The sequence below is a fragment of the Eubacteriaceae bacterium ES3 genome, from assembly GCA_030586155.1.
Taxonomy (GTDB): Bacteria; Bacillota; Clostridia; order Eubacteriales; family Eubacteriaceae; genus Acetobacterium.
Genome location: CP130741.1, coordinates 1,901,253 through 1,958,923, shown reverse-complemented (window position 1 = coordinate 1,958,923; position 57,671 = coordinate 1,901,253). Strand labels below are relative to the sequence as shown.

Sequence of the window (57,671 nt, the reverse complement as noted above, 5' to 3'; positions counted from 1 at the left end):
CCGTTTTTTTGTTTTTTTTGAGTCCTTTAATATTCTCCAGCATAATGGCAAAAGTCTCATGCCTGGTTTGGGTGGGATCAAAATGCATAATCCTGAAGGTGATTTGCACACAAAATCCGATGGCAAAAGCAGAAATGACGGTGCCTAGCCCGACCATCCCGCCAAGGAAAAAGCCAATGATGACAACGCTGACTTCAAGAAGACCGCGACAGAGACCAACTGGCCAGCCGGTTTTTCTGGTAACGGCAACCATCAGGCTATCTCTGGGTCCGGCGCCAAAAGCAGAAGAGATATAAAAATAAGTTCCAAATGCAATGATAAACAGACCTAAGATTAGCACCGGTACACCGATCAGGAAGTGATTAGTCGTCGGGATAATATTAAGATACAGGATCAGGTCCATAAAAAGACCAATCATAAACATATTGAAAATTGTCCCCAGTCCAATCTTTTCGCCCAGCAAAAAGACAAGCAAAACAATTAAAGCCCCGACACTGGTATTGATCAGACCAATGCTGATTCCCAGCGTTTGGCTTAAACCGCTATGGAGAACCTCCCATGGCGCATAGCCAATATTGGCTTTCATCGTTACTATGATGCCCAGGCCGTATAAAAAAAGACCGAAATTGAGTTTTAAAAAGCGAAAAAGATAAGATTTCATTAATTCACACTTAATATTTTTTCATTATTATACCAAAATTCAATAACTTTTTCAATTAGGGGTATGTATATATAATAAATGACATAATTCCTATTTAACAAAAGATTTGATACGAAAGGAGTAAAAGACTATGGCATTATCTGAAGTGCAACGTTTTATGAATGAATTAAATAAAAATCGGGAGGCATTAGAAGCATATAACGAAAGGCTTTTAAAGAGTGGAAGTTTTGCTTTTGCAGAACCCATGACGGTGACAAATGTATATTATGGTTTACCAATGATTCCCGAAACAATTGAAGATGAATTACTTCAAAAAATTGTTGAGCTGGACGAAAAATCCGCAAAAAAACTTGAAAGAATAAGTGAATTAGATGGTGAAAAAATCAGCCTTAAAGATCGGCTGGTTCAGAAATTTGATGAATTGATTTATCATGAAAGCGTGGAGGAACACCTTCTTAGCCAGGAAGAAAGTAAAAGACATCACTTATTTGAACGTCTTTCTGAAATAGCCAGAGAAGAAGGCTTTGATATTTCAACTGATGATCTGCTCTATTTTATTGGCAAGGCAGTACTGGTGATTATTAAAGAAAATCCGGAATACGATGAAGTTCAGATTTTTGATGAATTGGTTAGTTCATTTAAAGAATATGATTGATATTTCACAAACTACTTGACATATTAGGATATTGTAATATAATAATAATAGAATATAGAACGGGGAGGGAGAGATGGATAAGAATCTTTTTGAATTTGAGGAAAATGCTGAGCTGTTAAAGGCATTGGCACATCCTGTCCGTTTATGTATTGTTAAAGGTTTATTGACCAAAGAATGTTGCAATGTTTCATATATGGAAGAGTGTCTGGGGGTTTCTCAGCCAACCATATCGCAGCATCTTGGAAAACTTAAAAATGCTGGAATTGTCAAGGGCACCCGTAATGGGAATGAAATCAATTATGAATTGGTTAATGAGAAAGTAAAAGATCTGATAAAAATTTTATACAGTGAGGTAAACGAATGAAAAAGATTTTAATTGTTGGTGGTGTAGCTGGTGGAGCGACTGCAGCAGCCAGACTGAGAAGACTGAGTGAAGAAGACGAGATTATTCTTTTTGAACGAGATGAATATATCTCTTTTGCAAATTGTGGACTTCCTTACTATATTGGTGATGTCATTACGGATCGTCAAAAACTATTAGTTCAGACTGTTGAAGGGATGTCGAAGCGGTTTAATCTTGATATCAGAAATTTCAGTGAAGTTACTGCAATCGATACAGACGCTAAAACTGTTGAAGTTAAAAATCATCAGACTGGCGAAGTCTATCAGGAATCATTTGACAAACTGATTTTATCACCAGGAGCCAAACCAATCGCACCACCAATTAAGGGGCTGTCGGAAGCCGATAATGTCTATACGCTTCGAAATGTGCCAGATACTGACCGGATTAAAGAGATGGTTATGAGTAAGGCGCCAGGTCGAGCGGTTGTCGTCGGTGGCGGCTTTATCGGTGTAGAAATGGCAGAAAATCTTGCTGACCTGGGTATCAAGGTAACCCTTGTTGAAAAATTGGATCAGGTTTTAAAACCCCTTGATTTTGAAATGGCGCAGATTATTCATCAGGAACTTAATGCCAATTGCGTTAATTTGATTTTAGGCGATGGTGTCGATCATTTTGAAAATAATGGTCATAAAGTCGCGCTTGAATCAGGACAGGTACTGGATGCCGATCTGGTTATTCTGGCCATTGGCGTCGCGCCTGAAAATGGGCTTGCTAAAGCGGCTAACTTAAAAATGGGTCCAAGAGGCCATATTGTAACCAGTAAAAATTATGAAGTTTTGGATGGTGAAACAGAAAAAGTTAATCCTGATGTATTTGCCATCGGTGATGCCGTCGAAGTCATTGATTTCATTTCAAAAACCCAAACAGCTGTTCCGTTAGCCTGGCCGGCAAATCGTCAGGGACGAATTGTTGCCGACTATATCAACGGAATGGAGATTGTGAACGAAGGAATTCAGGGTACATCTGTCCTTAAAGTCTTCAAAAAAGTGGTAGCAACGACAGGGAACAATGCTGCTCAGCTGGATATGAAGAATATGGATTACCAGGTAATCCATGCTCATCGGGCCAACCATGCAGGATACTATCCAGGTTCTTCTTCAATTGCCATGAAAGTTCTCTATGACCCTAAAACAATGAAAATTTTAGGCGGTCAGGCAGTTGGTCAGGATGGCACAGAAAAACGAATTGATGTCCTGGCAACGGCCATAAAGCTTGGCGCAACCATTGAAGCCCTGCAGGACTTGGAACTTTGCTACGCCCCTCCTTTTTCATCAGCAAAAGATCCGATCAATATTGTGGGTTATATTGCCCAAAATATTAATACCGGGGTATATAAAACCGTTCAATGGAATGAAATTGATGAAATTATTGAAAAAGGCGGATTGTTGCTGGATGTCAGAACACCAGTTGAAAATCAGGCTGGAGCCGTTAAAGGAGCCGTTAATATTCCCTTAGATGACTTAAGAGAGCGAATTGACGAGATAACAATCGGCAAGGACCAACCGATCTATGTAACCTGTCAGGTGGGACAGCGGGCATATCTGGCAATTCGAATTCTTGAAGGCAATGGATTTACAAATATTTATAACCTGTCTGGAGGATACAGCACCTATAAGGCCGCACATTATAAGTTGGCTGAACTTAATTTTACACCAGGTGTTTGTAATATCAGCGTAGAAGAAGAAAGCGGAGATATTGATTCAGGTGGAAGTGGGAGTGAGATAAAAACAATGACACTAAAAACAGTAAATGTTGAAGGACTTCAGTGTCCAGGCCCTTTAATGGCAACCTATGATGCTATTCAGAGCGTGGAAAATGGCGATCAGGTTAAAATAATTGCTACTGACTATGGCTTTGTTTCCGATATCAAAAGCTGGTGTGAAACTAACGGTCATCAGCTGGTATCTCAGGAAACGGAAGGAAACAAGTATATCAGTATTATCCAAAAGGGCGATACCGGTGAATCCTGTCAGCTGATGGGAACACCTATGACACAGAAGAATGCGACTCTGGTTGTTTTCAGTGGCGAAATGGACAAAGTTTTGGCTTCGCTGATTATTGCTCAGGGAGCAGCTGCTCAGGGTAAAAGTGTAACTATGTTCTTTACCTTCTGGGGCCTGAATGCCCTTAGAAAACAGGATTCTCATGTTACAGACAAGACTTTCATCGAGAAAATGTTTGGGGCTATGATGCCAAAAGGTTCGAAGAAACTACCCTTATCTAATATGAACATGTTGGGAATGGGACCAGCAATGATTAAAGGCATCATGAAAAAGAAAAAGGTAGATGATATTGATACCATGATCAAAAAAGCTCAGAAGGCAGGTGTTAAAATGATTGCCTGTACCATGAGTATGGATTTGATGGGAATCCATAAGGAAGAGCTGATTGAGGGCATTGAATATGCCGGTGTTGGAACATACATTGCCAGCAATGAAAATGTTGGTACCTCACTGTTTGTTTAAATAGAAATTGGCGCCTGTATATTGATACAGGCGCTATTTATATCGAATATATTATGGAATTGCTTAGATTTCTTGACATTGAGGCACTTACATATTATAATATATAATAAATTTATTAGGAGTGATTCTTTGTTATGAGAAATAAAAAGATACAAATGTATACCGATATGATTAGGGGGGCTGGTCTCAAAGCTACACCACAGCGCATCAGCGTCCTAAAAGTACTGTCTGAAATGGATAGTCATCCCAGTGCAGAAATGCTGATGGAGGCTTTGGAGGAACAAGGATATGTAATGTCGGTTGGGACAATTTATAATATTCTGGAAACATTTTCTGAAAAAGGACTGATTCTTAAATTGAAAGATAATCAGGAAGTCATGCGGTTTGATGCAACAACAAACTTTCATGTTCATATCTACAATCATGATGATAATCGGATTGAAGACCTGTTTGATCCGGAACTTGAAGTGATCTTAGCTGATTATTTCAAGAATAAGCTTTCTTCAGACTTTTCTTTGAATCGTATGGAAGTATCCCTTTTTACTTAAGAAGGCAGTAACTGAAAAAATTCTTAGAAGTGATTAAAAAACAGAGTGGATAACTTAAGACACTCTGTTTTTTCTTTCAAATTTTAGTGATTTGGTGTATAGTGATAAGGTATAAATGAATATTGGAGGAAATTTATGAAAGTCAAATTAGAAATGGATAATGGTCAATCCATGGTGATTGAGCTATATCCAGAAGTTGCCCCAAAAACAGTTGAAAATTTTTTAACCCTCGTAGAAGATGGATTTTATGATGGCCTGATATTTCATCGGGTAATACCCGGATTTATGATTCAGGGCGGATGTCCTTTAGGAACAGGAACCGGTGGACCAGGACATACTATTCTTGGTGAATTTTCAGCAAATGGCGTTGAAAATAATTTGAAACACAGCCGTGGTGTCATTTCTATGGCTCGTTCGGGACAACCTGATTCAGCAGGTTCACAGTTCTTTATCATGGTCGAAGATGCGCCACATCTGGATGGTCAGTATGCAGCCTTTGGTAAAGTTATTGAAGGAATAGAAGCAGCCGATGCGATTGTCTCTGTTAAACGCGATTACTCTGACAAACCAATGGAAGAACAGAAAATTAAAAAAATTGAAAAGTTATCCGAATAATTAGTTGTTTAATACCCGGTTTTATGGGGTATATACAATTAAAAATTAAAGGAAGTGATAATAATGGGAAAATATTGTCCAAATTGTTATGCGGGTGTTGGCGATGATGATCAGGTCTGCAGTAATTGCGGAGCTTCGTTAATAGACAATAACAAGAGTACTGAAATTGCCCTGGAAGCAGAAGCTCCTCTGGCAGAACCAATTATGGAAGACGCTAGTTGGGAAAATGACAAGCAGACTGATGAGAAGACTGATTCATATAATACAACAAGTGCTGTATCCCCAAAACCTTCAAAAAAAGAAGAGATGTCTCCGGTCCTGTCACTTGGGGAATGGATGTTGACCCTCTTGCTGCTGATTATACCAATTGTAAATCTGGTCATGTTGATTATCTGGAGTGCTGATTCTGGAACCAACCCTAGTAAGCGGCATTTTGCACAGGCACAACTTATTTTTATGGGAATAGGTATTGTTTTATCAATTATTTTTTCTTTATTATTTGCAGCGATATTTGTAAGTACTATGGGTTCGATGATGTATTATTAGAAAAAAAAGAACTGCTCCAGAGGGGCAGTTCTTTTTTAGATGGTAAAAATTTATTCAAAGCATTGGATGCTATGAACCATATTAAGTTCAGGTCTGTTGACCAAACTGTCGAAAACGCTGATAGCGCTTATCCACCAGTTCATCGACAGGTACTTTTTTATTTTTAAGAAATGTCTGATAGAGATTAACCTGAATTTCACTAAAAATATATTTAAAATCCCGATGAGCTTCAGTAATAATCTGATCGATCACTTTGAGTTCTTTTAAATCGGGAGCAGTTAGCTTAAGTTGAGTTGCTGCTTCTTTAGTACGACTGGCATCTTTCCAGAGGATACTGGCACAGCCCTCGGGTGAAATGACTGAATAAATGGCATTTTCCAGCATCCAGACCTCATCGGCAACTCCAAGTGCTAAAGCACCGCCGCTGCCGCCTTCACCGATAACAATGGAAATAATTGGAACCTTTAAGGTCATCATCTCCATCAAATTAGTGGCAATAGCGTGTCCCTGACCTCGTTCTTCAGCTCCAATCCCGCAATAAGCACCGGAAGTATCAATCAGGCAGACAATTGGACGGTTAAATTTTTCCGCCTGTTTCATCTGTCTTAGCGCCTTGCGATAGCCTTCAGGATGGCTGGAACCAAAGTTTCTGCGGACTCTTGATTTAGTGTTTTTGCCCCGTTCCTGAGCAATAACCGTGACTGGCATATCCATCAAAAAACCAAGACCGGTAATCATTGAAGGATCATCGGCAAATTGCCGATCACCATGGAGTTCGATGAAGTCAGTAAAAATATGTTCAATATAGTCTACACTGGTTGGACGGTTTTTCTTTCTCGCCAGTTGAACGCGTTTATAAGCTTCCATTAAGACACCTCCTGAATAGAGTGGAGGGACAGCAAAAGATTAAGCCGCGATTTCTGGTCAAAACGGGGAACAATCCCATCTAAAAAACCTTTTTCCTGTAAAAACTCTGCTCTTTGGAATCCTTTTGGTAATCGTTGACGAATTGTCTGTTCGATGACCCGAGGTCCGGCAAAGGCAATCAGGGCACCAGGTTCAGCCAGAATAATATCGCCTTCCATAGCGAAACTGGCTGTAACACCGCCTGTTGTGGGGTGGGTAAGAACGGCAATATAAAGAAGACCGGCGTCGTTATGACGTTTGACTCCGCCACTGGTCTTGGCCATCTGCATTAAAGCAAGCATCCCTTCCTGCATTCTGGCACCGCCTGAAATAGTGTAACCAATGACCGGCAGTTTTTCTTCAGTCGCGTATTCAAATAGTTTAGTTATCTTTTCGCCGACAACCTGGCCCATGCTGCCCATCATAAAATTACCTTCCATAATGAAAAGCGCTACTTTTTTATTTTCAATTAGAGCAGTCCCGGTAATGACACCTTCGTTCTCATGGCTGGTTACTTGTGCTTTTACTAGTTTATCAGAATATCCGGGAAAATCAAGGGTGTTTTCTGAATTAATTTGTGCAAATAGTTCTGAAAAAGAATCGGCATCGCAGATTAACTCAATTCTCTGACGGGCATTAAAGGGAAAATGGTAGCCGCATTTAGAGCAGATATAATTATTGACATCTAAATCTGTGGTAAAATTCAGGGTACCGCAGTCAGGACATTTTTGACACAATTGATGGGGGATGGTGGGATCATTTTTGGCGCCTGAACGGCTTGATGATTCCAATTCATTTTTAGGTTTTTTGAATAAGCTTCGATTAATCATTTAAGCTTTCCTCCCGACTCTTCATGGGGAAAAAATCATTTTCCATAAAGTGTGTTGTATATTTGCCCGATACGAAAGACGGATGACTTAGAATTTCCTGCTGCACTTCACTGGTATGGTCGATTCCCTCAATAACCAGCTCACATAGGGCTGCTTTCATTTTTCTGATGGTCAGTTCTCTGGTTTTAGAATGAACAATGAGTTTTCCGACCATAGAATCGTAATAAGGGGGAATCTGATAGCCATGATACAGGTTTGTATCAAATCGCACCCAGGGACCGCCAGGAATGTGAAGAAATTTGATTGTACCACAGTTGGGACGAAAGTCAAGGGCCGGGTTTTCAGCGTTGATCCGGCACTCGATGGCACAGCCCTGGATTTTAATATCACTTTGGGTAAAAGTCAGCGGCAGGCCGGCAGCAATTCGGATCTGCCATTTTACAATATCAATACCCGTTACCATTTCGGTAATTGGGTGTTCAACCTGTAGGCGGGTATTCATTTCCATAAAATAGAAGTCACCCTTCTGATCGAGCAAAAACTCAATGGTACCGGCATTTTCATAACCGATAAAGTGAGCCGCCTTGGTCGAAACCGCCATCATTGTCTGACGGGTTTCCTCTGATAAACTGGGGGAAGGACTTTCTTCCAGAAGCTTCTGATTTTTTCGCTGGACCGAACACTCCCGTTCGCCCAGGGCAACAACATTCTGATGCTTATCGCATAAGAGCTGGATTTCAATATGTTTGACATCGGTCAGAAATTTTTCCAGATAAACCCCGTCATCGTTAAAGGAAGCTTTAGCTTCCTGTCTGGCCATATTAAAAGCATGAATGAATTCATCACTGGATTCAACCAGCCTGATGCCTTTTCCACCACCGCCTGAACGGGCCTTAACCAGGAGGGGATAACCGATTTTGTCGGCCATTTTCTGAGCATGAAGGGGATCGTCAACGATATCGGTTCCGGGAACAACTGGAACACCGGCTTTTTTCATGGTTGCCCGAGCCTGGTCTTTATCCCCCATTTTTTCGATAAGTTCAGCAGAAGGACCTATAAAGGCAATCCCGCACTCGCGGCAGAGGCGGGCAAACTTGGGATTTTCCGATAAAAGTCCATAGCCGGGGTGAATGGCTTCGGCTCCCGATAAAACTGCAGCGGAAAGAATGGCGGAAATATTCAGATAGCTGTCTGCCACATTGGCTGGGCCAATACAAATACTTTCATCGGCCAGACTAACATGGAGACTGGTGGCGTCGGCTGTGGAAAAAACCGCAACGGTGGCGATTCCCATCTCCTTGCAGGCGCGTATAATTCGCAGGGCAATTTCTCCCCGATTGGCAATAAGAACTTTGGAAAACAAATAATCCCTCCTATTCTACTAAAGCGAAAGAGAATTCTCCAGAAACCGCAATTTTTCCATTAACTCGGCCAATTCCTTTGGCAAAATAAAAAGGTGGTTTGGAAGCCGTTATGGTACAGGTAATCTCTAAGGTATTTCCCGGCAGAACCTTTTCGCGAAACTTTACTTTATTCAAACCGGTAAAATAAGGTGTTTTTTTATTTTCAGTATCAGAAAATAAGACACAACAGGTTTGAGCCATCATTTCACAAAGAATCACGCCCGGAACAACCGGATTGCCCGGAAAATGACCCTGAAGGAAATATTCATCGCCTTTAACATGGTACTTTCCGGTCGCATTCTCGTCATCGATTTTTTCGGCTTCGTCAACTAAGAGCATGGGTTCGCGGTGGGGCAGCAAGTTTTTAAGTGCTTCTCGATCCATTTTTAAACCCTTTCGACGCGGAATAAGACTTGTCCGAATTCAACGACTTCTTCGTTGGCAACACAGATTTCCACGATTTTCCCACTAAATTCGGCAGTAATTTCGTTCATCAATTTCATAGCTTCAACAATACACAGGGTATCGCCTTCCTTAAAACTTTGACCGACAGAAACATAAGCCGGTTTGCCCGGTTGGCTGCTTTCATAAAAAACACCAACCATTGGCGAGGTGATATCAATTACATTGGCATCAGACTGTACAGTCTGGACTTTTTCCGAAGCTGCTTCCACCGGCTTGGGGCTGGCGGTTACGACAGATTCAGTCATGACTGCTTTGCTTGTTGAAGTTGCGGCTTCGGCTGTTAAAGCTTCGCGTTTTAATTCTATCTTAAGATGACCCTGGTCAAGAGATAAGCTGCTGAGCTGGTCTCTTTTCATGATTTGTGACAAGGCATCAATGGTTTCAATTGTTAATTCCATAATTACTCTCCTTTATAGGCTTTAAAGGCCAGACAACCGTTGTGGCCACCAAATCCTAAAGAGGTGGAAAGCGCGAAATCCAGCTGTTGAGCCCGTTTTTCATTGGGCACATAATCAAGGTCGCATTCGGGATCAGATTCTTGATAACCAATTGTTGGCGGAACGACACCATCTCTAACAGCCAGGACTGAGGCGATGGCTTCGACTGCTCCGGCAGCACCCAGCATATGTCCGGTCATAGATTTGGTCGAAGAAACCAGGACCTGGCTGATATGTTCACCAAAAGCATTTTTAATCGCCAGTGTTTCAGACTTGTCATTAAGCGGGGTAGAGGTTCCGTGGGCATTGACGTAAACATTGGAAGAATCCAGATCAATCCCTGAAGCAACAGCCTGATCGACCGTTTCCTTGATAGCTCTGGTCGCACCAATCGCTTCCGGATGAGGAGCCGTAATATGGTAAGCGTCACAGGTATTGGAATAACCGACGATTTCGCCGTATATTTTAGCCCCTCTGTTTAAGGCTGACTCCAGATCTTCAAGAATCATGGCGCCGGCACCTTCACCCATAACAAAACCGCTTCGTCTTTTATCAAAAGGAATTGAGGCCTGGAGCGGATCACTGGCGGTGGTTAAGGCCATACAATTAGTAAATCCGGCAATCGACAGACGGTTGATTGAACCTTCTGTTCCGCCAGCTATAATTGCATCGGCATAACCATGATGAATGGCTCGATAGGCTTCGCCAATGGCGTGGGTTGAAGTCGCACAGGCAGTAACGACAGGCAGACAGGGCCCCTGGGCATTATGTCTGATAGCAATCGAACCAGCTGCGATATTGGAAATCAGCATCGGTATAAAATGAGGGGATACACGGCCGGGGCCTTTTGTATTTATTTTTTCACATTCCGAAACAAAAGTGTGAATACCGCCAATCCCGGAACCCATATAGACACCAAATCTGGTCGGGTCGATTTTTCCAGCGATGTCGCTGTCGGCAACTGCCTGGGCAGCCGCGGCAATACCGTACTGGGTGAATAAATCATTCTTTCTGATTTCATTTTTCTTAATGTAATCAAGGGGATCGTACCCTTCAACCTGGGCTGCGACGGTTACTTTTAGATCAGAGGTGTCAAAGTTATCGATCACTTCGATTCCGCAAGTTCCTGCCTGCAGGTTATTCCAAAAAGTTTCAATATTGCTTCCTATGGGTGTTACGGCTCCAAGGCCGGTAATTACAACTCTTCGTTTCATATGTACTCCTATATATAGAGACCGCCATCAATTTTAATGACTTCTCCAGTAATGTATCCCGCCAGATCACTGCCAAGGTAAACACACATATTGGCAATGTCCTCAATTGAGCCGAAGCGGCTTAAGGGGATATTTTTTAAAATTTCTTCTAGCATTTCCGGTTTTAAAGCGTCGGTCATATCGGTCTTGATAAAACCAGGGGCGATTGCGTTGCAGGTCACACCCCGCATGGCCATTTCTTTCGCGGAGGATTTGGTCAGTCCAATCAGACCGGCTTTAGCCGCAGCATAATTACATTGACCAATATTTCCCATCATTCCGGAAATGGAAGATATATTGATGATTGAACCTTTTCGCTTTTTAAGCAGATGGGCACCAGCGTGCTTGGTCATGTTAAAAGCACCTTTTAGATTGGTGTTGATGACCGCATCAAAATCATCTTCTTTCATGATGAGTAATAGCTTGTCTCTGGTGATACCAGCATTGTTAACCAGGATTTCAAAAGTTCCGAAATCACTGACGACCTGGGCAACCAGTTTTTTTGTCGCGTCAAAGTCAGCAACGTCACACTGATAGATTTTAGCTTCAACGCCTAAAGCCGTTAACTCATCACAGGTTTCCTTGGCTTTGTCCTCGCTCCCGCGATAAACCAAAGCTATATTAGCGCCATTCTCGGCCATTTTAAGGGCAATGCCTTTTCCGATGCCACGAGCGGCACCGGTAATCAGGGCAGTTTTATTTTTAAGCATGGGGATTCCTTTCATTTTAAACGTCTGCGTTTTTTAACAGGTCATCAGCATGATCACATTTGATTTCCGGATCGATTTTCTTCATAAAGCCGGAAAGTGTTTTTCCCGGACCAACTTCGATAAAATGATCATAACCATCAGCGATCATCTGTCTGATGGTCTTTTCCCACATGACAGGATGACTGATTTGATTGAGCACTGTTTCTCTGATTAATTGCGGATCATCCGGATAGGGAAGGGCATTTGCATTGCCATAAAGAGAGAATTCGGCTTTTTTGAAATCAATCGTTTTAAGAGAGTCTTCAAATGGAGCCTTTGCAGAAGCCATAAAAGGCGAATGAAAACCACCGGAAACTTTTAAGGGCATTCCGCGACCGCCAGCTTCTTTAACCCTTTTTAAAAATTCTTTTTCATCATTTTTTAAAAGCGAGACAACCAGCTGTCCCGGGCAGTTATAGTTGACCGGATAAGCCATTTCAAAGCCGTCACAGATAGACAGGACGGTCTCGTTAGAGAGTTTTAAAACAGCGATCATCATGGCATCAAAATCTTTTGTAGCCAAAGACATGGCCCTGCTGCGTTCTTCAATTAATTTAAAGCCTTCAGATAAATCCAGGTGGCCGGCGGCTACCAGTCCGCTTATTTCACCTAATGAGAAACCGGCGAATCCCATTGGGGTTAAGCCGATTTCTTTTAAAGCATATAAAGTGGCAATTTCCACCGTAAAAATACAGGGTTGGGTATTAATGGTCTGATTCAGTACTTCAAGAGGCCCTTCAAAACACAGTTCTGACAGGCCTTCTTTTAAGCTGTCTGCTTTTTCAAAAATCGCCTGAGCGGACTTAAAGCGGGAAGCTGACTCTTTTCCCATACCGACATACTGTGCGCCCTGTCCGGGAAAAAGAAAAGCTATTTTACCCATTGCAAGCCTCCTTTAAGGCTTTCTTCGGTTTCTGCAATCAGGCTTTTAATAATGTCGGCGACAGGTTCTTTCTTGCTTAGCATTCCAGAAATCTGGCCAGCCATAAAACAGCCCTTGGCGTGATCACCTTCCTGAGCAGCCATTCTTAAAGCTCCCCGGCCATATTCTTCAATGACTTCTGCCGGAGTATTCGGATCGTTTTCTATTTTCACAAAATCTTTGGAAAAAGGTGTTTTTAATGATCGAACTGGATGTCCCAGACTTCTGCCTGAAAGAATCGTGTCGATATCTTTTGCCTTAATGATTTTGTCTTTATAATTTTCGTGAATATTGGTTTCTTCGGCGACTAAAAAGCGGGTACCCAGTTGGACACCAACGGCGCCGAGCATCAAGGCCGCGGCGATTCCTCGTCCGTCGCCAATACCGCCTGCGGCAATGACCGGAATTGAAACCGCATTGCAAACCTGGGGGACCAGGGGCATGGTGGAAAGTTCTCCGACATGACCCCCTGACTCACCACCTTCTGCGATAACGGCAGTTGCTCCGGCTCGTTCAGAAAATTTAGCCAGTCCGCTTGAAGGGACAACAGGAATTACTTTAATACCTGCCTGAATCCAGCTTTTCATAAATTTAGCAGGATTGCCGGCCCCAGTTGTGACAACCGGAACTTTTTCATCAATCAGAACTTGGGCAATCTTTTCAACATGGGGATTCATCAGCATGACATTGACGCCGAAAGGCTTTGTGGTTAATTCTTTGACTTTATGAATTTCAGCCCGCAGCCAGTTTTCATCTGCATTCATCGATGAGATGATGCCAAGTCCGCCAGCATTTGAAACCGCTGCTGCCAGTTCGGCATCTGAAATCCAGGCCATTCCTCCCTGAAGAATGGGGACTTCAATGTCTAAAAGCTCGCATAAAGGTGTGAGAATCATCAGTTCACCTAAGCAATGGCTGATTCGATTAAAGCAACCACTTGGCCAATAGTTTCCAGAGAACCATCCATTTCGATACTTGTATCGAAAGCTTCTTCAATTTCCATAACCAGTTCAACTGTATCTAAAGAATCCAGCTCCAGTTCTTCGAAGGTCGAAGTCATTTCAATTGCCAGTTCAGGTTCATCCTTATAATTTCTTAAAATCTCTACAACTTTTTCAAATACCATTTTGTTTTCCTCCAAGTTTTAATAATTTCAATTGAGTTGGTCATTAGACCATTTTAAAATACAGGCTCCTGTTGTCAGTCCACCGCCGAAAGCGGTTAAGCCTATTAAACTGCCGGCTTTTAAAAGACCGGAGCGGTTTAGTGAATCGAGTACCAGCGGGACGCTGGCAGCTGAAGTGTTGCCGACTGTTGAAACCTGCATGGCAAATTTCTCAAGGGGTAACTTCAGTCTTTTGGCAGCCCCCTCAATAATCCGGGCATTGGCCTGGTGGGGGACAATTAAATCAAGATCGGAAATACTGATTCCGGCCATTTCGGTAACGGCTTTTAAGTCATTACAGATCGCCGAGACAGCAAATCGATAAACTTCGGCACCATCCATTTCAAGATAGGGAAGGGGCAAACCCGCCTGATTAAAGGGATGATTTCCTTTCCTCCAGGGAATGGTTAAAGCATGGGTATTACCTGTTGAAGTCAGGCGAATTGATAAGAGATCATTTCCTGCTGAAAGAACAGCAGCTCCGGCACCATCGCCAAATAAAACGGCGGTGGAACGATCCTGCCAGTCAACCAGTTTTGACATGGCGTCCACAGCAACCACTAAAACATTAAGGTTGGGGTTACGGCTGTAGTAGGCATCTGCTATATCCAGACCATAAACGAATCCGGAGCAGGCAGCATTGACATCAAAACAGGGACAGGTGGCTTTTAGTGCTTCCTGAATCTGACAGGCCAAAGATGGTGTAATGTTATCACCGCCTAAAGTCGGGCAGATAATCAGGTCCAGATCAGCAATTTCTAACTTTGCATTCTCAAGAGCCTGTTTGCTGGCCGCCAGGGCCAAATCAAGAATAGTTTCTTCGACACAGACGTGTCTTGATTCAATACCGGTTCGCGAAAAAATCCACTCATGGGAGGTATCGAGAAACTCGGCAAGATCATTATTGGTTTGTACAGTTTTGGGCAGGGCAGAACCCGTACCGATAATTGAAAAGGACATAATTCCTCCGGGTTTCGAAAAAACTATTCATGGTCATGGATGTTTGAGAGTTTCCCTTTAAAAAAGGTATTCAGTTTTTCCATGCCGTGGATCAGTACTTCTTTTTCATGATCACTCATCTCTTTTGCAACCTCATCGACCATCCGACGGTGAAAATATTGATGGATGCGCTCAATTCGAAGACCTTTTTTTGTCAGGCGAACCAGGACAACCCGTCCGTCATTGGGACTTTTTTCTTTAATTACATAATCCTTTCGGACTAGTTTATTAATTGCAATAGTCATTGAGGGGAGTGTAACATTTTGTGCTTGAGCAAGATCACTGATGGTTTTTCCGTTATTGTTGTTTTTTCCCACAGTCTCAAGTAAATGCATTTCACCGATTGATAAATCGATGTTTTCAGAGTGTTTAATCAGATCTTCTTCATACTGGAGAATATGATTAAACGTATCAACCAGAATTTCATTGAGCTGGGAACTAAAAAGGTCCAAGCTTTCACCTCCATAAATAATTAGATAGTCTAACTAATTATATGCTTAAAAAAATATTTGTCAAGGAAATCGGCTGAAAGCCAGAAAAGTTTGGACATTTTTAAGTTTTCTTTTAATTTAATTGAGAAACCAGTTCATCCATCAGGGCTTCGACTGATATTATTTCATGAATCTGATCAGCGTTGGCGCCGGAAAAAACATATCCGTTTTCCAGGTCACCCTCCTGACCGGCAATTAAAGCCATACCTATACAGTAGGGAGTGGTTTTATAATCACAGGTTTTAAGACAGTTCATGGGGCAGTTTTTAGGATGTTTAAGCCCTTTTTTGACATCTTCGAGAAAATCATTTTTAATCGCCCGACCAGGAAGTCCGGCTGGACTGTCGATAATGATAATATCCTCTTTGCTGGCGTCTATCATGGTCTGTTTAAAGGCCGCGCTGGCGTCACATTCATTCGTTGCGACAAAACGGGAACCTAACTGGACAGCTGATGCACCGGCATCAATGACCGCTTTGACATCGCCTGCTGTGATAATGCCACCGCCGGCAATTAAAGGAATTGCTCTGCCGATTTTATCTTCGTAGGCCTTAATTTCCTCGAGAACGCCAGGGATTATTTTGGTCAGCGACAAATTTTTAAGACTTTCAGGCAGCAGTTCTTCTCTTTTAAAGCCCAGATGTCCACCGGCTAATGGGCCTTCCAGGACAATGGCATCGGGAATTGCTTCATAGTGACGCCACCAGTGTTTAAGAATCAGTTTGGCAACTCTTTTCGAAGAAATTATCGGAGCGATTTTAGTCATTGAGTCTCTGGTCAGATCCGGCAGTGTAAGCGGCAGACCTGCTCCGGCAAAAATAATGTCAACACCGGTCTGGACGGCGTTTTTAACAATTTCTTCATATTGCGAAAGGGCGACCATAATATTGATGCCGATTGGCCGATTTTCAGCTATTTCCTTGGCTCTGCTGAAATGTTTTTCCAAAGCCCGGCGATTGGCCAGTTTTGGATTTTTTTTATAATCTGGTTCAGCGTAACCCATTTCCACACCGGAAAGTACACCCAGACCTCCGAATTTGGAAACCGTTCCGGCAAGGCTTGAGAGTGAAACTCCGATGCCCATACCACCCTGAACGATGGGTTTTGGAAATTCCAGATTTCCGATTTTAAAGTTCAAAAAAAACCTCCTGTAACAATAATGCGACTGGAGGTAATCATAGCATATTTAACCAAAAGGTGTAAAGGGTATCGAAAAGTTTTAAGAATTGGGGGGACTGTCATTTAGTTCGGAGTGCGTAGTATTTACCGGTAGGCTTTTCTTTTTTCGCAAAAACTCCCACTTGGTTTCGGCGGTAATGATGCCCATAAAAATAACCAGACAGCCCAGCAGCATGACCAGAGTAAAGGATTCACTGAGAATAAGGATCGATAGCAGGGTGCCAAAAACTGACTCCAGACTCATAATAATGGCGGCATGGGTTGACGAAGTGTACTTTTGTGCGATTGTCTGACCGAGAAAGGTCAGGAAAGTACAGATTAAGCCCAGATAAAGGGCATTCAGCAAACCGTTTGTTTCAATATTCATGGTGACCTGTCCGGAAAAAATGACAAATATGACAGACAGGACTGCTGAAAAAGTCAGCTGAATAACAGTCAGTACAATGGGATCGTGTTTTTTCGAATAATGATCAATACTGACAATCTGACAGGCGTAAAGAAAGGCGCAGATCAGGGTTAAAATATCGCCCGGGCCTAAACCTGAGCTTGAGCCAGACTGGTTGCTTGTTAAAAGGGCGATACCGGCCAGCATGACAAAGGCCGCGACAAAATTGTAACGGTCAGGCCGTTGCTTTTTAAAAGCCCAGAAAATAAAGGGAACCATAATAACATAGGTTGCGGTTAAAAAGGACTGTTTACCAGCCAGCATAAACTGCAAGCCGATCATCTGCGTGGCAAAAGCAGAAAACAGAAAAAAGCCGACAATACATCCGGCCTTTAGCGTTTCGCGGTCGATTTTTTTAAGATGTTTATGAAAAATCAGCCCTGAAGCGGCGGCTGCAATTAAGAAACGAATGGCCATCAGCATCATTGGACTCATGTATGAGAGGGCTGCTTTAGAAGAGACAAAACCGCTGCCCCAGATAAAGGCGACCACAAATAAGGTCAGGTCTGCCAGCAGTTTTTGCTTATTATTTTTTTCCATATTTTACTCCTTTGTAAATGGATGATTAGCGCATAAGATGTTATATTATAACGAATAATTAAGAATAAATCAAAACATTTGGTCAAATAAAAAAAGTAGGTTATAATATACTACAGATTATAGTTATCAATTTTGAAGAGGAAGACAATATGAAACTGGTTTTAGTAAGACATGTGGAGACTTTCGGTAACGTAGAGCGCCGTTTAAACGGCCATACGGAATCTGAGTATACAGATAAAGGCGAAAAAATGAAAGAAATTCTGGTTAAGTATCTGGTTGAGCTTGATCAGAAGTTTAATTTTGACAGTATTTTTTCCAGTCCGATATCACGGGCCTATAAAATTGCCGAGTCTGTGGGCAGTGAGCTGTCAAAAGACGTGACCGTTGATGAACGCTTAAAAGAATTTAATTTTGGAATATTTGAAGGCAAAACCAGAGATGAAAGCATTAGAGATCATCAAAGCGAATGGGATGCCTGGATGGACAATTATCTGGATTATCAGGTGCCAAAGGGCCAGAGTCAGCGGGAGTATCAGAACTTGTGCCGGGCCTTTTTAGATGAACTGGAAGCCGAAAAAACCCATCTGATTGTGGCCCATGGCGGAACCATTCACAGCCTGGTTACCAATCTGATGGAGTTGCCGATTGAGAGTAAATGGCATTTTGACATCAAGCTTGGATCGATTACGACCCTCAATGTTTTTGACGGATTTGCTCAATTAACCCATATGGGAACACCACCCTATGATGAACTGATAGTCGAGGTGAAAGATGTTAGTGACGATATTTGACAATCGCAGTGATACAGAGGTCAGTGAAAGCCTTTTGGAAGAGATTGAAGGCTATATGACCAGAACCCTTTTACATGAGGAAATTGGGGTGGAGTGTGAAATCTCCTACTCCTTTGTTGGGGCAGAGGAAATTAAAAGCTTAAACGCTGAGTATCGGGGAAAAGATCAGGTGACCGATGTCCTGTCATTTCCCATGTATGAAGATTTTCTGATCAATAAAGAAGAAATTTTAAAATCAGCGGCTGCTCATCCCATCCTGTTAGGCGATGTGATTATTAATACCGACCAGGCTAAAAGCCAGGGGGAAGAATTCGGACATGGTTTCCTGAGAGAAATCTGCTATTTGTCGGTTCACAGTGTCCTCCACCTGCTGGGCTATGACCATCTTGATGATGAGGACAAGCTGGAAATGCGAAAAGTAGAAAAAGAAATTATGGGAGACTGAAAGAAAGCTGGTATTCAGGAATGAGACGGAAGCTGAAAAAAAGTTTTTTATTTGCGACGCGAGGAATTTTCTATACTTTAAAAACGCAGCAGAATATGCGCATTCATTTTATTGTCGGAGCACTTGCGGTAACAGCAGGATTTGTGTTTAAGATTTCCGCACCGGAATGGCTGGCATTAATTATCGTCATCTGTTTTGTACTGATTTTAGAGATTTTAAATACAGCAATCGAAACCCTGGTAGACTTATATACTGAGGAATATCATCATCTGGCCAAAGTTGCCAAGGATACTGCCGCCGGAGCAGTCCTGGTGGCCGCTGTGATGTCCGTTTGTGTGGGGCTGATTATTTTTGCGCCTAAAATCTTTAATTGTTTTCAGCTCTAAGAGGAATATATTTTTATCAGAGAAAGGGAGTGAATTATGTCAGAATTTAAATCAGGTTTTATCAGTGTGGTAGGGCGTCCGAATGTGGGGAAATCGACTTTACTCAATCAGGTTATGGGAGAGAAGCTCTTAATCACATCGGATAAACCGCAAACGACCAGAAATGCCATCCGTTGCATCTATACGGATGATGAAGCCCAGATGGTTTTTATTGATACCCCAGGCATGCACCGACCCAAAAATAAACTTGGGGATTATATGCAAAAGGCTGCAGAAAACACCATCTCGGATGTGGATCTGGTCTTGTATCTGGTGGAGCCGGAAACAAAAATTGGACCGGGCGATCAGTTTATTCTGGACAAGTTAAAGGAACTGGGTACGCCAGTTATTCTGGTAATGAATAAAATTGACTGCTTGCCCAAAGAAGAATTATTGGGATCCATCAAGCTCTATGAAGACTATGATTTTTTAGAAGCGATCATTCCGATTTCTGCAAAGAACGGGGATGGGGTTGATGTGCTGGTATCAGAAATAAAGAAGGAGCTGCAGCCGGGACCGCAGTTTTTCCCGGATGATATGATCATTGATCAGTCCGAGCGTTTTATTGTCGCTGAGCTGATCAGAGAAAAGGCTTTAAATCTTTTAAAAGATGAGGTGCCCCATGGGGTGGCTGTAGAAGTCACTTCGATGAAACCCCGAAAAAACAAGGATCTGATCGATATTGAAGCGACAATCTTTTGTGAACGCAAAACCCATAAAGGGATTATCATCGGTAAAGGCGGCTCGATGTTGACTAAAATCGGGTCACAGGCCCGACGTAACATTGAGTTCTTCTTAAAAACCCAGGTTAATCTGCAGTTGTGGGTTAAGGTTAGAGCCGATTGGCGGGAAAAAAATTTCGATTTAAAGGATCTGGGATATTTTGAATAGGTTAAAAGATGGGTTTAATTGAAACAAAAGGCATTATCATTAAAGAAATGCCTTACCGCGACCAGGATAAAATACTGACGATTTTCACCGAAAAAGAAGGAAAAGTGCAGTGTATTGCCCGTGGTGTGCGTAGACAAAAAAGCCCGCTGCTGGCCAGCACTCAGGTGTTTGCCTACAGCGAACTGATTTATTATCCGGGCAAGACTTTTGGCAATATCCAGCAGGCCCATCTGATTGAATCCTTTTATGCTCTGCGTAATGATTTGAATAAGATGACATTGGGTTCCTATTTACTGGATTTGGTCAATCATTCCTTTGAGATCTTCCAGGAAAGCCCGGAAATTTTAAAGCTGCTTTTGCATTGCCTCTATTATCTGTCGGAGAATATGGCCAAAAATGATCTGGTCATCATTGCTGCTTTTCAGATGAAGCTGGTCTCTTTTCTTGGCTATCGGCCGGGATTAAATGCCTGTATGAACTGTCAGAATACCGAGGATTTACTCTTTTTCGATATCGAAGGCTCCGGACTGGTTTGCCGGTCCTGCCGTTATGAGGGCCACTATACCTATCGGGTTGATGCTCAGTTAGCTGACTTTTTTAAGGATTTGCTGGCATACCCTATTAAAAAGCTGAAGAATATGGACGTTCCCAATGAAATGGCTGAAAAGGCCATGGATATTCTGGAACATTATTTAAGTCACTGTGTTGGCAAAGCTTCAAAAGCTTATACATTCTATAAAGAAATGAAAAATCTAACAACATAAAGGAGATTATTATGGGAAAATATCAAATGGCACATACGATGATTCGGGTCCTGGATCTTGACAAATCGCTGGCATTTTACAAGGATGTTCTGGGTTTTGAGGAAATTAGACGACGCGATGAACCAGACTACAAATTCACCCTTGTTTTTCTCGGCGATGGGACAGGCACACACCAGCTTGAACTGACTTACAACTATGATCAAGAAAAACCTTATGAAATGGGTGAAGCCTATGGTCACCTGGCGGTTGTCGTTGATGACCTGGAAGCTTCGCGAGAAGAACATGAAAAATTGGGCCTGAAACCAACCCCGCTAAAAGGTTTAAGCGGAGACGGTAAACCCCGTTATTACTTTATTACAGATCCCGATGGATATAAGGTCGAGATTATCAGAAACTAAAACATTGCAAAAAGAAGGTCAGGAAATAATTTTTCCTGACCTTCTCTTTTTAGTATTTATCTGTTTCAAAATCGTCTAAAGAAATGAATGGTTCTTCTTCTTTAGAATGTTCGACTTGTGTTGGTTTTGGAGAGTTTGCAAAGCTCCTGGAGCTAGAACTGAAGCTGCCGGAAGCCTTTTTTAGTTTGAAGGCATTAACCTTGTTCTGCAGCAGTTCTGCCTGGCCAGACAGCTCTTCGCTGGCAGCAGCACTTTCTTCTGCAGTAGCCGAGTTGGTTTGAACAACTTTTGAAACCTGTTCAATACCCTGATTGATCTCGTTAATTTTTGTTGCCTGCATATTGGAGGCTGTGGCAATTTCATTGACCAGACCGGACATTGTTTCGATCTTTTGAAGAATTTCTTCCAGGCTTTCAGCCGTGTTGTTGGCAATGGTTGTTCCGGCCTGAACCTTACTGATGGAACCTTCAATGAGTTCTGTGGTCTCTCTGGCAGCTTCTGCACTTCTGGCAGCCAGGGTTCGTACTTCTTCGGCAACAACGGCAAAGCCCTTACCATGTTGTCCAGCCCGGGCAGCTTCAACAGCGGCGTTAAGGGCCAGAATATTGGTCTGGAAGGCAATATCGTCAATGACTCTGATGATTTTTGAAATATTTTGTGAGGAATCATTGATATCGGACATGGCATTTACCATTTCATTCATTTGGCTGTTACCGGCTTCAGCGCTGTTTTTAACATCGATGGAAAGATCGTTGGCACGGTTGGCATTGGTCGCATTTTTACCGGTATCGCCGGCAATTTCATCCATTGAGGCGTTTAGCTGTTCAATGGCAGCTGCCTGTTCGGTAGCCCCCTGAGAGAGCGCCTGGCCGCCGTCTGAAATCTGATTGGCACCGGCTTCAACCTGGCCGGAAGCATCGCCAATGTCGGAAAGGGTTGTGCTTAATTCGGCAGCAATGCCGTTGATCGAATCTTTAATTGCCTGGAAATCGCCCAAGTATTCATCAGTGATTTCAATATCAAGATTACCCTGGCCAATCTCAGTAAGGGTAAAGGAAATTTCATCAACATAACGCTTCAGGAAGGCGATGGTATTGTTCATGTCATTTTTAATCTGGACATAAGCACCATTATAATCGCCTGTCATTCCGGTACTAAGATTTCCCTGTGACAGTTCTGCAAGGGTTGCAGAAGCTTCACTGATTGGAGCGGCGACGGCGTCCATGATGCCGTTAAGACCTTCAACAATTTTCGCAAAGTCGCCCTGATGAGCACTTGTGTCGGATCGGGTTTCAAGCTGTCCTTCAATTCCGGCATCGGCCATCATGGTTGAATCATTGATGAGACGGGTAATGGATTCTTTTACCTCAGACAGGCTGTCTCTGATTTCGGTAAATTCTGCGCTGACATCATTGGTGTACTCATTTGTTTCACCGAGTTCAAGATCGAAATTAAGATTACCTTGAGACAGCCCATGGAGATTGGCAGCAAGTCGGGTGACTTCGGTTTTGGTGTAATTGCTGACAGAAATCATTGGTGTCAGGTCGGTGACTGTCTCAACGAACCCAACGTTATTGCCGTCTTTATCTTTCAGATAGGCTGTATCCTGTTTGTTGTAGCGGCCATCCCATTCAAAGTAGCTGTCGGCCAGTCCCTGATCAACCAGTCGTCGGATACCACAGCCTTCGGTCTGGCAGATATCGGCATTGGCATTGTAACAATCCATACCATAGCCGGATTTTCGATCTTTGATGACATTGTTTCGAATCATGGTGTCTTCAAAAGCGGCATTCATAAAGGTCCATTTCATGTCATTATCAGTAACGTGAATGGGGAATGGTACAGAGTCTAGAATAGCTTCATACCAGACCATCTGATCCACAACAATATCCAGGGTCTCGTTGAATCCCTGAACAATTTCTTTAAAGCCGCCGGAAAAGCTTTGATCATTGCCGCGGCTCTCCCATTTGCCTTCTTTGGCAGCAGCAACTAAGCCGGTCGACTCGGTGATCAGTGAACGAATGGTTTCTACGGTGGTTTTAAGCGCCGGTGTAATCTCATCCTGTTGGTCGACTACTTCCAGGTTATCAGATACATCACCCTGGGCAATTTTTTGCATCAGACCGACAATCTTATTTTGCAGATTATCGGCCAGTTCATTAAGTGAAGCGCTTAACTGTCCGACTTCATCCTTTGATTTGACATTGACCCGATGGCTCAGATGGCCAAGATTAATTTCCCTGATTGTCTGATTGGCTTGAATGATTGGATTAGCCAATTGTTTGGCAATCAGGTAACAGACTAGAATACTAACCAGCAGGATGGCAATGGAAATAAGAATATTATTTCTGATAAGCCCCGGTACTTCAGCCAGGATTTCGTCTTTCTGGACTTCAACCATAACAATACCATCCATGCCTTCAATTGGGGCAAAGCCGACGTATACGTCGGTACCGGCGTTATCATAGAGCCAGATACCCGTTTGGGAGTCAATCGCAAAAGCGAAAGCTTCAGCAGCTGAAGCATATGCAGAATCACTTTCTGCTTCAGTGATGGGGTTGGTGGCGTTTTCCACATAAGTACGATCCGGGTATGAAATAATGGTCCCTGTTGAATCGATAATATAGGTATAACCAGATTCACCAAATAACATGTCATCAGTCATGTCATTTAAAAACCAGGCATTAGCGACGGCAACCAGCACACCGGTGATTTGATTGTTTTCATAAATAGGAACCGAATAAGCCATAATCAGGGCTCCATTATCATCCGGGTTAACACTGATGACCGGATTCATAATGCCCCGGTTTCCATTGACCGATTCATGGAGATACTCACGGGCGGATATATCAACAATTGAGCCCTTTAATCCGTAAGAGTCAGATAAATAGAGATTTCCTGCTAAATCAGAAACGCCAATTCGAATAAAACGATCTGAGTTTGCTACTTCATCAAGAAGGACTGTCATTTTTTCGTCGATGCTGACCGCTGATGAAGAAATAGAGTTTCTGGCTGCAATCCCTTCAAGATAGATGTAATTTTGTTCATTACGGCTGCTGATAATTTCAGCTGAATCCTGGGCTTTTACCGCTAAGGTGTTTTCGGCCTCGCTGGTGACAATGTTCGAAATATTGTTTGTTGACACCAGCATAAAAATTAGGCAGACAATGAATACGATTACAGAAAAATATAGGATAAGCTTAGCTTTTATACTTTTCATTTGTGACCTCCTGAGCTATAAAATATTTTTACAAAAACAAAATTGTGAATGTGAATATTATATACCCAACAATTTGGAATATATCGAGAAATATATAAGAAATATAAACTTTTTTCAAATTTTAAAAAGATCGACAAACTGTGCTTTCATTATTTATTTAGCCGACCTTGAGATTCAGAGATAGCCGTGATATACAGACGAAAAATAATGGCTCAACTTAAATTTTGGGCTTCAGAAAAATTATACTTGATGCAGCATGTATCCTAGCAAATTCTTGGTATTTAGATTAAAAATCATTGTTTTTATATAGAGGTTTTAAAGTTGGAATTTTAATAACAGAAGATAAGTGTAAATTTTCACATTATTTCGGACTGAATTAGTCACAATAAATCGGATGAAAAAGGAAGAAATAATGCGAAAATAATGGCTTATTAAGAATATAAATCTCGTTTTTAATCACATAATCACGTTCCATTTTTCCAGAAAAAAAGGGAGATAACGCTGTCAGGCGTTAAATCCCGGCTTCTGCCGAAGCGGCAAAAACAATCTCTTCATCGATGAGATCAGTTTGCTTTTGAAAGGCGAGAATCAGACATTGGGTAACGAGATTGCCGACTAATCGAGGATAACCGCCAGTCGAAGACGAAATAGCTGCATAAGCATTCTCGTTGATCAGATTTCGTGAAACACCGGCATGTTTAAAGCGGTGTTTGATATAGTCTCTGACCTCATCCGGTGTCAGTGGTGAAAAATGAAAACGGGTCACCAGCCGCTGATCCAGCGAACGGTTCTGGTTTAAAGCCAGGCGGTTGGCCAGCGTTGGTAAACCGGTGAGTATCAGAATAAAAGGATTGCGTTTGTCCATGTCAAAGTTAAAAATGATGCTCAGATCGTGAAGAAACTGAGCTGAAGCCGACTGCATCTCATCGAGGATAAAGACAGGCGTGATGCGGCGCTTATCATAAAGATCGATAATCGCGTTCTGAATCTGAAAGAACAGCTCCACTTTGCGGAATTTCGGCTGTTCCCCGAGCGAAAAGGCCAGACCCCGGTAAAAGTCCATAGTTGTTCCGGAAGACATCGGGAAATACATGACCTTATATAAGGACGGATTCAAATTGTCGGCAAAGACCCGCAGGGTCGATGTTTTACCAACCCCGGGGTCACCGGTAATCAGACCAAAACCTTTGGTGGTTTTGAGATAATCCAGTCGGGCCAGAACTTCCCTGTAAGCTTCGGACTGAAAGAGCATCGATGAATCAATGCTTTTGTCAAAGGGTGCCTGCCGGAACCCGAAAAATGATTTATACATGAGGAACACCGCCTAACGTGCTGTAGCTGATAACATTGTTATTGCGTTTGGCAATGGCATTGTCCGCCATGATGACTTTTTTGCAGGTAAGAATCCGGACACTGTTTTCATAAAGATAGATCTCATCAGGGCATTCATTGGGATAGCGGATATCCACGCTCTTGCCGATAAACATTGGCGAAGCTTCGAAAAGGGCGTTGTGCAGCGAAATGGTGGCATCCGACTTGACCTTTCTGGTTGCCCGGATCAGAAAGGCTTCATCAATGATCCGGGGATCAGAGAAATGTTTGATTCGGTCGCTCCCCCGCATATAAAAGACCATCGGTGCTTCATTGAGACTTGAATGAAGCTTATGATGATAATCCCGGGCCAGCCAGGCCTCAAAGCGCTGGTTGAGGACATCCAGATCCATCAGGTCGGAATCCGTCAAAAGCGGATAAAAACGACTGCGGACGGTTTTGAAAAAGCGCTCGATTTTGCCTTTGCTTTTGGGATCGTAAGGTCTGGTATTGACCAGTGCAATGCCCAGAGTGGCACAGGAAGTATTCAGTTGGTGAGAACGGAAAATCTTGCCATTATCAGCATAAAGCATGGTGGGCTTGCCACAGGTAAGTAAAGCAGATTTAAGGACATGAAGGAGATCTTCATTCTTTTCAGCCAGCATGAACTGAGCCCCGGTAATTCGCCGGGAAGCATCATCGATAAAAGCGATCAGATAGGTTTTGCGCTTTTTACCGTTAAGAGTCAGATATGGGCCGTGGGAAACATCGGTCTGCCACAGGGTGTTGATATCAACATGGGCAAAACGGCGGCGGTCAGCCGTATCCGTCTGGGATGGCTTTAACAGCTGATGTTTTTTCAGCAGCCGATACACTGTGGAATAGGAACAGTCAGAGCTGGTGAAGTGCCCTTCATGAATGAGCCACTCATGGAACAACTTCACCGATAAATGGATGTTTTCCGTTCGTAACGTAAGGAGCAGTTTAGTCGATTCCGCTGATAAAGCCCGGGAAGAACCCTTGTCTGTCCGAACCTTGGGCTTGAGCGCATCAAAACCATGACGCCGGTACAGACGGAGCCATTCCAGCAGGGTTTTGCGGTTGTAGGTGCGCGTGCCATAATGCGGAACATCATGGGTTTTGGCACTGATCTCATCCAGATAAGCGGCGTGGGACGAGACGGTATCCGTAAGCAATGGCGCAATCAGGCCATAGCGAAATAAAGCAATCAGTTCTTTGTCTTTTTCAGTCATTGTAAAAAAACCTCCGTTTTTAAAGAATTGAGGTTTTAAGGATCCATAAAACTCAGTAAATAGAGCATAACGGATCAATGGATAAAAGGCAAAGCAAAAGCTCTGTGGGCTAAATAGTTCTTCAAAAAAATGCGGAAGGATGGTACAATTAATGTGCCATAAATCCTTTCTTAAAATGATCGTGATATCTTTTGCCGAAGATGGGGGGCTTGCCCACCGAGTAGACCATTTCAAGAAGCTTTATGGCTTTTTTATGCCAAAAATCAGGAAAGTCGATTAAAGGATCATGGCAGATGCGAAAAAATTCAATCAGCCGGTTCAGACAAAGTAAAAAACGCCGGGTGATAAAGCGACGATGCTGATGCGCTAAAGTATTGGCATAATGAGCCCCGTTAAAGAAGGCCCAAAGCAGTTCCAGCAGAAATGGAAGCGCCAGCTGAAATCCTGGATGACAGAAAGAAGGCAGGACACTGACTGTCTTACCGCAATGAATACAGTAATGACGTTGGACCGGAATGGAGAAGACATCCTCATACCAGATCACATGCCGGTGATAGATACCATGAAGATGAAGTCGATGGCGGGTGTAACAATGTGGACAGCTGTCAATACGAACTCTTTCAGTGGTGTAGAATTCGGTGATATAATCCAGCGGGTGGTCAGAAAAGTGTTCCAGATGAACCATGGTTTGTGCTTCCTTAAAGTGACTAATGATTAATCATTATACCATAATTGAAAAGCCAGGTTTGCCGGAATAATTTGATTAGTTCAGGGCTCTTTTGACATTTATAATTTGCTAATTAACAGATAAGCAAAAAAAATATCTCTTGCAGACAAATAAAATACCCTATATGATAGGGATGATAAATCTGTGTTTGCAAAATCAGGGAATCCGGTGTTTATTCCGGAACGGCCGCGCCACTGTGATAGACGCAAGTCTTTAGTCAGATACCTCTTTTGCAAGCCCGTGTCACGAATGATGACAGAAGCGGTGCATCAACACATGTGTTGTGCCTGACCTGTCCCTTACAGGAGGAGACAATGGCAAATAACAGAGGGCGAATTGCCCTGATTGGTCGGATTGGCAGTGGAAAAACGACATTGGTTCAATGTTTATCGAATGAATTTTTAAAGTATCAAAAGACGCAGCAGGTTACTTACTCACCACATTTTCTGGACACACCGGGAGAGTTTGTGGAACTGCCCTGTTTTCGGCCCCAGGCGATTAATGTTACCTGTGATGCCGGACTGATTATTCTGGTGAATTCGGCTACTGATTGTCAAAATTCAGTACCCCCTCAATTTATCAGAACCTATAATCGTCCTGTATTGGGTGTGATCACTAAGATTGATGATAAAAACTCTAACCTAAAAAGATCCTATCGATATCTTGAGTACGCTGGCGTTAAAAAGTCGGAAATTATTCCGGTTAGCGCTTTTTCCGGTGATGGTATTGAGTTGTTAAAAAAACAGATCGACAATATTGTTGAATTTGGTTAGAAATATATAGGCATTAAATTTGTATATATTGAGTAATCAATTAAAAATAGAAGATGACAAAGTTATGGAAATATGTTAAAATAGTAAAATAATTGAATAAATATATAAATAGGTGTCGATTGCATTGAATACTATTGCGAATCGGTTAAAAGGGAAGACGGGTGAAAGTCCCGCGCGGTCCCGCCACTGTATAAGAAGAGTTGCTCCAGGAATGCCACTGTGAATTGGGAAGGCAGGAGTGATGCCAACGCTTGAGCCAGGAGACCTGCCTGTTTACGAACCGGATACTCTACGAGTGATAGAGAGGTTATATTTTTTATGCATTTTTGCAGATAATCTAACTCTGTTATTCGTTGAATAATGGAGTTTTTTATATTTGGGAGGGGAAATGGCAAAAGTACTAGTCATAGCAGGAACAGCAGATGCCATGCAGGTCATCAATCGGATTATGGAAGAAAAACATCAGGTTTGTGTATCCATTACCAACCGGATGAGCCTGACAAGTCTTGATCAGCAAGAAAAACTGGAAGTTTTTCAGGGGAAAGTCAACAAACAGAATTTTACGGATTTATTAGCTAAAGTCAAACCGGATTGTATTATTGATGCATCCAATCCTTATTCAGGAGAAATTACTAAAAATGTACTATCAGTTTCAGAAGAGCGAAAAGTTCCCTATATTCGTTTTCTGCGAGAACAACCTGACTTTGATGATCCGGATATTATTAAAGTGGAATCGCATCGCCAGGCCTGCCAGGTTTTAAATGAGACCAGCGGAAATATTTTGTTGACGGTGGGGAGTAATCGCCTGGAAACATATACATGCATCGACAACTACAAAGAGCGTGTCTGTGTACGGGTGCTGCCGGATTCAAATGTAATTTTGAAATGTGAAAAGATTGGTTTTAATAGAAAAAACATTGTCGCCATGAGAGGCCCCTTTAACGAGTCACTGAATAAGGAGATCTATAAGTTTTTAAATGCAAAATTTCTGGTGACCAAAGAAAGCGGCAATATCGAAAGTGTCATGGAAAAAATTAAAGCAGCCAAAAGCATGGGGATGAAAATTGTTTTGATTGAAAGGCGGGACGTGATTGCTAAGAATCAGACCTCATCAATTAGCGAAGTGATGGACTTTATTCAATAGGTTGTGCCAGTATTTGCTATTATAAAATGAAAGCTAAATAGATTGGAAGAAAGACAATAGTTGTTATTAAGAGACAATTTAATATTAAAGTTATCAAGGTTTGAATTAAGACAAGTTGCTTGAATTCATTAAAAGGGAAGTTGGGTGAAAATCCCGCGCGGTCCCGCCGCTGTAATGGAAGAGTTTACTTCAAGAATGCCACTGTTAGTTGGGAAGGCAGAAGTAAGTGATGAGACCTGAGCCAGAAGACCTGCCTCGATAAATATAAAACTCTACGAGGATGGAGGAAGAATACGTGGAAAACATGGTTTTTTTGTTGTGCGACACTTCTTGATCACTTGATTGAGGGGTGTCGCTTAATTTTTTGTTCTGTAAGTTTAAAGCGAACTGAGCTGAGATTGGAAGCGCGTTTTTGCTTGCAAGATCAGTTCAAGTTGATTGGCAGAAATTATTTTAATGATTATTTGAGGAGAGTTATATGAAAAGCAAAAAGAATTTATCGGTATTGGGTGTATTGATTTTAAGTTTTTTCCTGATGTTTTTAATATCAGGCTGTTCAAGTGATTCGCAGGCTTCCGAAACAAGCAGTAACAATAAAGTATTAGAAACAGAATATACCACAGAATTTTCTGTCGAGTATCTGGATAATGATATTACAAAACTGGTAGACGCGGATGATCGTACGCTTCTGTTAGTTCCGGAAGGTGTAGAAATACCAGAAGGATATGAGGATGCAATCATCATTGATGCACCGATTGAAAATGTGATGCTGGCCTCAACCACACAAGGTTGTATGATGCGAGGAATTGACGCCTTTGAGGCGATTTCTGCTGTTACTGCAGAGCAGGATACATGGACGATTGAAGAAATTGCTGATGGCATTGGTGATGGAACGATCACTTTTGTTGGCGACAATGACGCGCCGGATTATGAACTCATAAAAACGCTGAATCCGGATCTGGTATTTGTTTATTCCGGTGATTATGGACTTCAGGATATGATGACTAAGCTGGACGAACTGGGGATTAATTACGTTGTCTGTAATGAGTATCTGGAAGAAGACCCACGAGGTCGAATGGAATGGCTGAAATTCTATGGTGCACTTTTTGACAAGGAAGACCAGGCTCTGGAGACATTTGATGCGGCAATGACCAACATTGATACCGTGGTTGAAGAGGCCAGCGCGGAAGAAGCAACGACTGTTGCCTGGGCAATGGTCTACAGTGGAAAAGTCTATGTGGCTGAACCGGATTCATATGTAGCAAAAATGATTGAATTGGCTGGCGGCGACTATATTTACAAAGATGCAGATGTGGGAAGCGGAACCGTTACACTTGAAGAGTTTTATGCTTCAGCAAAAGATGCTGATGTTTTAATCTATTCATCAGGGATTACCTACTCACCGAGTCTTGAATATGTCGTTGGTCAGGCACCGGTCTTAGAGGGCTTAAGTGCGGTTGAGAATCAGAAAGTTTGGTGTTTGGGAGCAGATTACTGGCAATCACTGGATAAAACCGATGAAATCATAGAAGATCTTTACAGTATTTTCCATGGTGATGGCAGTGTAACCCATTTTGTACAATACTAAAATGGAGACAGTTAGAAGAAAGGATTACCGGTCCGTCGTGCTGATGACTGTACTGGCAGTAGCCTTTGTCTTGTCATTTGCCATCTGTGTCAGCTTTGGGTCGATAAAAATCGGTTTTGGAGAACTGTTTAAAATTGTTTTTGGAGTAGGTGATTATGACCCGATTTTACATGATATTGTCTGGGACATTCGTTTTCCAAGAACCTTAGGTGCCTGGCTTGGCGGCTCAGCCCTGGCTGTATCTGGGATTTTATTGCAGGTATTCTTTAAAAACCCGATTGTTGAACCCTATATCCTCGGGATTTCATCAGGAGCTACACTTTGTGTAGCCCTGGTGGTTCTGGGAGGAGTAACTTTTGGGATGGGAGCGGCGGCATCTCTGGTGGTATTTTTTGCAGCATTGATTGGTTCTTCTATCGTTATGGTGATTGTCCTGATTTTTGCGACCCGGGTAAAAGATGTGGTGACGCTTTTGATTATTGGTTTAATGGTAGGTTATCTTTGCAGTGCGGTGACCATGATTCTTCAGTCCTTTGCTTCGGCAGAAGAACTACAAGGTTTTACCATGTGGACCATGGGAAGTTTTTCCGGCTTTACCTGGTCGGGTGTAAAAATTCTATTTTTTCTTTCAATCCCGATTTTTGTGTCCCTATTTTTTTTGGTTAAGCCACTCAATGCTTTTTTGATGGGAGAGGAGTATGCCATCAGTATGGGAGTTAATATCAAGGGATTCAGAATTGCTTTGGTTGCCATTACCAGTGTTCTAACCTCGGTTGTGACTGCTTTTGCCGGACCAGTTTCCTTTATTGGACTATCGGTACCGCATTTGACAAGGCTGATTTTCAAATCATCAGATAACCGTTTGTTGGTACCGGGTTCCATTATGATGGGGGGAATTGTAACAGCATTTTGCGATTTGATTTCAAGAACGATCGTATCGCCGGTTGAATTGCCGATTAGTGCAGTGACTGCCTTTATCGGCGCGCCGATTGTAATATTTTTGATTATGAAAAGGAGGACCAGTTTATGATTGCTTTAAAAACTGAAGGTTTAAAAGTTGGTTATGGCAAAAAAGTGGTTGTTGATTCAGTCGAAATCAGTGGCTTTAGAGGTCAGGTTCTTTGTCTTCTTGGGCCCAACGGAGCTGGTAAAAGTACTATTTTAAGAACTTTATCAGGTCTTTTACAGCCTGTTGAAGGGGTAGTTTTTATCAATCAGCAGGATATTAAAACGATTCGCAAAAAAGAGCTGGCCAAAGAAATGGCCATTGTTCTGACGAAAAAGTTTACAGCCGGTATGATGAAGGTTTACGATGTGGCAGCCATGGGGCGATATCCTCACACTGGGCGGTTTGGCAGTTTAAGCGAAAGTGACCATGCCCTGGTTCGAGAAGCCTTGATTCGGGTTAATGCCGATTATCTGTCAGAACGCTATTTTGAAGAATTAAGCGATGGCGAAAAACAGAAAGTTATGGTAGCCCGAGCCCTGGTTCAGGAGCCGGAAGTCATTGTTCTTGATGAACCGACAACCCATCTGGATATTCGTCATCGACTGGAGTTAATAGATATTCTAAAGAATCTCAGCAAGGAAAAAAATATCACGGTTATTCTGGCACTGCACGAAATTGATCTGGCCTTAAAAAGTTGTGACAAGGTCTTACTGGTAAAGAATAATAAGATTCTTGGTTATGGAGAACCGGAAGATGTGGTAAGTGAAGAAATGATTAATGAATTGTATGGAATTAAAAACGCGGCCTTTAATAATCTCTTGGGAACCATTGAAATTGAAAACAGACAAAAACCATCAGTCTTTGTAGTAGGCGGAAATGGAAGCGGAACCCCGATTTATCGGGCCCTCTCAAAACACCAGATTGGAACGATCACTGGGGTCATCCACGAAAACGATATCGATTATGAAATTGCCAGAACCATGGGAATTACCATCCGCAGTGAACAAGCTTTTGATGAAATCAGTGAACTTAGTTATCGGGCGGCACTCAAAATGATGGATACAGTTGAGACGGTGATCGACTCTGGTTTTCCGATTAGAAAAATCAATGAGAAAAATTTGGATCTTCTAAAAGCAGCCATTAAAGCCGGGAAGAGCGTTATTTCCTATCGGTCGCAGACGGAGATTGACGAGATCTTTAAGGATAAAAAACACAAAGTCATCCACTGCGATAAATCTTGTGATCTGATTAAGAACGTTCATATGGAAAAACAGAAAGAAGCCGAAATTATGCCGATGAGAGCGGTGTTATAGTGGTGAAAGAGGAGAAAAGCTTGATAATATATACCTTACCAACTGGTGAAAAAGTTCACCGCTATCTGAAAAGCATCGTCATACCTTTTACGGGAAAACGCAGTGTTTTATCAACTTCTCATATTAATGGGGGTTATCAGGAGGACCTGAGATGCGTTTATAACCATGACTCCAATCCGGGAGCCGGAATGGCCTGCTCAATGAAAGCCGATACCATTGATGAGCATATGAAAATCATCACAAAAGAGATTGGTCTGGATCCTGAGACTACCGCCGGAATTGCAACCGCGGCTTCGATGGATAATGTGGCCATTCGTGCAGAAAGCTTTGATGAAATTGAGGTAACGGCTATTGTGACCGGTGGCATTGAAGTCAATGGTGGTCGGGTCGGCGATTCCGCTTCCTGGCATGAAAAAAATGGCAAACATGAGCAAGTTAAACCGGGGACCATTAATATAATTCTTCACATTAACGGTAATCTGCCGGCAGAAACCATGACTAGAGCCCTGGTAACCTGTACGGAAGCTAAAACTGCAGCCATCCAGGAATTGATGGAAGGCAGCAAGTATTCCAATGGCCTGGCCACCGGGTCGGGAACTGACGGGACGATTGTTATTGCCAATGCTGAGTCAGAAAATATTTATAATTTCGCCGGCAAGCACTGTAAACTAGGCGAGCTGATTGGTCGAGCCGTCAAATCAGCGGTTAAAGAAGCCCTGTATCTGCAGACAGGTTTATGTCCGGAACTGCAAAAAAGTGTGATTAGAAGAACACAGCGTTTTGGGATCAGCCATGAAAAACTATGGGAAGCTTTTGCCAGGAAAGAACAGGTTATAAAACCTGACTATATTGAAGCCTTAGAAAAAATTGATCGAATCCCTGAACTGGTTGTCGCATCAGTTCTTTATGTGCATCTTTTAGACCAGTTAAACTGGGGACTCTTAAGCAGTGCCGAGATTGAAGATGAAATTTCAAAACAATTTAAACAAATGGCTGAAAGTCTGGATGTAGAGATGGAGGCTTCTTATTCAGGGAGTCAAGATAAAGATTCTTTTATTGAGAAATCGATACAAGATCTTTCCCAGATGCTTAATGCAGGGATTGAGAGGCGGGTATTATGTACCGAATAGCGATGATCTTCTCACCCATGGACAATTCCTATACCATGCGACAGGCAGTAAAGAATCTAGGAGAAGAAACTGCGGATATTCAGGTCAACTTCCTTAATTCGTATGAAACAGATGATGATCAGGAAAAACGACAAAAAGCTTATAAAATTTTAGCCGATGCGGATTTCATCTTCATCTTTATCCATGGCGGACTGACCCAGTTTAGAAGTTTTTCTGAGATTATGGAGACCTTTAGCGACAAACGATTTTTCATCTGGTCTGGCTGTGATGATGAAAATCAGCTGGTCCTCAAAAAATCAAACATTTCGCTCCTGGAGCACAGCAAAGTTGCCCAGTATGCTCTGGATCCCAGCGATACTAATTGTCTGAATTTATTCAATTATCTGGCTGCTGTCTATGGAAAACTGGCCATTGATTATGAAGAAGCGGTTCATTCCAGCTGGGAGGGAATTTACCAGAAGGACGGTCAAAAATCCAAGGAGGACCTGCTTGAAGCAGCCCAAAAAACCGATAAACCGGTTATTGGAATCCTGGTTTACAGCCGCTATATGCACGAAAACAATATGGCCCATGTTGATGCCTTAATTGATGAAGTGAATGCCCAGGGTGCTTTTGCCCTTCCTGTGTATACTGCATCCGTACCAAATCCGGCTGTTGGCTGCAAAGGTGCCCATTGGGTCGTCGACAATATCCTGATGCAGAATGGTGAGAGAATCGTTGATGCCATTATTAATACCATGGGCTATTCCTTAAGCATTCTGTCTGACCCGGGTGATGGCTCAAGAACGGTGGAAAAAAGTATTTTTGAACCCATCGATGTGCCGGTTATTCAGGGCTTTTCGACTTATCAGACCTATGAAGACTGGGAAACCAATTTACGCGGAATCGATGCCATGTCCTTTCCCGGTTCTGTCTACTATCCGGAATTTGACGGGCAAATTATTTCTTTCACTTTTGCCTATACAAAATTTATAAAGGATGAAATTGGTGACAGGCGGATTCATCTGCCGATAGCCGATCGGGTCAAATCACTTTGTGAGCTGGCGATCAGCTGGGCTAAACTCACGCATATTAAAAATGAAGATAAGAAAGTGGCTATTCTCTTCCATAACATGCCACCGCGAAATGATATGATCGGTTGTGCCTTTGGCTTGGATACGCCCAAATCAGTATATGATATGGTCAAGGCCTTTAATGCTGACGGCATTCAGACAGACTACGATTTTACAGACGGCGATGACATCATTAACCGGATTATTGACGCGGTCAGCAATGATGAACGATGGCTACCGGCCGAAAAGGTGATTGAACGGTCATGTGAAATTATTACTGGCGATACTTATCGCAGCTGGTTTGAAAACTTTAGTGGGAAGAACCGTACAGAAATGATTCGGGATTGGGGTAACCCGCCCGGAGAGAAAATGGTGCACGATGACAAATTGCCAGTTCCGGGAATATTAAACGGCAATATTTTTATCGGACTCCAGCCGCCAAGAGGATATGAAGACAAGGCCGAAGAGGTTTATCACAGCTCGGATATTGTTCCGCCCCACCATTATTTGTCATTCTATAAATGGTTGAAATACAGTTTTAAGGCCAATGTAGTCATTCATGTCGGGACCCACGGAACCCTGGAATGGCTGCCGGGTAAAGAAATTGGTTTGTCCGAATCCTGCTACCCGGATCTGGCAATTTCCGGCATTCCCCATCTCTATCCTTACAGCATCACGGTTGAAGGCGAGGGAATTCAGGCTAAACGCCGGTCTTATGCGGTGATTCTTGACCATCTGATTCCTTCCTTGACGCTGAGTGACACTTACGAAGAAATGGAAGAGCTGGATGATCTTTTAAAACAGTATTATCAGGCTCAGGCGACGGATACCGGTAAACTGCCATACCTACAGCAGGAAATCCAAGAAATCGTAATCAAAGAAAACTATTTGCTTGATCTGGATATCGATGAAGAATCAATGAAGGCAGATTTTAAGGAATTTATTGAAAAGCTGCATATCTGGGTGGAAGAAATTAAAAATACTCTGATTAAAGATGGCCTACATATGTTTGGCAATGCCCCTAAAGAAGAAAAGCTGGAGCTGATGATCTGTGCCCTGACCCGTTTATCAAATGGCAAAGTTCCGTCACTGACTATGGCAACCTGTGATCTGATGGGATTTGACTATGAAGACCTGAAAGATAAGCCGGAAAAAGTGGATGGCACCGGCATTACCAACCTGATGAAGTGGAATGATGTGGAGAGCTTGAGTCGAAAACTCATTCATGATTTTTATGAAGTTGAGTGGGATTTTAATAAGACCCAAGCAATTATTGAAGCTAATAATCTGATGGGTCGCGATAATGAAGCAATCAAACAGGTATTTAAGTTTATCGAAGAGTCGGTTGAACCAAAAGTTAAGCATACAACCGAAGAAATGGATAATTTAGTTAAAGGCATCAATGGTCAGTTTGTACCGCCGGGAGGGTCTGGCGCACCGACTAGAGGCAAGGTTTCAATCCTGCCAACTGGTCGAAATTTTTATGCCATCGATCCTTCGGCTATCCCGACTCGAGCGGCCTGGCAGGTGGGAAAACAGCTGGGCGATCAGCTGATCGAGCGCTATAAGAAAGATAATGGAGAATTTCCTAAAACCGTCGCTATTGTTGTATACGGCGGTGAAACGATGAAAACATCAGGCGATGATCTGGCCCAAATCCTCTATCTGATAGGAATAAGGCCCAAATGGCTGGAGAATTCTGACAAGGTTATCGGACTGGAAGTGATCCCAGTTAAGAAACTGGGTCGTCCGCGAGTGGATGTCACCTTAAGAATTTCCGGCTTATTTAGAGACACCTTCCCCAATATGATTGAGCTGGTTGAGGAAGCCATCAATATGGCGGCCAGTCAGGATGAATCCTACGAAGAGAATTTTATTAAAATGAACTTCGAGGAAGAAATAAGAGATCTGATTGCCAATGGCGCATCGATTGAATCCGCCCAGGAAGATGCCGGAATGCGAATTTTCTCCGATCCGCCGGGAACTTACGGCGCTGGGGTTACTCAGCTGATTAACAGTAAAAACTGGGATTCCTATACCGACCTGGGAGAAATTTATTCTTTCTGGGGCGGCAATGCTTATGGTAAGAAATTTCATGGAAAAAAAGCGGTTGAGACCTTCAAAAGACGGCTATCCAAAACACAGATTACTGTTAAAAATGAATCGTCGATGGAGATTGATATGCTGGAAAGTGATGATTTCTACAATTATCACGGCGGTCTGATTGCTGGGGTGCGAACCGCTTCTGGTCAAAAACCTGAGTCTTATTGTGGGGATACCTCTGATCCGCTGCGAGTTAAGATGAATACGACCAAAGAACAGACTGCCAAAATTATGCGTTCACGTATCCTCAATCCAAAATGGTTTGACGGACTTAAAGAACATGGCTACAAGGGGGCTCAGGAAATTTCCGGAATGGTTGATTTTGTTTTCGGCTGGGATGCAACTGCAGATATAGTCGAAGACTGGATGTATGAAAAAATCAGTGAGAACTTCCTTTTTAATGAAGAGCGAAGGGAATGGATTAACTCAGTTAACCCCTGGGCCATTCACGCCATGACCGAAAGACTTTTAGAAGCCGCCCAAAGAGAAATGTGGGATGCAAAAGAAGAAACTTTGGATAAACTCAAAGCCATTTATATGGAGATTGAAGGGGATATTGAAGAATACGGTGAAGTGTGAAATTTTTAAAGATATCTCATATCTTGTCTTGTGGATAACGGATGACTGTAATTTAGGCTGCAGGTATTGCTATGCAGATGCCAGCAAGAAAAAGGATTATATGAATCTGGAGACGGCAAAAAAAGCTCTATCGCTGCCGAGTGGACCTTTTAAACTTCAGTTAGCCGGAGGGGAGCCGCTGCTAAATTTTAAACTGGTTGAGGAAATTAATGCGCTTGTCAAAGAGAATAGTCTTAAGACTAAAATACAAATTCAGACCAATGGCTCATTAATCGATGAAAAAATGGCAACCACCTTAAAAAAAATGGGGGTTCGACTGGGCATCAGCCTGGACGGCCCGCCGGCGGTTAATGAAAAAATGCGGGGTAAAACGGCTAGCGTTGTTAAAGGGGTTAAAGAACTCGGTGGTCAGGGCGTAAAGGTTAATTTGAATGCGGTCATCAGCGATGAAACTATTAAAACCTTGCCGGATTTGGTGGATATGGCCTTTTATCTGGGCAATGTAGCCGGTATCGGGCTTGATCTTCTGCGGGAGACCAGGCGGGTTAAGGAAAATAATCTAAAAAAGGCATCTTGTCAGAATTTGAGAAAATATTTGCGGCTGGCCTACAAGCGGTCAAAAGACCTGGAGTCCCTAACCGGAAAAAGGATTGTTATCCGAGAAGTTGAGGATGCCAGGAGACGATTAAAAACTGCCTGCAGCCAGAAGGATTACTGTTATGCATCCCTGGGTCAGGCCCTGGTGGTTCTTCCCGATGGGGAGATGTATCCCTGCGGGACACTGATTAACAATAAAAGCTATTATATGGGGAATCTGTATCAGCCTGAGACCTACCGGATCGTTAAACTAAAGCCTGATTTACCACAGCGTTGTCAGGCCTGCCAATATGAAGACTACTGTGCCGGGTCATGTCCGGCCAGAAGCATAATAAATGGAGGTGAGAAGCCCGACAGTATTGAGGACTGTTCGCTAAGAAAAGCAGCATTTGAAATAATTAAGGAAGAAGAGGAGAAGCATGCTTAAACTGGTTGATTTAACAAAAACATTTGGAAAACTGACAGCAGTGGACCATTTAAATCTGGAAATTAAAGACGGAGAGTTCTTTGGTTTTCTGGGACCCAACGGGGCTGGAAAAACTACAACAGTCCGAATGATCTCAACGATCACCACAAAGGATTCCGGCGATATCGAGGTGGATGGAGACAGCGTGGACAGAAACCTGACCTCTGTCAAAGCAAAAATAGGGGTAGTCCCCCAGATGAATAATTTGGAGCCGGAGATGTCGGCCTGGGAAAATCTGGAAGTCATTGGTATTTTATATGGTCTAAAAAAAGAAGAAAGACATAAGCGGATTGAAGAGCTGCTTTCTTTTATCGAGCTTTCTGACCGACGGGATTCGCTGGCAAAAACCTATTCCGGCGGGATGAAACGAAAACTGATGATTGCCAGAGCCTTGATGCATAAGCCCAAGCTCCTTTTATTGGATGAGCCGACCGTTGGCCTGGATGCCGGTGCCAGACGAAAAATGTGGGACCTGCTGAAGAACCTTAAAAATGATGGCCTGACGGTATTATTAACGACTCATTATATTGAGGAAGCAGAAGTTTTGTGTGATCGGGTCGGCCTGATTAATAAGGGGAAAATGATTCAGATTGATACACCGGCCAACCTGATCGACGAAGTCGGTAAGGTCGTTGTTGAGTATTTTGAAAATGGAACAACTCAGGAAGTCTTTTTCGATAACCGTGATCAGGCGGCCAACTATGCAAAAGATATTGAAAGGGACGTGCGGATTCGTTCTTCCAATCTGGAAGACGTATTTCTTAAATTTACAAACAGAAGGGTGGAATCATAATGCAGGGATTATACGGAATATTGTGGCAGGAAAGCGTTGTTTTCAAGAGAAAATTCTTTGCGACAACGACCTCTGCTTTGATTTCACCACTCCTTTATTTAATTGCCTTTGGTTGGGGACTGGGTGACGGCATGGAAGTTGACGGGATGTCTTATATGGCCTATGTGATCCCCGGGATTATCGCTATGAACACCATGATGATGTCTTTTAACAATACGGCTAATACTATTAATATCTCGAGGATCTTCTATAAGACCTTTGAAGCCTATATGATTTCACCGATTAATATGACCGTTTATGCGGTTGGGAAAATTATCGGCGGGGTCTTTTACGGTGTCTATTCGGCATCATTAATTATGATTATGGTTTCGGTTTTCACATCAGACCTGGTTATTACACCTTACTTTTTGTTTGTGGCCCTGTTAAACTGCTTTACATTCTCGGCCCTGGGTTTTCTGATGGGACTTTTGGTTAAATCCCATGCGGATATGTCTAAATTCACCAGCTTTGTCATTACACCCATGTCTTTCTTATGCGGGACTTTCTTTCCCATTGATCGGATGCCAACCATTCTGCGCGGATTTATTTATATTTTACCGCTGACCCATACAAACCTGGCAATGAGAACCGTCGGGGAAAGCTTTAATCAGAAGCTGCTTCATGTCGGGGTATTGTTGGCTTATTTTGTTGTTCTGTTTATTATCGGTGCAAAAGTCTGTAAGAAGACTGAGTAGAAAAGAGGAAAAAAATGAAAAATCAGCAAATATCATATCCGTTTTCGGGAATCGTTGGCCAGGAAACCATGAAGAAGGCATTGATTCTCAATGTCATCAATCCTTTATTGGGTGGTGTTCTGATCCGCGGAGAAAAAGGAACGGCAAAATCAACGGCGGTCCGGGCCCTGGCAGAACTTCTGCCTTCAAGAAGTCAGGTCGAAGGATGTTCTTTTGGGTGTGATCCGCGGGAGCCGGCGATGATGTGTCAGGATTGTTTTGATAAAGTAAATCGGGGCCAAAGCCTGGTGGAAAGCTTTGGTTCGATGAGAGTGATTGATCTGCCGGTTTCTGCGACCGAAGACCGGGTGGTCGGAACCCTTGATATCGAACATGCCATTAAAGAAGGGGAAAAGAAATTTGAACCGGGAATTCTGGCTCAGGCAAACAGAAATATTTTATATGTGGACGAAGTTAATCTGTTGGATGACCACATTGTCGATGTCCTTTTGGATTCAGCGGCTATGGGGATTAACACCATTGAACGTGAAGGTGTTTCCTATTGTCATCCGGCCCGTTTTATTCTGGTTGGGACTATGAATCCGGAAGAGGGAGACCTGCGACCTCAGCTTTTAGACCGTTTCGGCATGGTTGTCGATGTGGTTGGTGAGTCAGACCCGGAATTGAGAATGAAAGTTATCAAAAATCGTCTTCAATACGAATTAGATAAAGAGGCTTTTGCCGAAAGTTTTAAAAACGATCAGGAAGCTTTAAAAGAAAAAATTCGAAAAGCCAAGAAACTGTTAAACCAGGTCCATTACTCTGATGAGATGCTGGAAATTGCCGTTAATATCTCTATTGAACTGGGGGTTGACGGCCATCGGGCGGATATTTCCATGATTAAGACAGCGATGACCATTGCCGCCTTTAGAGGAGCGACCGAAGTGACGGCTCAGGATATGATGGAAGCGGCTGAACTTGTTTTACCACACCGGATGCGGCGAACGCCGTTTGAAGATGGCTCTTTTGATTTAAGCAGAGTTCAGGAAATTGTAAATACGGTCGGAAGTCAACAATATGGCCTACTGTAGTTATCCCTTTTCAGCGGTCATCGGTCAGGAAACGGTCAAACAGGCGCTGATTCTAAATCTGATTAATCCCCAAATTGGTGGAGTCCTTTTATCCGGTGAAAAAGGAACGGCCAAATCCACCTTGGTCAGAGGTCTGGGAGAATTATCCCGGACTCAAGTGGTTGATTTGCCGCTTAATGCGACCGAGGACCGGGTAGTGGGTTCTATTTCTATCGAAAAAACTGTTTCAGGTGGGAAGCGGGTTTTTGAGCCCGGAATCCTTAAAAAAGCCGACGGGGAAATTCTTTATATCGATGAAGTCAATCTTTTAAATGAACATATCGTCAACTCAATTCTGGAAGCCTCATCGTCGGGCATTAACCGGGTGGAGAGAGAAGGCATTTCGATGACCCATCCGGCACATTTTACTTTAGTTGGCAGCATGAATCCGGAGGAAGGCTTTTTAAGGTCGCAGTTGCTGGACCGCTTTGGGATTTATGTAGAAGTATCTGGCTCTAGTCATCTGATGGAGCGTAAAGAAATTGTCAGACGGCGGCTTTTGTTTGAACAGAATCCGCGCGACTTCATTGAAAAAAGTCAGGAGGATACTAAAAATCTGGCACTGGAAATTGAGGCAGCTAAAGGCCGTCTTGCCAAAGTAAAGGCGACAGAGCCGATTCTAAAAATGATCATCGAAATCGTAAACGCGGTCAATTGTGCCGGACACCGGGGTGAACTGGTAATGTTTGAAACAGCCCGGGCCCTGGCCGCATGGGATGGCCGGGAAAACATCAACATTAATGATGTCAAAACGGCGGCTGAACTGGCCCTGCCCCACCGTAAACGGGAAAAACCGGAGCCACCCCCTTCACCTCAGAACGAGACTGAGCCTGAGGACCAGGAAGAACAGGACCAGCCTCAAGACCAGGAAGACGAAAGTTCGGACGAGAACCAGCCGGATGATGAAAATGAACCACCACCAGAAAATTCTCAAGACCAGCCGGATGAAAGTCAGGAAGATCAAGAAGAGGATAATGAGGATAAAAATGACGAAGAACCAAAAGAGAATAACCCTGAACAAATGCCAGATTTAAGCGACATTCTGGATCAGGTGGATGAAATTGGCCGGGTCTTTGCGGTTAAGAACCTTAACATTAAAGTTAATGACCGCAAAAAACGCAAAGGTGAGGGAAAACGAATCAAAACCCATACGGATCTTAAGAAGGGTCAGTATATCAAAAGCCGAACCAAACAAAATGAGCTGACAGACCTGGCTTTTGACGCAACCCTCAGGGAGGCGGCGCCTTTTCAGAATAAAAGAGAAAAAAATGGATTAGCACTTTGCATTAAAAGTGAGGATATAAGAGAAAAGGTTCGTGAAAAACGCTCTGGTTCGACGATTGTATTTGTTGTCGATGCCTCTGGGTCAATGGGGGCTAAAAAACGGATGTCAACGGTTAAGGGGGCGATCGTTTCACTTTTAACCGATGCCTATCAGAAGCGTGACCGGGTAGGACTGGTAGCCTTTAGAAAGCAAGAGGCAGAGGTGCTCCTTAATGTGACTAGAAGTGTTGATCTGGCCCAAAAATCACTGCAGAACCTGCCTACGGGTGGTAAGACACCGCTGGCAGACGGCCTGGTAAAAGGCTATGAACTGATTAAAAATGAGACCCGAAAAAATGAAGATGTCCTGCCCATTATGGTCGTCGTTTCCGATGGCCGGACCAACGTGGGTACGCCGGGTCAGGATCCTTTTAAAGAAGCGGTTAATATCGGAACAAAAATTGCTTTTGAAGGCATTCAGACGATCGTAGTCGATACGGAATCAGATTTCATTAAACTGGGATTAGCTAAAGACCTGGCCGCCAATATGGGCGCACAGTATTACCGGATTGAAGAGCTGGAATCGGATCTGCTGGCCGATGCGGTCAGAGAAATGTCCCGGTCTTCGATGCTGGCAAGTGGAGGGGCAAATGCAAGATAAGAAAAGTGATGGCATTTTTCATCCGGATAGTAAGGTGACTTTTTCCAGTCTTGAGCTTTATCTTGCCTGGTATAAAAAGGATTTCAGTCATTATGTAGGGATTTTAACCCATGCTCAAAACTTCCATCGGCGAAATATCAGGGTAGAAACTGCTTTAATTCGATGCTTTGAAAAACAGGGGATTGGGGTCGTTCCTGTTTTTTCGACTTCGTCTTCCGAACCGGAGTCTGGTATTCGGACATTTACACAGCTTGTAGCCGACTGTTATTCAAAATGCGGTCAGCTTGCGATTGATGCCCTGATTAATTTTCAGATGATTGCCGCAACCGGCCGGGATTTAGGGGATGATCTATTTACGCAAGGTGTTGAGAGCTTTAAGCAGATGCGAATTCCGGTTTTAAGACCAATTATCAGTCATCTCCAAACCCAGAAGGAATGGGAAAACAGCATAAGCGGTTTGTTTTCTGAAATATCATGGGCCTTTACAAGTCCTGAACGGTTGGGGATGGTTGAGCCTGTGCTGATTGGAACAAAAGAAAAAAGAGGCCAGGAACTGGTCTCGATTCCGATTGATGAACAGATCGATACCCTGGTAGAACGGGTGAAAAGCGTCCTCTTAATTCAGGGACTTAAAAATAAGGATAAAAAAGTGTCTTTGATGCTTCACTCTGCCCCCTGTGCTGGTGTCGAAGCGACACTGGGCATTGGTGTTGGGTTAAACGTTTTTGAAAGCGTTGTGAAGATTTTAGAGCGGCTTAAAGAAGACGGCTATGTGGTTGAAAATCTGCCGGAAAACGGTAAGGCTTTAAAGAGTCTTTTGATGGAGAAAAAAGCCTACCAGGATTTTCGCTGGACAACGGTTGAAGAGATTGTTAAACATGGTGGCGATCTTTTCCGGATGGGTTTAACAGGTCAGGGAGGCTATGATCAGTTTTATAATGAACTGACCCAAAACCAGCAGGCTGAAATGGAAAAATTCTGGGGCCCGCCGCCGGGTGAGGGCATGGTCGTAGATGGTGAAATGGTTATTACCGGATTGCGATTTGGCAATATAACAGTGATGATTCAACCCAAAAGGGGCTGTTATGGTCCCAAATGTACGGGCGAAGTCTGTAAAATTCTCCACGATCCGTCCTGTCCGCCACCCCACCAGTATTTGGCCACCTACCGCTACCTGGAACATATTGAGAAAGTGGCGGCCCTTGTTCATGTTGGTACGGGCGGAAGTCTGGAACACCTGCCCGGTAAAACCAATGCTCCGGGTCCTGACTGCTGGCCTAATACGGTAGTCGGAGCCCTCAATCATTTCTACTGCTACAATATGGCAGTGGGAGTTGAAGGGGCAGGGGCCAAGAGACGGTCCTATGCCAAAATCATTGACTATCTGCCATCAACCATGATAAAAGATCCGGAGCGAATCGAACTGGTCAAGGTGATTGGCCAGTATTTGGAAGCTGTCACAGCTGAAAGCAATCAGGTGGAATTAATCGGCCTTCGGATCATGGAAATGATAGACGGTCATCCGGAATATGAGAAAGTGATCCAGGATGAGGAAAATTTTCTTGAAGGCTTAAAGGCCCTCGGTAATCGTCTGGTTCAGTCAATCAATTGCGGATCAGAAGAGAAACTCCATGTATTTGCCCAAATTCCAGAAGTTTCCGAGCAAATAGCTTTTATAAAAGAATCCCTTGAGGGTAACTCGCCAGTCGTTTTTGAACTGAAACAGGGAATTAAAAATGAGTATGATTTTCATGCCGGATTGTTAAAATTCATAGAAGCCGTGCTTGAGAAAGAACCGTTGCCAAAAGAGCTGCCCTTTAATTCTGAAAAGGAAGAAAGAAAACTGGCTGAAGAAATTGAAAAATGTGCAGACAGTTTTAAAGGCGTTGAAAATGAACTCGATGGCCTAATGGTTGCTCTTAATGGCGGCTACCTTGAGCCAGGACTATCCGGAATGCCCAAAGACGGACTGCTTAACGTATTGCCGACAGGCCGAAATATCTATCTGATGGATACACAAAAAGTGCCGACAAAAGAAGCCTATGGCATCGGAGCGGATTTGGCGGATCAACTTGTTAGGCGGCATATTAACGACTTTGGCCAAATTCCTGAAAAAGTGGCGCTCAATATGATTTCAACGGATATTTCAAAAACAAATGGGGAAGAACTGTCACAGGTTTTAAATATTTTAGGCGTCCGGCCGGTATGGAACGAGAGTGGAATCGTTATGGATATAGAAATCATCCCGCCGGAAGAATTAAATCGGCCAAGGCTGGATGTGATTGTGCGGATTTCAGGAGTGCTTCGGGATTCCTATCCGGAACTAGTGTCCATGATGGATCAGGCGGTAAGAATGGCAGCTGAAGTGGATGAACCGGATAAGTTAAACTTTGTCAGGAAAAACAGCCGGCTCATGGCAGAAAGTCTCAGAGAAATGGGATTAACCGAAGATCAGATTAGGCGGAGGTCGACTGTTCGGATTTTTGGCGATAAGCCAGGGGCTTACGGTTCAGGTGTCGATCTGGCACTCCAAGCCAGTGCCTGGGAAGATGAGAGCGAGCTGGCAAAAATATTTACCTTGTTTTCCGGTTATGCCTATGGGGAAGGCCTGTTTGGCGAAAGCTTTTATGAAGAATTTGTCGCCAATGTGAAATCAGCTGATATCGCCTATGAAACATCAGTCAGCAAACGGTATGACCTGCTTTCGTCCAGTTTTTCGGCATCAGTCATGGGTGGCTTTAATGAGGTGAAACGGGCCTTCAAAATGGAAGACTTAAATTACTATCATGGAACGACCGATTATAAGCAACAGGGAAATATCAATTCTATGGAAGAAGCCATCGATCAAATGATGGATCAGACTATGTTTAATCCGCTCTGGAACGAAGCCGTCAAGAATAAAAGTGAGCTGGGTGGTTCGGAAATCATGTGTAAAGTCCAGACGATTTTCGACTGGAAATGCATGACTGAAACCATCAAAGATATAAAAATCGACAAGTTGGTAAAAGTTTATCTGGATGATCCGGACACGCTTAACTGGCTGAAAGAAGACAATCAGTTTGCCTTGGAAGAAATGACCCGCCGTTTTATGGAGCTCAAGGAGCGCAAAAAATGGGAGCCGGAGGAAGAAACATTTGAAATCCTCAAAAAGGTTTATTTAGACATTCAAGGCGATATGGAAGAGCTGATGGAATCCGCTGATGGGGACTATCAGGGCAGCGAAATAGAGGTTATTAATCATGATCAGGTTGAGACCTGGGATGAAAAATTTAATACAATAAATCACATCTTTTAGGAGGAAGTTATGCAGTACATGAATGATCCACGAGGAATTGAAGAAAGAAGTTTTGAAATTATTACCGAAGAGCTGGGAGATAAAAGCTTTCCAGCGGAAATCGATCCGATTGTAAAACGTATTATACATACGACGGCTGATTTTGAATATGCCGATTTGTTGGAGTTTCTAAATGGCGGTTATGAATCGGGTATGGGTGCTCTGCGTGCTGGTAAAAAAATCTATGCCGATACCCGAATGATACAGTCCGGTGTCAATAAAAAAGCTCTGGCAGACAATGGGATCGAAATTGTCAATTACAGCCATGATCTGGATGTGGCAGAAGAAGCCAAAGAACGGGGTGTTACCCGATCAACGGTGGCCATGGAAAAAGCTTTTAAAGATGATTCGATCGGTATCTACGCCATCGGCAATGCGCCAACAGCCCTGTTTACCCTGATAGAAAACATCAAAGCGGGTAAGGCTAAATCGGACCTAATTATTGGGGCTCCCATCGGCTTTGTCGGAGCGGCTGATTCCAAGGAAGCACTGGATCAGATTGATACGCCAAGTATTCGCATCAATGGCCGAAAAGGCGGCAGCCCGGTGGTGGCAACTATCTTAAATGCCATGATGTATCAGATTCATAGAGAGTGGTAAGAATAAAGTAAAGCCGGAATTTATTTCCCCTTCCTTTTTTTTATGCACAATTCATGGTATACTAATAACGTTTACGATTGAGCTAAAAATATGAATATAAATAAAAGGAGCACTAAAATGGAGATTAACAAGAATTTATCGGATGACAAAATGGTGATTGCCCTGGTTGGTCGTTTGGATACCACCACTGCCCCGGAGCTGGAAGCGGCATTTAACGGTGTTTTGGATGAGGCCAAGAACGTCGAATTGAATCTAAAAGATATGGACTATATTTCCAGTGCCGGCCTGCGGGTGATTCTGATGATTCAGAAAAAGGTTAACGCCATCAGCGGAAAGCTGGAAGTTAAAGAGGTTTGCGACACTGTTATGGAAATTTTTGATATGACCGGGTTTTCAGACGTATTGACCATCTCATAAGACATCTTCGGATGTCTTTTTTTTACAAAATTGTTACTGCCACACTTTTTGTCACATATTGTCAGCGCAAAAGAATAGTGCTACAATAAATGCAACTATATAAATAAGTAATTTATAAAATTTAACGAAAATACAATCCACAGGAAAATATTGAAAACAAGTTAGCAATGGTTGCTCCTAGAGGGGCGAACATTGCTTTTTTATATATAAATATGCCTATAACGCAATAATATCGCAAAATATTTGAATGGCAAAAAAAATCAACAACTAAAAATGAGAAAGTAGAAATTTGCTAAAAAAAGCAAAAATTTATCTTGTCACACTTTTTGTCACACGTTGTATACAGTAAACGGCCATGATAGAATAAACAGAATACCTAATTATTTTAAGTATTTATTTACAGCTTCACAATTTATTCAATATCAAATCGGCGAAATATCGTAAAATAAAGAAAAATACACATATTTCGAGTTTCGCTTCCAATTATTAAGTTTTAATTTCTTAAAAGCAAACAATGAGGAGAGCCCATGACGAATAACACTGAACAAAATGATGAACTGGAAATTGACTTACTAAAACTGATAAAGGCCCTCTGGCACAAAGCCTGGCTGCTGGTCCTCGTTTCTTTTATCTTTGGCGGCGGCGCATTGGCCTATACCTATCTCTATGTCGACCCCTTATATGAATCCAGCGCCCAGATGTATGTCAACAATAATGGCCTGTCATTTGATACCTCGGCACTGAGTATCTCCAGCACCGATATTACCGCTTCCAAAAGCTTAGTCGATACCTATATGGTTATTTTAAAGTCCCGACAGATGTTAAACGAAGTGATCGCCGATGCCCAGCTGGATCTGACCTATGATGAACTGGTGGAAATGATTACCGCAGCATCGGTGGATTCCACCGAAGTTTTCGAAATCCTGGTCACCGACACCGACCCCTACCGGGCGGAACTGATTGCCAATACCATAGCAGAAGATCTGCCGGAGCGAATTTCCAGCATTGTGGAAGGCAGCTCGGCCAGAATCGTCGATTACGCGGTGGTTCCAGCCGCTAAAAGCAGCCCCAACTTATTTAAATACACTTTAATGGGCGCACTGGTTGGTTTCGTTTTGAGCGCCGGCCTGATTATCATTATTGAACTTAGCGATACCACCATCAGGGAGGAAGATTATCTGGTCACCAATTACACCGATATCCCGCTTTTGGCCATTATCCCGGATATGGATCGGGACGACAGCAATAATAACTATTACAGCAATTACAAACAGTAAAGAAAGAGAATGGAGGAGAGTATGTTTGGTTTTAAAAAGAAAAAGTCATCAAGCAAACGCTCGGAGCGCAATAAAAAAAGCGAGCAGCAGAAAATTGGTAACAGCCTGAACTTTCAGGCCACAGAAGCTTATAAACGGTTACGAACCAACCTGGAATTCTCTTTTGCCAACGATAAAATGTGCAAGGTCATTGGCGTTACCAGCGCCATTACCGGCGAGGGAAAAAGCCTGACTTCCATTAACCTGGCCTATTCCATCGCGGCCAACAATAAAAAGGTGTTAATTATCGAAGCGGATTTCAGAAAGCCGACGGTTACCTCAAAACTGGGCAAGTCCTACAAAATAGGCCTAACCGACCTGCTGGTTGGCCATGACATACCAGTTAGAGATATTCTCAATTCAATTGATGCATCGGAAGATGTAAAACTGGATCTGGCCCCGGCGGGGAGCATTCCACCAAACCCGGCAGAACTGCTGGATTCTAAGAAAATGAAGGAATTTCTGGACGCCTGTTCCATGGCCTATGACTATATCATCATCGATTTGCCGCCGGTTACGGTGGTGGCGGATGCAGTGATTGCCTCCAAATTTATCGATGGTATGGTGGTGGTGGTCAGACAGGACCGGAGCGATCAGAAGTCCCTGTCTGAAACCATCAGACAGCTTAAATTTTCCAATACCAAAATTCTTGGTTTTATCTTCAATAGTTATACCCAGGTCAGATCGGGTTACTATAAAAAATATAGCGATAATTACAGCTATTCCGATTACAGCAATTCAAAATACGCCCACACAAGTTCTTCGCTGACCAACGGGTGATATTATGATCGATTTTCATTCACACGTCTTACCAGGAATGGATGATGGCAGCCACAATAGTGAAGAATCGAATGAAATGATCAGGCAGTCATTTGAACAGGGGGTTGAAATTCTTGTTGCAACACCGCATTTCTATCCCTGGCAGGATCAGCCGGATCGATTTTTGGAAAGAAGAAATGCTTCTGTTGAAGCATTGGGTAAAACCTACGACAATCTTTTAATTGGTGCCGAAGTCGCTTATTACGATGGCATGGGAAATTCAGAAGAGATAGAAAAACTAAGAATAGAAGAAACAAACTTACTCTTGGTGGAAATGCCAGTAACGGTATGGACAGAGCGAATGGTTGAGGACTTGCATCATGTTGAAAACAAAACAAATCTTAAACTGGTTTTAGCCCATATCGAACGGTATATCAAGTGCCAAAAGGGAACAGACAATATTGATTATGTCTGTAATAACTTTTTAATTCAGGTCAGTGTAGACTATTTTATAGACTGGAAGACCCAAAGAAAGGCACTGAAGCTTATGAAGAAAGATTATATAGATTTTATCGGCTCGGATTGTCACAATCTGACCACCCGGCCGCCAAATATACAAGAAGCCTATCAGACCATGATAGATAAACTTGGGACCCAAAGTGTAGAGACTTTTTTAGATAAACAAACAAACTATTTAAGGGAAGGAAGAAATTATGAAAAGTAAGAAAAACTGGAAACTTATATTACTGGCAACAACAGTTATTACCCTGTTACTAAGCAGCCATGTCTTTGCCACCATAGCACCAAGTGTTGCTGGAACGGATGGTCCGACACTGACCACTTTTACCGCACCGGACGGCACATTAGCCATTGCTTCTTATGTGGATGCAGATGGGGTAACCCACTATATTCCAGCCGCTGATGGTGCTGTTACCATTACCACTGACTCGGATTTTGAAGCCACACTAACCGGTGAGGCTCTGGAAAATTATATAGCCGCCAGAGACCAGCTCCTAAATACTGGTTCTGAATTTTATACCAATCTGACCGATTTTATCGCTGCTTCCTATCCGGATTATTCCGACAGCGACTTTGCCGTCAGAGATATTATCGATGTTAGTATCAGTGATGCCTTAAGAGCCGCAACCTTTGACCAGGGTTATGATGTGCAAATGACCTTCGATGCTGGCTATAACGAAGGCGATGTGATTGTTGTCATTGTCTACAATGCCGAAACCGGCGGATGGGATTTTGTATCCTCGGATGATGTAGTCGTCAATGCAGATGGCAGCGTAACCGTTACCTTCCCTCACTTATGCCCGGTGGCCTTTTTATCAGCCAGTGTGGAAACCGCATCGGCAGTAGAAGCTGAAACCGCCGAAGCAACAACCAGCAATTCTATGATGATTCCAATTTTGGCAGGTGCTGGTGTCATAATTGTTGTCGCAGCCTTAGTCATTACAAAAATGAAAAAGACCTCTTAATTGATCTGATACCATGAGAATAAGACATAGTATTAGCAGTAACATTATTTTTCGCATCATCATAATTTTAGTACTCAGCGCTGTTATTCTGGTTACTGCTTATCTGGGGATTTCCTACCTGGGGCATGAAGAGGAGATCGCCTATGCCGGGCAGACACTTACAGATTATGATGAGCTGAAAGCCATAACCATCGACGGGGTGAAATATCTCCCCGACCCGGATGTGTATACAGTTCTTTTGGGCGGGGTCGATAAGTTTGGTGATGCGGTGGAAAGCGGATCCTACAAGAATGATGAACAGATTGACTTTATCTCTCTGATTGCCTACAACACAGAGGAAAACACCTGCAAAATCCTGGTAGTCAATCGAGATACCATGACCGATGTCCCGGTTCTGGGGCTGGGCGGCAGAAGTGCCGGAACCCTCTACGAACAGATTGCCCTTTCCCATACCTACGGCACCGGATTAAAAGACAGTGCCGAAAATACAGTTAACGCCGTGGAAAGCCTGCTGGGCGGGATCACCATCGATAATTATGCGATTATGAAAATGGATGCCATCCCGATTCTAAATGATATGGTCGGCGGAGTAACGGTAACCCTGACAGATGACATGACAGTGATTGACCCGACCTTCACCGAAGATACGACAGTGACTTTGATGGGAGACCAGGCACTGAAGTTTGTGCGTCAGCGCTGGTATGTTTCCGATAATTCAAACCTTGCCCGTATCGGCAGGCAGGAACTCTATATCAATGGCTTTTATCATAATTTAAAAGCCAGCTCAACGGGCAACAACAGCTTTTTAGCCAACGCCTTTGGCGCCATTGATGACTACCTGGTCACCAATTGTGACTATGTAAAGATTGGCGAGTTCCAGAATTATATTCAGTCCTATCCGGAGGCCCAAGTCTATAGCCTGAGCGGGGAAACCAAACAGGGGAGTGACGACTATATCGAGTTTTACCCGGACAAGGCAAGTCTTAACCAGCTAACGGTGGATCTCTTTTATGAGGTGGCAGAAGAACAATAAACATAATTAAATCGGCCGGCAAGTGGGAATTGTGGGCAGCAAAGCCTGCAGTAAAAATATTTGTATGACGTAGATGGTATGACCTATTTAAAGTGAGTTGGATTGTCTGTAAATTAATAAGTTTTGGAAGTGAGGAACCAAATGTATAAGATCTACGAAGATGACTGGTTAAAGCATTATCAGTTTACAATTATCGATTTTATTTGTATGCAGTTTGCGTTTCTGCTGCCCTTTATTGCGGGAATCATTACTGCAAGAAATTACAATTCCTATCTGCAGCTGGCCCTGATTATGTCTTTAAGTTTCTTTATTTTTATTCTGTTTAACCAGTCCTACAAAAACATTTATTGCCGCGGTTATTACGACGAGGCCGCATCGGTTGTTTTTCAGGTATCGACGGTTTATGTGCTGACCATCTTTATCACCTTTCTGATTAAGACCTCCAGCGACTATTCCCGTTTGTATATTGGTTTAATGTATGTTTTAACCGTCATGATGACTTTTGCCTTCAGAAATTTTGCCAAGGCCTACTGTAAAAGACATTCGGCAAGCAAATGTCAGATCAATAAGGTGGTGGTCTTTACTTACAGTGACAAACTGGACCAGCTTGAGGATGTCAGCAATTTCATTAAAAATAATGAATGCGTCCATTACGAATTCGAAAAGGTCTTTCTGCTGGATGATGAACCGGTGGAGGACTGCCATTTCGAAAACCTGGCAACCAAGGAAGAGGCCTTTGCCTATATTAAGGAAAACGTTATCGACGAAGTCTTTATCTGTGCCAATGGTTTTAACGACTTTATTTCGGACATAGAAGATACCTGTGTCTCTATGGGGGCGGTGGTTCACTTTGTCCTGGGTGAAAAACACAATAAATACCCGATTAAAGAAGTGGTTGAAGGCGTCGGCAATTATAAAGTAGTCACCGGTGGGATGAATGTGGTCAGCGCCCGCAAGCTTTTCATTAAACGGGTTATTGATATCTGCGGCAGCCTGGTGGGCTTGTTTATTACCGGCATCCTGTTTGTCTTTGTTGCACCGATTATTTATATTAAAAGCCCGGGCCCAATCTTTTTCGCCCAGACCAGGATAGGGATGAACGGACGGCAGTTTAAAATTTATAAATTCCGGTCCATGTATATGGATGCGGAAAAGCGAAAAGCCGAACTGATGGCCCAGAACAAGATGAATGGCCTGATGTTTAAAATGGATAACGACCCGCGCATTATTAAGGGGATTGGTCATTTTATTCGGGCCACCTCGATTGACGAGTTCCCTCAGATGTGGAATGTGTTAAAAGGGGATATGTCCCTAGTGGGAACCAGACCGCCAACCCAGGATGAATTTAACGAATATGACTACCATCATAAATCACGACTGGCTATGAAGCCGGGCATTACCGGCCTCTGGCAGATTTCCGGCCGCAGTGACATTACCGATTTTGAAGATATTGTAAAATTGGATGCCCGCTATATCAGCGACTGGAATCTTACTTCTGACGTTAAGATCCTTTTTAAAACAGTGATGGTAGTCTTTAATAAGTCTGGTGCAGTTTAATAGGGAATGAGTTTTGTATGTAACAAATGATTTAGACAATTGAATAGTTCTCTTGTTACAGCATTATTAAGTAGTGAGGGAGACGCAGTTACATAGTGTGAAGGATTATTTATAGGATTGGTTGATTATCGTTGGAAAAACGATGATAAGAAAGGCTTTTTAAGGCTTTTGAAGAGGGGGAAATCCGCTATGTAGGAATATGTAGCGGATTTTTTGTGTTTGGTTTCGGTTATAAGAGTTACGTTGAGGAGATCTTTAGAATTATGAAGAAGGATTTTAAAATTGCTGTTGCCGGTACAGGCTATGTTGGTTTATCAATAGCGATACTGCTTTCTCAATATCACGAAGTGGTGGCCGTTGATATTATTGAAGAAAAAATTAATCTGATAAATAACAGAAAATCTCCAATTCAGGATGAGTACGTTGAAAAGTATTTAGCAGAAAAGGAACTTAAGTTGACGGCAACTCTTGATGCAGAAGAAGCATATACAAATGCGGACTTTGTAGTGATTGCCGCTCCGACAAATTATGATCCAGACATGAATTTTTTCGATACTTCTGCAGTAGAAGCTGTTATAGATTTGGTAATGCAATATAACCCAGATGCAATTATGGTTATAAAAAGTACCATTCCGGTAGGTTATACAAGATCTATTAGGGAAAAGACGGGTTCACAAAATATTCTGTTTAGCCCAGAGTTTCTTAGAGAGAGTAAAGCCCTTTATGACAATTTATACCCTAGCCGAATTATTGTTGGGACTGATATGAATGATGAAAGACTTCTAAAAGAAGCTCATACTTTTGCAGGTCTATTACAGGAAGGGGCCATAAAAGAAGATATTGAAACCTTATTTATGGATTTTACCGAAGCAGAAGCCGTAAAACTATTTGCCAATACTTACCTGGCCTTGCGTGTGAGCTATTTTAATGAGCTGGATACCTATGCCGAAATGAAAGGGCTGGATACCAGCAATATTATTAATGGAGTGTGTTTAGACGATAGGATAGGCACCCATTATAATAATCCTTCTTTTGGTTATGGTGGTTATTGTTTGCCGAAAGACACCAAACAGTTGCTGGCAAATTATGAAGATATACCAGAAAACCTGATTGGGGCGATTGTAGAAAGTAACCGAACCAGAAAAGATTTTATTGCGGATCAAGTTCTCAAGAAAGCCGGATACTATTCTTATTCAGGTAATAGTATTTGGAATGCCGAGAAAGAAAGACCTATTACCATTGGTGTATATCGGCTTACAATGAAGAGTAGCAGTGATAATTTTAGGCAGAGTTCTGTACAGGGGGTTATGAAGAGAATCAGGGCAAAAGGAGCAACCGTAATTATTTATGAGCCATCACTGCAAGACGGTGAAACTTTCTTTGGAAGTTTAGTAGTAAATGATATTGAGAAATTTAAGCGTGGATCGGATGCGATTGTTGCAAATAGGTATGATTCTGAGATTATGGATGTAGAGGAAATGGTTTATACAAGGGATATTTTCAGGAGAGATTGAGATCCCGTGTGTAAAAGAAGATAAATTGGAGGGCGAGGTGAAAATTGAATTTGCTGCATGAACAGGATGTACAACATGTATTTTTGGTAGGGGCAAAAAGCTTAGGTGCATATGGCGGTTATGAAACATTTATTAACAAATTAACAGAATATCATCAAAATAACAAAAACATCAAATATCATGTTGCTTGTAAAGCTAATGGTGACGGTGCAATGGATGAAACAAAGATTGACGGTGTGACAAGGATTTCTGATAATGAATTTTCCTACCATAATGCTCGTTGTTTTAAAATAAAAATTCCTAATATTGGCTCTGCGGTGGCAATTTACTATGATGTAGCAGCATTAAGTAACTGCTGCAAATATATAAAAGAAAATAATATCAAATATCCAATAGTATATATAATGGCTTGTCGTATTGGTCCATTTGCTTCACATTATTATCATAAGATACATAAATTGGGTGGCAAAGTCTATCTAAATCCTGATGGACACGAATGGATGAGGGCAAAGTGGTCTGCACCGATAAGAAAATATTGGAAGATATCTGAACAGATGATGGTGAAATACAGTGACCTTGTAATCTGTGACTCTATTAATATTGAGAAGTATATCCATGATTGTTATGACGGTAAGGGAATTAAATGTCGTAATCCTAATACGATATTTATAGCTTATGGTGCAGAAACACGAAAAAGTATATTATCAGACGATGATCAAAACTTAAATAATTGGTACAAGCAAAATGGATTGGCACCAAAGAATTATTATCTTGTTGTAGGTAGATTTGTCCCTGAGAATAACTATGAAATTATGATAAGTGAGTTTATGAAGTCCAAAACTAAAAAAGATTTTGCAATTATTACTAATGCTAATATTAAATTTTTAGAACAATTGGAAAAAAGGTTGCACTTTAAAAGCGATAATAGAATAAAATTTGTTGGCACAGTTTATGACCAAGAATTATTGATGAAAATAAGAGAAAATGCATATGGTTATTTTCATGGACATGAGGTTGGCGGAACAAATCCTTCACTACTTGAGGCGTTAGGCAGTACGGATTTAAATTTATTGCTAGATGTTGGATTTAATCGAGAAGTTGCCCAAAGTGGAGCACTCTATTGGTGTAAAAAAAATGGATGCTTATCAAGTTTGATAGAAAAGGCGGATATGTTTAATGTTTCAAGGATAAAAAATATTGCCGGTCAGGCAAAAGCTAGGGTTACCAAAGAGTATAGTTGGGAATATATAGTAGATAAATATGAAAAATTATTTAAAATATCTTAATCTTTGAATTAGGTGCTAAGTGGAGTATAAAGATGAAGAATATATTATTTGTACATTCAAGTTCTGAGATGTATGGATCAGATAGATCATTATTAAATATTGTTAAGTATATCGATAAAAGTAAATTTAATATTTTTGTAATACTACCTTGTCCAGGGCAACTTGTTGATGAGATGAAAAAAGTTCCAGGCGTCAAGGTAGAAATTTTTGAAATA

At 42.5% G+C, this 57,671-nt stretch carries 55 protein-coding genes and 3 riboswitches (2 of these 58 cut by a window edge); of the genes, 36 read left to right on the top strand and 19 right to left on the bottom strand.

The window, feature by feature from the left end:
• Positions 1-661 carry the 5' portion of a hypothetical protein gene (locus tag Q5O24_08900; GenBank protein ID WKY46503.1) on the bottom strand. Its footprint begins 38 nt before the window's first position, so the window shows 661 of its 699 coding nt (coding positions 1-661); its start codon is at positions 659-661; the stop codon falls past the left edge of the window.
• Between the two features lie 130 nt (positions 662-791).
• Between Q5O24_08900 and Q5O24_08895 the strand changes: the two genes are divergently transcribed.
• From Q5O24_08895 to Q5O24_08870, 6 genes are all read left to right on the top strand, one after another.
• On the top strand, positions 792-1,316 hold the full coding sequence (locus Q5O24_08895) for a hypothetical protein (protein WKY46502.1): 525 nt from the start codon (positions 792-794) through the stop codon (positions 1,314-1,316).
• A 73-nt stretch (positions 1,317-1,389) separates the two neighbouring features.
• Positions 1,390-1,680 carry a metalloregulator ArsR/SmtB family transcription factor gene (locus Q5O24_08890; GenBank protein ID WKY46501.1) on the top strand — a complete coding sequence of 97 codons (291 nt, stop codon included), beginning with the start codon at positions 1,390-1,392 and terminating at the stop codon, positions 1,678-1,680.
• Positions 1,677-4,184 carry a CoA-disulfide reductase gene (locus tag Q5O24_08885; GenBank protein WKY46500.1) on the top strand — a complete coding sequence of 836 codons (2,508 nt, stop codon included), beginning with the start codon at positions 1,677-1,679 and terminating at the stop codon, positions 4,182-4,184. The genes Q5O24_08890 and Q5O24_08885 overlap by 4 nt, the downstream gene beginning before the upstream one ends.
• A gap of 134 nt (positions 4,185-4,318) precedes the next feature.
• Positions 4,319-4,732 carry a transcriptional repressor gene (locus Q5O24_08880; protein WKY46499.1) on the top strand — a complete coding sequence of 138 codons (414 nt, stop codon included), beginning with the start codon at positions 4,319-4,321 and terminating at the stop codon, positions 4,730-4,732.
• 135 nt (positions 4,733-4,867) lie between these two features.
• Entirely contained in the window at positions 4,868-5,347 is a 480-nt protein-coding gene (locus Q5O24_08875; GenBank protein ID WKY46498.1) for a peptidylprolyl isomerase, read from the top strand.
• A gap of 63 nt (positions 5,348-5,410) precedes the next feature.
• Positions 5,411-5,893, top strand: coding sequence for a zinc ribbon domain-containing protein (locus Q5O24_08870; GenBank protein WKY46497.1), 483 nt, complete (start codon positions 5,411-5,413; stop codon positions 5,891-5,893).
• Positions 5,894-5,980: 87 nt separating this feature from the next.
• Here Q5O24_08870 and Q5O24_08865 read toward each other — a convergent pair whose 3' ends face one another.
• From Q5O24_08865 to Q5O24_08800, 14 genes are all read right to left on the bottom strand, one after another.
• Positions 5,981-6,760 (bottom strand): acetyl-CoA carboxylase carboxyltransferase subunit alpha, encoded by a 780-nt coding sequence (locus Q5O24_08865; GenBank protein ID WKY46496.1) that lies wholly within the window; start codon positions 6,758-6,760, stop codon positions 5,981-5,983.
• Positions 6,760-7,629 (bottom strand): acetyl-CoA carboxylase, carboxyltransferase subunit beta, encoded by an 870-nt coding sequence (gene accD / locus Q5O24_08860; protein WKY46495.1) that lies wholly within the window; start codon positions 7,627-7,629, stop codon positions 6,760-6,762. Before accD ends, Q5O24_08865 begins: the two co-directional genes overlap by 1 nt.
• On the bottom strand, positions 7,622-8,992 hold the full coding sequence (gene accC, locus Q5O24_08855; GenBank protein WKY46494.1) for an acetyl-CoA carboxylase biotin carboxylase subunit: 1,371 nt from the start codon (positions 8,990-8,992) through the stop codon (positions 7,622-7,624). The genes accD and accC overlap by 8 nt, the downstream gene beginning before the upstream one ends.
• 10 nt (positions 8,993-9,002) lie before the next feature.
• Positions 9,003-9,416, bottom strand: a complete 414-nt coding sequence (gene fabZ / locus Q5O24_08850) for a 3-hydroxyacyl-ACP dehydratase FabZ (protein ID WKY46493.1) — start codon at positions 9,414-9,416, stop codon at positions 9,003-9,005.
• 2 nt (positions 9,417-9,418) lie between these two features.
• Positions 9,419-9,895 carry an acetyl-CoA carboxylase biotin carboxyl carrier protein gene (gene accB, locus Q5O24_08845; protein ID WKY46492.1) on the bottom strand — a complete coding sequence of 159 codons (477 nt, stop codon included), beginning with the start codon at positions 9,893-9,895 and terminating at the stop codon, positions 9,419-9,421.
• Positions 9,896-9,897: 2 nt separating this feature from the next.
• On the bottom strand, positions 9,898-11,148 hold the full coding sequence (gene fabF / locus Q5O24_08840) for a beta-ketoacyl-ACP synthase II (protein ID WKY46491.1): 1,251 nt from the start codon (positions 11,146-11,148) through the stop codon (positions 9,898-9,900).
• Between the two features lie 8 nt (positions 11,149-11,156).
• A complete protein-coding gene (fabG, locus tag Q5O24_08835; GenBank protein ID WKY46490.1) occupies positions 11,157-11,897 on the bottom strand; it encodes a 3-oxoacyl-[acyl-carrier-protein] reductase in 741 nt (246 codons plus the stop codon).
• 16 nt (positions 11,898-11,913) lie between these two features.
• A complete protein-coding gene (locus Q5O24_08830; GenBank protein WKY46489.1) occupies positions 11,914-12,819 on the bottom strand; it encodes an ACP S-malonyltransferase in 906 nt (301 codons plus the stop codon).
• Entirely contained in the window at positions 12,807-13,754 is a 948-nt protein-coding gene (locus tag Q5O24_08825) for a nitronate monooxygenase (GenBank protein ID WKY46488.1), read from the bottom strand. Before Q5O24_08825 ends, Q5O24_08830 begins: the two co-directional genes overlap by 13 nt.
• Before the next feature lie 8 nt (positions 13,755-13,762).
• On the bottom strand, positions 13,763-13,984 hold the full coding sequence (locus Q5O24_08820) for a phosphopantetheine-binding protein (protein WKY46487.1): 222 nt from the start codon (positions 13,982-13,984) through the stop codon (positions 13,763-13,765).
• Between the two features lie 27 nt (positions 13,985-14,011).
• Positions 14,012-14,983, bottom strand: a complete 972-nt coding sequence (locus tag Q5O24_08815; protein ID WKY46486.1) for a beta-ketoacyl-ACP synthase III — start codon at positions 14,981-14,983, stop codon at positions 14,012-14,014.
• 23 nt (positions 14,984-15,006) lie between these two features.
• A complete protein-coding gene (locus Q5O24_08810) occupies positions 15,007-15,474 on the bottom strand; it encodes a MarR family transcriptional regulator (protein WKY46485.1) in 468 nt (155 codons plus the stop codon).
• Positions 15,475-15,586: 112 nt separating this feature from the next.
• Positions 15,587-16,651: a nitronate monooxygenase family protein gene (locus tag Q5O24_08805; protein WKY46484.1), complete on the bottom strand. Its 1,065-nt coding sequence runs from the start codon at positions 16,649-16,651 to the stop codon at positions 15,587-15,589.
• A gap of 81 nt (positions 16,652-16,732) precedes the next feature.
• Entirely contained in the window at positions 16,733-17,677 is a 945-nt protein-coding gene (locus tag Q5O24_08800; protein WKY46483.1) for a DMT family transporter, read from the bottom strand.
• A 149-nt stretch (positions 17,678-17,826) separates the two neighbouring features.
• On the opposite strand from Q5O24_08800, the gene Q5O24_08795 reads away from it, so the two are divergent.
• The 6 genes from Q5O24_08795 to Q5O24_08770 are packed head-to-tail and all read left to right on the top strand — an operon-like array spanning position 17,827 to position 21,391.
• Positions 17,827-18,468: a histidine phosphatase family protein gene (locus tag Q5O24_08795; protein WKY46482.1), complete on the top strand. Its 642-nt coding sequence runs from the start codon at positions 17,827-17,829 to the stop codon at positions 18,466-18,468.
• Entirely contained in the window at positions 18,449-18,913 is a 465-nt protein-coding gene (gene ybeY / locus Q5O24_08790) for an rRNA maturation RNase YbeY (GenBank protein WKY46481.1), read from the top strand. Before Q5O24_08795 ends, ybeY begins: the two co-directional genes overlap by 20 nt.
• Positions 18,914-18,933: 20 nt before the next feature.
• Entirely contained in the window at positions 18,934-19,299 is a 366-nt protein-coding gene (locus Q5O24_08785) for a diacylglycerol kinase family protein (protein WKY46480.1), read from the top strand.
• A 36-nt stretch (positions 19,300-19,335) separates the two neighbouring features.
• On the top strand, positions 19,336-20,229 hold the full coding sequence (era, locus tag Q5O24_08780) for a GTPase Era (protein ID WKY46479.1): 894 nt from the start codon (positions 19,336-19,338) through the stop codon (positions 20,227-20,229).
• Between the two features lie 8 nt (positions 20,230-20,237).
• On the top strand, positions 20,238-20,993 hold the full coding sequence (gene recO, locus Q5O24_08775) for a DNA repair protein RecO (GenBank protein WKY46478.1): 756 nt from the start codon (positions 20,238-20,240) through the stop codon (positions 20,991-20,993).
• An 11-nt stretch (positions 20,994-21,004) separates the two neighbouring features.
• Entirely contained in the window at positions 21,005-21,391 is a 387-nt protein-coding gene (locus Q5O24_08770; GenBank protein WKY46477.1) for a VOC family protein, read from the top strand.
• A 49-nt stretch (positions 21,392-21,440) separates the two neighbouring features.
• Here the strand turns inward: Q5O24_08770 and Q5O24_08765 are convergent, their stop codons facing one another.
• The 4 genes from Q5O24_08765 to Q5O24_08750 all read right to left on the bottom strand — a co-directional run bounded on the left by Q5O24_08765 (position 21,441) and on the right by Q5O24_08750 (position 27,860).
• Positions 21,441-24,611: a methyl-accepting chemotaxis protein gene (locus Q5O24_08765; protein ID WKY46476.1), complete on the bottom strand. Its 3,171-nt coding sequence runs from the start codon at positions 24,609-24,611 to the stop codon at positions 21,441-21,443.
• A 511-nt stretch (positions 24,612-25,122) separates the two neighbouring features.
• A complete protein-coding gene (locus tag Q5O24_08760) occupies positions 25,123-25,923 on the bottom strand; it encodes an AAA family ATPase (protein ID WKY46475.1) in 801 nt (266 codons plus the stop codon).
• A complete protein-coding gene (locus Q5O24_08755; GenBank protein ID WKY46474.1) occupies positions 25,916-27,175 on the bottom strand; it encodes a DDE-type integrase/transposase/recombinase in 1,260 nt (419 codons plus the stop codon). The genes Q5O24_08760 and Q5O24_08755 overlap by 8 nt, the downstream gene beginning before the upstream one ends.
• A 148-nt stretch (positions 27,176-27,323) precedes the next feature.
• Entirely contained in the window at positions 27,324-27,860 is a 537-nt protein-coding gene (locus tag Q5O24_08750; GenBank protein WKY46473.1) for a transposase, read from the bottom strand.
• 152 nt (positions 27,861-28,012) lie between these two features.
• Positions 28,013-28,150: riboswitch (cobalamin riboswitch) on the top strand.
• Between the two features lie 66 nt (positions 28,151-28,216).
• Between Q5O24_08750 and Q5O24_08745 the strand changes: the two genes are divergently transcribed.
• From Q5O24_08745 to Q5O24_08630, 24 genes are all read left to right on the top strand, one after another.
• Positions 28,217-28,675, top strand: a complete 459-nt coding sequence (locus Q5O24_08745) for a EutP/PduV family microcompartment system protein (GenBank protein ID WKY46472.1) — start codon at positions 28,217-28,219, stop codon at positions 28,673-28,675.
• Between the two features lie 93 nt (positions 28,676-28,768).
• A riboswitch (cobalamin riboswitch) is annotated at positions 28,769-28,963 on the top strand.
• A 100-nt stretch (positions 28,964-29,063) separates the two neighbouring features.
• On the top strand, positions 29,064-29,819 hold the full coding sequence (gene cobK, locus Q5O24_08740; protein ID WKY46471.1) for a precorrin-6A reductase: 756 nt from the start codon (positions 29,064-29,066) through the stop codon (positions 29,817-29,819).
• 79 nt (positions 29,820-29,898) lie between these two features.
• Positions 29,899-30,092: riboswitch (cobalamin riboswitch) on the top strand.
• A 205-nt stretch (positions 30,093-30,297) separates the two neighbouring features.
• Positions 30,298-31,407, top strand: coding sequence for an ABC transporter substrate-binding protein (locus tag Q5O24_08735; protein ID WKY46470.1), 1,110 nt, complete (start codon positions 30,298-30,300; stop codon positions 31,405-31,407).
• Position 31,408: 1 nt separating this feature from the next.
• A complete protein-coding gene (locus Q5O24_08730; protein ID WKY46469.1) occupies positions 31,409-32,437 on the top strand; it encodes an iron ABC transporter permease in 1,029 nt (342 codons plus the stop codon).
• On the top strand, positions 32,434-33,669 hold the full coding sequence (locus Q5O24_08725) for an ATP-binding cassette domain-containing protein (GenBank protein WKY46468.1): 1,236 nt from the start codon (positions 32,434-32,436) through the stop codon (positions 33,667-33,669). Before Q5O24_08730 ends, Q5O24_08725 begins: the two co-directional genes overlap by 4 nt.
• 20 nt (positions 33,670-33,689) lie before the next feature.
• On the top strand, positions 33,690-34,799 hold the full coding sequence (locus tag Q5O24_08720; GenBank protein WKY46467.1) for an adenosylcobinamide amidohydrolase: 1,110 nt from the start codon (positions 33,690-33,692) through the stop codon (positions 34,797-34,799).
• A complete protein-coding gene (cobN, locus tag Q5O24_08715) occupies positions 34,787-38,533 on the top strand; it encodes a cobaltochelatase subunit CobN (GenBank protein ID WKY46466.1) in 3,747 nt (1,248 codons plus the stop codon). The genes Q5O24_08720 and cobN overlap by 13 nt, the downstream gene beginning before the upstream one ends.
• A complete protein-coding gene (locus tag Q5O24_08710; GenBank protein ID WKY46465.1) occupies positions 38,451-39,557 on the top strand; it encodes a radical SAM protein in 1,107 nt (368 codons plus the stop codon). Before cobN ends, Q5O24_08710 begins: the two co-directional genes overlap by 83 nt.
• The gene (locus tag Q5O24_08705) at positions 39,550-40,389 is read left to right on the top strand and encodes an ABC transporter ATP-binding protein (GenBank protein WKY46464.1); all 840 of its coding nucleotides are present in this window, start codon (positions 39,550-39,552) and stop codon (positions 40,387-40,389) included. Before Q5O24_08710 ends, Q5O24_08705 begins: the two co-directional genes overlap by 8 nt.
• A complete protein-coding gene (locus Q5O24_08700) occupies positions 40,389-41,123 on the top strand; it encodes an ABC transporter permease (protein ID WKY46463.1) in 735 nt (244 codons plus the stop codon). The genes Q5O24_08705 and Q5O24_08700 overlap by 1 nt, the downstream gene beginning before the upstream one ends.
• Before the next feature lie 14 nt (positions 41,124-41,137).
• Complete coding sequence (locus Q5O24_08695; GenBank protein WKY46462.1) at positions 41,138-42,193, top strand: ATP-binding protein; 1,056 nt, start codon at positions 41,138-41,140, stop codon at positions 42,191-42,193.
• Positions 42,180-44,156 carry a magnesium chelatase subunit D family protein gene (locus Q5O24_08690; protein ID WKY46461.1) on the top strand — a complete coding sequence of 659 codons (1,977 nt, stop codon included), beginning with the start codon at positions 42,180-42,182 and terminating at the stop codon, positions 44,154-44,156. The genes Q5O24_08695 and Q5O24_08690 overlap by 14 nt, the downstream gene beginning before the upstream one ends.
• Entirely contained in the window at positions 44,146-47,451 is a 3,306-nt protein-coding gene (locus Q5O24_08685) for a cobaltochelatase subunit CobN (protein WKY46460.1), read from the top strand. The genes Q5O24_08690 and Q5O24_08685 overlap by 11 nt, the downstream gene beginning before the upstream one ends.
• Positions 47,452-47,460: 9 nt before the next feature.
• A complete protein-coding gene (locus Q5O24_08680; protein WKY46459.1) occupies positions 47,461-48,090 on the top strand; it encodes a precorrin-8X methylmutase in 630 nt (209 codons plus the stop codon).
• Between the two features lie 117 nt (positions 48,091-48,207).
• A complete protein-coding gene (locus Q5O24_08675) occupies positions 48,208-48,507 on the top strand; it encodes an STAS domain-containing protein (protein ID WKY46458.1) in 300 nt (99 codons plus the stop codon).
• Positions 48,508-49,034: 527 nt separating this feature from the next.
• Positions 49,035-49,784: a Wzz/FepE/Etk N-terminal domain-containing protein gene (locus Q5O24_08670; GenBank protein ID WKY46457.1), complete on the top strand. Its 750-nt coding sequence runs from the start codon at positions 49,035-49,037 to the stop codon at positions 49,782-49,784.
• Positions 49,785-49,805: 21 nt separating this feature from the next.
• Entirely contained in the window at positions 49,806-50,603 is a 798-nt protein-coding gene (locus Q5O24_08665; GenBank protein ID WKY46456.1) for a CpsD/CapB family tyrosine-protein kinase, read from the top strand.
• 4 nt (positions 50,604-50,607) lie between these two features.
• Positions 50,608-51,306 (top strand): CpsB/CapC family capsule biosynthesis tyrosine phosphatase, encoded by a 699-nt coding sequence (locus tag Q5O24_08660; GenBank protein WKY46455.1) that lies wholly within the window; start codon positions 50,608-50,610, stop codon positions 51,304-51,306.
• Positions 51,296-52,066: a hypothetical protein gene (locus Q5O24_08655; GenBank protein ID WKY46454.1), complete on the top strand. Its 771-nt coding sequence runs from the start codon at positions 51,296-51,298 to the stop codon at positions 52,064-52,066. The genes Q5O24_08660 and Q5O24_08655 overlap by 11 nt, the downstream gene beginning before the upstream one ends.
• Positions 52,067-52,079: 13 nt before the next feature.
• The gene (locus Q5O24_08650; GenBank protein WKY46453.1) at positions 52,080-53,099 is read left to right on the top strand and encodes an LCP family protein; all 1,020 of its coding nucleotides are present in this window, start codon (positions 52,080-52,082) and stop codon (positions 53,097-53,099) included.
• Between the two features lie 141 nt (positions 53,100-53,240).
• Positions 53,241-54,656 carry a sugar transferase gene (locus Q5O24_08645; GenBank protein WKY46452.1) on the top strand — a complete coding sequence of 472 codons (1,416 nt, stop codon included), beginning with the start codon at positions 53,241-53,243 and terminating at the stop codon, positions 54,654-54,656.
• 263 nt (positions 54,657-54,919) lie between these two features.
• Complete coding sequence (locus Q5O24_08640; GenBank protein WKY46451.1) at positions 54,920-56,170, top strand: nucleotide sugar dehydrogenase; 1,251 nt, start codon at positions 54,920-54,922, stop codon at positions 56,168-56,170.
• Between the two features lie 50 nt (positions 56,171-56,220).
• Positions 56,221-57,456 carry a DUF1972 domain-containing protein gene (locus Q5O24_08635; GenBank protein ID WKY49235.1) on the top strand — a complete coding sequence of 412 codons (1,236 nt, stop codon included), beginning with the start codon at positions 56,221-56,223 and terminating at the stop codon, positions 57,454-57,456.
• Positions 57,457-57,488: 32 nt separating this feature from the next.
• On the top strand, positions 57,489-57,671 hold the 5' portion of the coding sequence (locus Q5O24_08630; GenBank protein ID WKY46450.1) for a glycosyltransferase family 4 protein. Its footprint extends 936 nt past the window's final position; the window shows 183 of its 1,119 coding nt (coding positions 1-183); its start codon is at positions 57,489-57,491; its stop codon lies off the right edge, out of view.

Excerpts from the sequence above, each read along its gene's own strand:
- ybeY (WKY46481.1), top strand. The coding sequence starts at position 18,449 with ATGTTAGTGACGATATTTGACAATCGCAGTGATACAGAGGTCAGTGAA.
- Q5O24_08765 (WKY46476.1), bottom strand. The coding sequence starts at position 24,611 with ATGAAAAGTATAAAAGCTAAGCTTATCCTATATTTTTCTGTAATCGTA.
- Q5O24_08710 (WKY46465.1), top strand. The coding sequence starts at position 38,451 with ATGCAAAAGAAGAAACTTTGGATAAACTCAAAGCCATTTATATGGAGA.
- Q5O24_08670 (WKY46457.1), top strand. The coding sequence starts at position 49,035 with ATGACGAATAACACTGAACAAAATGATGAACTGGAAATTGACTTACTA.
- era (WKY46479.1), top strand. The coding sequence starts at position 19,336 with ATGTCAGAATTTAAATCAGGTTTTATCAGTGTGGTAGGGCGTCCGAAT.
- Q5O24_08680 (WKY46459.1), top strand. The coding sequence starts at position 47,461 with ATGCAGTACATGAATGATCCACGAGGAATTGAAGAAAGAAGTTTTGAA.
- Q5O24_08650 (WKY46453.1), top strand. The coding sequence starts at position 52,080 with ATGAGAATAAGACATAGTATTAGCAGTAACATTATTTTTCGCATCATC.
- Q5O24_08865 (WKY46496.1), bottom strand. The coding sequence starts at position 6,760 with ATGGAAGCTTATAAACGCGTTCAACTGGCGAGAAAGAAAAACCGTCCA.
- cobK (WKY46471.1), top strand. The coding sequence starts at position 29,064 with ATGGCAAAAGTACTAGTCATAGCAGGAACAGCAGATGCCATGCAGGTC.
- Q5O24_08825 (WKY46488.1), bottom strand. The coding sequence starts at position 13,754 with ATGATTCTCACACCTTTATGCGAGCTTTTAGACATTGAAGTCCCCATT.
- Q5O24_08750 (WKY46473.1), bottom strand. The coding sequence starts at position 27,860 with ATGGTTCATCTGGAACACTTTTCTGACCACCCGCTGGATTATATCACC.
- Q5O24_08645 (WKY46452.1), top strand. The coding sequence starts at position 53,241 with ATGTATAAGATCTACGAAGATGACTGGTTAAAGCATTATCAGTTTACA.
- Q5O24_08770 (WKY46477.1), top strand. The coding sequence starts at position 21,005 with ATGGGAAAATATCAAATGGCACATACGATGATTCGGGTCCTGGATCTT.
- fabG (WKY46490.1), bottom strand. The coding sequence starts at position 11,897 with ATGCTTAAAAATAAAACTGCCCTGATTACCGGTGCCGCTCGTGGCATC.
- Q5O24_08885 (WKY46500.1), top strand. The coding sequence starts at position 1,677 with ATGAAAAAGATTTTAATTGTTGGTGGTGTAGCTGGTGGAGCGACTGCA.
- Q5O24_08660 (WKY46455.1), top strand. The coding sequence starts at position 50,608 with ATGATCGATTTTCATTCACACGTCTTACCAGGAATGGATGATGGCAGC.
- Q5O24_08640 (WKY46451.1), top strand. The coding sequence starts at position 54,920 with ATGAAGAAGGATTTTAAAATTGCTGTTGCCGGTACAGGCTATGTTGGT.
- Q5O24_08895 (WKY46502.1), top strand. The coding sequence starts at position 792 with ATGGCATTATCTGAAGTGCAACGTTTTATGAATGAATTAAATAAAAAT.
- cobN (WKY46466.1), top strand. The coding sequence starts at position 34,787 with ATGTACCGAATAGCGATGATCTTCTCACCCATGGACAATTCCTATACC.
- Q5O24_08730 (WKY46469.1), top strand. The coding sequence starts at position 31,409 with ATGGAGACAGTTAGAAGAAAGGATTACCGGTCCGTCGTGCTGATGACT.
- Q5O24_08685 (WKY46460.1), top strand. The coding sequence starts at position 44,146 with ATGCAAGATAAGAAAAGTGATGGCATTTTTCATCCGGATAGTAAGGTG.
- Q5O24_08725 (WKY46468.1), top strand. The coding sequence starts at position 32,434 with ATGATTGCTTTAAAAACTGAAGGTTTAAAAGTTGGTTATGGCAAAAAA.
- Q5O24_08755 (WKY46474.1), bottom strand. The coding sequence starts at position 27,175 with ATGACTGAAAAAGACAAAGAACTGATTGCTTTATTTCGCTATGGCCTG.
- Q5O24_08655 (WKY46454.1), top strand. The coding sequence starts at position 51,296 with ATGAAAAGTAAGAAAAACTGGAAACTTATATTACTGGCAACAACAGTT.
- accD (WKY46495.1), bottom strand. The coding sequence starts at position 7,629 with ATGATTAATCGAAGCTTATTCAAAAAACCTAAAAATGAATTGGAATCA.
- fabF (WKY46491.1), bottom strand. The coding sequence starts at position 11,148 with ATGAAACGAAGAGTTGTAATTACCGGCCTTGGAGCCGTAACACCCATA.
- Q5O24_08735 (WKY46470.1), top strand. The coding sequence starts at position 30,298 with ATGAAAAGCAAAAAGAATTTATCGGTATTGGGTGTATTGATTTTAAGT.
- Q5O24_08665 (WKY46456.1), top strand. The coding sequence starts at position 49,806 with ATGTTTGGTTTTAAAAAGAAAAAGTCATCAAGCAAACGCTCGGAGCGC.
- Q5O24_08875 (WKY46498.1), top strand. The coding sequence starts at position 4,868 with ATGAAAGTCAAATTAGAAATGGATAATGGTCAATCCATGGTGATTGAG.
- Q5O24_08820 (WKY46487.1), bottom strand. The coding sequence starts at position 13,984 with ATGGTATTTGAAAAAGTTGTAGAGATTTTAAGAAATTATAAGGATGAA.
- Q5O24_08870 (WKY46497.1), top strand. The coding sequence starts at position 5,411 with ATGGGAAAATATTGTCCAAATTGTTATGCGGGTGTTGGCGATGATGAT.
- fabZ (WKY46493.1), bottom strand. The coding sequence starts at position 9,416 with ATGGATCGAGAAGCACTTAAAAACTTGCTGCCCCACCGCGAACCCATG.
- Q5O24_08695 (WKY46462.1), top strand. The coding sequence starts at position 41,138 with ATGAAAAATCAGCAAATATCATATCCGTTTTCGGGAATCGTTGGCCAG.
- Q5O24_08785 (WKY46480.1), top strand. The coding sequence starts at position 18,934 with ATGAGACGGAAGCTGAAAAAAAGTTTTTTATTTGCGACGCGAGGAATT.
- Q5O24_08815 (WKY46486.1), bottom strand. The coding sequence starts at position 14,983 with ATGTCCTTTTCAATTATCGGTACGGGTTCTGCCCTGCCCAAAACTGTA.
- Q5O24_08800 (WKY46483.1), bottom strand. The coding sequence starts at position 17,677 with ATGGAAAAAAATAATAAGCAAAAACTGCTGGCAGACCTGACCTTATTT.
- Q5O24_08890 (WKY46501.1), top strand. The coding sequence starts at position 1,390 with ATGGATAAGAATCTTTTTGAATTTGAGGAAAATGCTGAGCTGTTAAAG.
- Q5O24_08745 (WKY46472.1), top strand. The coding sequence starts at position 28,217 with ATGGCAAATAACAGAGGGCGAATTGCCCTGATTGGTCGGATTGGCAGT.
- Q5O24_08700 (WKY46463.1), top strand. The coding sequence starts at position 40,389 with ATGCAGGGATTATACGGAATATTGTGGCAGGAAAGCGTTGTTTTCAAG.
- recO (WKY46478.1), top strand. The coding sequence starts at position 20,238 with ATGGGTTTAATTGAAACAAAAGGCATTATCATTAAAGAAATGCCTTAC.
- Q5O24_08830 (WKY46489.1), bottom strand. The coding sequence starts at position 12,819 with ATGGGTAAAATAGCTTTTCTTTTTCCCGGACAGGGCGCACAGTATGTC.
- accB (WKY46492.1), bottom strand. The coding sequence starts at position 9,895 with ATGGAATTAACAATTGAAACCATTGATGCCTTGTCACAAATCATGAAA.
- Q5O24_08705 (WKY46464.1), top strand. The coding sequence starts at position 39,550 with ATGCTTAAACTGGTTGATTTAACAAAAACATTTGGAAAACTGACAGCA.
- Q5O24_08795 (WKY46482.1), top strand. The coding sequence starts at position 17,827 with ATGAAACTGGTTTTAGTAAGACATGTGGAGACTTTCGGTAACGTAGAG.
- Q5O24_08880 (WKY46499.1), top strand. The coding sequence starts at position 4,319 with ATGAGAAATAAAAAGATACAAATGTATACCGATATGATTAGGGGGGCT.
- Q5O24_08690 (WKY46461.1), top strand. The coding sequence starts at position 42,180 with ATGGCCTACTGTAGTTATCCCTTTTCAGCGGTCATCGGTCAGGAAACG.
- Q5O24_08760 (WKY46475.1), bottom strand. The coding sequence starts at position 25,923 with ATGTATAAATCATTTTTCGGGTTCCGGCAGGCACCCTTTGACAAAAGC.
- Q5O24_08675 (WKY46458.1), top strand. The coding sequence starts at position 48,208 with ATGGAGATTAACAAGAATTTATCGGATGACAAAATGGTGATTGCCCTG.